Source organism: Aminobacter sp. P4_D5 (genome assembly GCF_056401815.1).
In genome coordinates this window covers 1-40,986 of sequence record NZ_JBFUIP010000036.1, presented here as the reverse complement: position 1 = coordinate 40,986, position 40,986 = coordinate 1, and the positions used below count along the sequence as shown (strand labels likewise).

Genomic DNA, 40,986 nt, shown 5'->3' with positions numbered 1-40,986 from the left:
GTGCCATGCCAACGCCACCTGCTATGCCAGATCATCATATCAGGATGCGAAGAATTCACTTCTCTGACTGACCGAACTTCCCTCAACTGACCAAGCTGCCATCGGCCCGATGCGAGGAACGCGGGCCGGCAGCCAAATAGCGTCAATCGGGAGGGCAAGACATCATGACACCTAAGATGATTGCGATCAGCTGCTCATTCCTGGCGCTGGCGGTCGGCATGGCTGCCGCCGAAGACTGGGAATCCAAGGTGCCGACCGAGATCAACATCACCGATCCCTATCTCAAGCAGTGGCATGACCTGACCTACGACAAGGCGCCGCCAGCACCCGTACCGGGCAAGGATTTTGGCATGGACGCGGCCACCGGCACGTTCGTGGCACCCCGCGCCACGCCCTTGGGCGAAGCGCCCAATTTCCCCGGCCAGCTGGAAGGTTGGGACGACAAGACCTACAGCCAAAATGTCGAGGAGATCGCGTTTTATCCGCATGTCAGCTCGCCCTGGCACGCCTGGCCTGATGTCGCCGACTTTAACGGCAAGCGCTACATGTATGTGCACGATCGTGACTACATGCGCGTGCTCGACATCACCGACGCGGCCAAGGCTACTGTCGTCTATTCCAAGGGCGGCGTGTGGGGGCCGGAAGGCTCCAGCGAGGATTGGGACGCCAAGACGGTCCAGGACTATTTCGGCGGCATCACCATGGCCTGGAGCGAGAAGCTCCAGAAGAATGTCGTCGTCGCTTCCTACGAAATCGGCCGCTTCGGCATTCTCGACAACAAGCGCACCCAGCCCGACATCGTCGAATCGCTGCGCAAATACAATTCACTAAAGGGCTTCAAGGTCTATGAGATGAACGGCCCGCTGCCGAGCGACTGGAAACTGATCGCGACCCGCACCACCGACACCAAGAACCCGGACGCGCCGATCGGCCAGCAGCAGGGCTCGGGCTCGCTCGACGCACCCGCATGGTTCGGCGGCAAATACATGTATCTGTCGGCCGCACCCGACGATTCCTACGCGCTGACTGAATACCCCGACTATCTGCACTCGCCGGGCTACCAGGTTTGGGACATGTCGGACCCGGCCAATCCGGTGTTCGTCAGCCAGGTCAAGGTGCCGGGCCAGGTGGTCGGCGACAAGGCGAGCGAGAACGCCTACCTGATGAACCCGCGCGCCGGCAACCGCACCTCGTGGATGGGCTCGCGCATGCCGCCATTCCTGCCGACGCCGGTGGAAAAGGGCGGCAAGATCGCCTTCGGCGCCATGGGCGGGCTTGGCCTTTACACCTTCGACCTGACCAACCCCGACAACCCTGAGATGAAGGGGCATGTCGGCATTGCGCCGAGCTTCGCAGGCACCGAGTTCGACAATGTCGACACCTCCCAGTACGCCCGCACCGGTTATGTCTTCGCCAACGGCTATCCGATGAACTCGAACTGCTACGAGCCCTACAAGGATGTGCTGGTGATCAACGCCAAGGATCCGGCCAAGCCGGAGATCGTGGCGACCTTGCCGCGGCCGACACCGCCCAAGGACGCGAACTTCACCGATTTCTGCCAGCGCAAGGGCAGTTTTGGGCCGAAGCGCTCGGGCACCACGCACCAGCCGGGCCATGGCCGCGACGGGCTCGCGCCATATGCCTTCTACAATGCCGGTCTGCAGCTCTTCGACGTCAAGAACCCCGCCGATCCCAAGATCGCCGGCTATTTCGTTCCGCGTTTCCCGACAGACAAGGAGATGCCGGATTACACTTACGACAATGCGAGCTTTGCGGTGTTCACCGAATATGACCGCAATATCATCTGGCTGTTTGCGATCGACGGCGTCTATGCGCTGAAGACACCGCTGCTGGGCGAACCCAAGATGGGCATGAGCGACAAGGTCTGGCCGCCGCGCGACTGAGAATCGAGATCGGCCGACAGCCGCCAATCCATCAACCCCGGCTTTACGCCGGGGTTTTTGTTTTCAAGTGACTTGTGCCTGATCAATGGCCGGGGTGCAGCGCGTCGTTCAGATACATGCAGGTCAGCATGGTGAAGATGTAGGCCTGGATCACCGCCATCAGAAGTTCGAGCCCGGTGAGCGCGACCGTCATCGTCAGCGGCAGGATGGCGGCGAAGATGCCGAGGGTTCCCATGCTGCCGAGGCTGACCACGAAACCGGCGAAGACCTTGAGCGTGATGTGGCCGGCGAGCATGACGGCGAACAGACGCACCGAATGGCTGATCGGGCGCGAGATATAGGAGACGATCTCGATCGGCACGATGATCGGCGACAAGAGCAGCGGCACACCGGAGGGCATGAACAGGCGGAAAAAGCCGAGGCCGTTCTTCCAGATGCCGTAGATCGTGACCGTACCGAACACCAGCATGGCGAAAGCGAAGGTCACGATGATGTGGCTGGTGACCGTGAACGCGTAGGGGAACAAGCCCGCGAGATTGGCGATCAGGATGAAGACAAACAGCGAAAAGACGAGCGGAAAGAACTTCATGCCGCTCTCGCCCGCATTGTCGCGCAGCGTCTTTGACACGAACTCGTAGATCAGTTCGGTGATCGACTGCAGGCGGGAGGGCACCAGCGCTCGACCGCTCGTCGAAAGCATGAGGAACAACCCGCCGAACACCACTGCCCCCACCATATAAGCGGCGGAGTTGGTGAAAGCGAATTCCTGCCCCGCAAACTCGAAGAGGGTGAAAATCGGCTTGATTTCAAATTGTTCTATTGGTCCGGCCACAGTGCCTCTCCGGTCGGTTCGATTGCTGATGCGAAAGCGCGCGCACCGGAGCCATATCCGGAAGCCAAAATTGACCAAGCGTGCCTACGGTCCGCCAAAAGCGGTTCCGCAGCTTTTTCGCGATTTTTGAGATGAGTTTCGGTCGGGGTAGCAATTATTGGCGCCATCTTTTGGATGGGGCCGTCCCCGAGCGTTCAAGGCACTGGTCGTCCAGTGCGTGGGCTTGTTAGCCTAAGCGGCACGCCACGGCAAGGCACGAGGTGACGCGGCGCAGGGCCGCGTCACAGATTAGATATGCAGCGCATGGCCAAGCGTGCGCAAAGAGGCCTCAAGGAAAGCCTCGCTCTGAGTTGGATGGGCATGGATGGTGCCGGCGATATCCTCCAGCCGTGCGCCCATCTCGATGGCCAGGCTGAAGGCCGCTGACAGCTCCGAAACGCCAGCGCCGACCGCCTGGATACCGAGCACCAGATGGTTGTCAGCGCGCGCAACGATGCGCACGAAGCCGTCCTCGCTCGCCAGCGTCATCGCCCGGCCATTGGCCGAAAACGGGAACTGCGATGACTTGATCTCGATACCGAGGTTTTTTGCTTCGTCGGGCGACAAGCCTGCAGTGACGATCTCTGGATCGGTGAAGCAGACAGCGGGGATCGAGCGCTTGTCCCAGCTTCTTTTGTGGCCAGCGACGATCTCGGCGACCATTTCGCCCTGCGCCATGGCACGGTGCGCCAGCATCGGCTCGCCGGTGACGTCGCCGATAGCGTAGATGCCGCGCATCGAGGTGCGGCACTGTTCGTCGATGCGGATGAAACGGCCGTCGCGATCGAGGTCGATCTCCTCCAGCCCCCAGCCTTCGACAAGCGGCTTGCGGCCCACGGTGACAAGCACCTTGTCGGCCGCGATCTTCTGCTCGCTGCCATCGGCTGCCTCGACCAGAAGCGCATCGCCCTTGGCGCTGAGCCCCTTGGCCTTTGCACCCGTCATCACCTTGACGCCGAGCGCTTCCAGGCGCTTGGCGACGGGCCGCGTCAGTTCGGCGTCATATTGCGGCAGGATGCGCGGCAAGGCTTCCACGACGGTCACCTTTGAGCCCAGCTTGGCAAAGGCAGTGCCGAGCTCCAGCCCGATATAGCCACCGCCGACAACGGCAAGCTCAGCCGGCACGTGCTTGAGTGCCAGAGCCTCGGTTGACGAAATCACCTGCCCACCGAAGGGCAGGAACGGCAGTTCGACCGGCGCGGAACCGGTGGCAATGACGATGATTTCAGCGCGGATCACCTGCAAGCCGGTCTCGGTGTCGACCTCGACGGTCTTGCCGTCACGAAAGCGCGCCCAGCCCTGCACCGACTTGACCCTGGCCTTCTTGAGCAGCCCAGCCACGCCGCTGGTCAAGCGGCCAACGATACGATCCTTCCAGGCGACGGTCTTGGCAAGGTCGAGCACCGGCGCCGATACGCTGATGCCGAACGGACTGGTGCCTCCAGCCATCTCGGAGACCTTGAGATACTCATCCGCTGCATGGATCATCGCCTTGGAGGGGATGCAGCCGACATTGAGGCAGGTGCCGCCCGGCTTGGCCGCTTCGACGATCACCGTGTCGATGCCGAGCTGGCCGGCGCGGATGGCGCAGATGTAGCCGCCGGGGCCGGCGCCGATGATGAGAAGCTTGCAGGAAATTTCCTTCATCGCCTCAGCCTTCCATGAAGATCATTGCCGGCGCTTCGAGCAGCGCCTTGATGCGCTGGACGAAGACCGCCGCGTCCCAGCCGTCGATGACGCGATGGTCGAAGCTGGAGGAGATGTTCATCATCTTGCGCGGTATGAACTGGGTGCCGTCCCACATCGGCCGCACCATGATCTTGTTGACGCCGACGATCGCCACCTCTGGGTAGTTGATGACAGGCGTGGTGGCGACGCCGCCCATCGCGCCCAGCGAGGTGATGGTGATGGTCGAGCCGGTCAGTTCCTCTCGCGTCGCCGTGCCTGCCTTGGCGGCATCGGCAAGGCGATTGACCTCGGCGGCGCAGTCCCACAGGTCGCGCGCTTCGGCATGCTTGATCACGGGAACAACGAGCCCGCCCGGCGTCTGCGCGGCCATGCCGATATGCACGCCGGCATGGCGCATGACGACGCCGGCATCGTCGTCGAACAGCGCATTGAGCTGCGGTTGCTCGGCAACCGCCTTGACCAGCGCCCGCATCAGGAATGGCAACAGCGTCAGCTTCGGCCTGTCCGGCTTTTTCGACGCGTTGAGCTTGGTACGCAGTTCCTCCAGTGCCGTGACGTCGATTTCCTCGACATAGGTGATGTGGGGAATGCGCGACTTGGCCAGCGACATCTTCTCGGCGATGCGGCGGCGCAGGCCGACGATCTTGATCTCCTCGACCCCGGTCTTGGCCTCCAAGCCAGTTGCTGCCGGCTGTGCGCCGCGCGAGGCGAAAGCGTCGAGGTCTTCATGCGTGACCCGGCCAGCGGGACCAGTTCCTGGGACCTGACGCAGATCGATGCCGGCTTCCTTGGCGCGCAGGCGGACAGCGGGCGAAGCAATGGGCCGTTCGCCTTCCGGTCGGGGCAGGCCAACGGTCGCTTGCGGCATTGGCTTGAGTGCAGCGGCCGGTGTGGGAGCCTTCACAGCGGGTGTTGATTCGACTTTCTTAGCCGGCTCAGAAGCGGTTTCCGCGGCGACAGTTGGCGCAACATCCTTGCCCTCGCGCTCGGCCGGAGCGGGTGCTTTGGCAGGCGCCGTGTCAGCTGGCGCATCGCCGGCCACCTTGATCCGCACGATCGGCGAGCCGACAGCGACGGTGTCGCCGATTTCGGCGCCAAGCCAGCTGATCTCGCCATCGACCGGCGACGGGATCTCGACCGTCGCCTTGTCGGTCATGACGGCAGCAAGCACTGCGTCCTCGCGGACAAGGTCGCCGACCTTGACGTGCCATTCGACCAGCTCGGCTTCGGCCACGCCTTCGCCGACGTCGGGAAGCTTGATGACATGTTCGCCCATGCTCAGGCCTCCATCGTTTCAATCAGCGCCTGCCCGACACGCTTCGGACCGGGGAAATAGTCCCACTCCTGCGCATGCGGATAAGGCGTATCCCAGCCGGTGACGCGCGCGATCGGCGCTTCGAGGTGGTAGAAGCAGTGCTCCTGCACAAGCGCTGCAAGTTCGGCACCGAAGCCGGAGGTCAATGTCGCTTCATGGACGATGACGCAGCGGCGGGTCTTCTTGACCGAGGCGACTATGGTGTCGAGATCGAGCGGCAACAGCGTGCGCAAGTCGATGACCTCGGCGTCGATGCCGGTTTCCTCGGCAGCCGCCTGGGCGACATAGACCATGGTGCCATAGGCCAGCACAGTCACATCAGAGCCCGGCCGGCGGATCTCCGCCCTGCCGAGTGGCGTGGTGTAGTGCCCATCGGGCACCTCGCCCAGTTCGTGCTTCGACCATGCCGTGACCGGCCGGTCGTGATGGCCGTCGAAGGGGCCGTTGTATAATCGTTTCGGCTCCAGAAAGATCACCGGATCCGGATCTTCGATGGAAGCGATCAGCAGGCCCTTGGCATCGAGCGGATTGGACGGAACCACCACCTTGAGACCTGAAACGTGGGTGAAAAGCGCCTCGGGGCTCTGGCTGTGGGTTTGTCCGCCAAAGATGCCGCCGCCGGTCGGCATGCGCACGACGATCGGACAGGTGAACTCGCCATTGGATCGGTAGCGCAATCGTGCCGCTTCCGAAACGATCTGGTCATATGCTGGATAGACGTAGTCGGCGAACTGCACCTCGACGCATGGCTTGAGCCCGTAGGCGGCCATGCCGATGGCGGCACCGACAATGCCCAATTCGCTGATCGGCGCGTCGAAACAACGCGAACGACCGTATTTCTGCTGGAGGCCTTGCGTGCAGCGGAAAACACCGCCGAAATAGCCGACGTCCTCGCCGAAGACCACGACATCGTCATCGCGCCCCATGGCAACGTCCATGGCGCTGCGGATGGCTTCGATCATTGTCATGCGCGGCATGGCTTATACCCCCGCCTTCTGGCGCTGGCGCCTGAGATGCGGCGGCATCTCGGCATAGACACCCTCGAACATGTCGCGTGTCGACGGCTTACCGCCGGCATGCAAGGTGCCGTGGCTTTCCGCTTCCTTCTGCGCTGATATGACGGTTTCGAGGATCTCAGCCTCGGCCTGCTTGTGGCGCTCGTCCGACCACAGACCGCGCTTGATCAGATGGTTCTTGAGCCTGATCACCGGGTCGCCGAGCGGCCAGGCGTCGGACTCGGTCTTGGGCCGATAGGCGGACGGATCGTCGGAGGTCGAGTGCGCGCCGACACGGTAGGTGACATATTCGACAAGCGTCGGGCCGAGGTTGCGCCGCGCGCGTTCGGTCGCCCATTTGGCCACGGCATGGACGGCGAGATAGTCGTTGCCGTCGACGCGCAGCGCCGCAATGCCGAAACCAAGGCCGCGCGCGGCAAAGGTGCCGGAGCCGCCGCGGGCGATGCCCTGGAAGGTCGAGATCGCCCACTGGTTGTTGACGATGTTGAGCACGACGGGTGCCTTGTAGGTCGATGCGAAGACGAGCGCTGCGTGGAAATCGCTTTCCGCCGTCGCACCGTCGCCGACCCAGCCGACTGCGATCTTGGTGTCACCCTTGATCGCCGAGGCCATCGCCCAGCCGACGGCCTGGATGTACTGCGTCGTCAAATTGCCCGAGATCGAAAAGAAGCCGTGCTCCTTCGAGGCATACATCACCGGCAGCTGACGGCCCTTCAGCGGGTCACGCTCGTTTGAATAGATCTGGTTCATCATCTCGACCATCGGGTAGCCGCCCGCGATCAGCAGGCCGGCCTGGCGGTAGGTCGGGAAGTTCATGTCGCCGGGATTGAGCGCCTTGCGGAAGGCGCAGCTCACCGCCTCCTCGCCCATATGCTGCATGTAAAACGAGGTCTTGCCCTGGCGTTGCGCCATCTGCATGCGCGCATCGAAAGTACGCAGCGTCACCATGTGGCGCAGGCCTTCGAGCTGTTCCTCGTCGGTCAGCGTGCCGGCCCAGGGCCCGACAGCATCACCTTCGCGGTTAAGCACCCGGATGATCGAATAAGCGAGATCACGGATGTTGCGCGGATCGACATCAACCTCCGGTCGCATGACCGATCCGGCCTTGGGAATCGGCACGTTGGAAAAGTCGGGCGTCCCGCCCGGCCGAACCTCGGGCTCGGGCACGTGGAACTTGAGTGGCGAGGGATTGTCCGTCACGGATGTTCCTCCTGTCTCGCGCGCAGGCCAACTGGTCCTCCCTGCGCGGCAGACAATTTATGTCAGTAACGCTGACCTATTATCCCAACGCTTTGAAAACCGCAATGGCCGTCCGCGGTGAGTTTGGCATTGTCGCGACAATATCGAAAGCCCGGTTGACAGAAGGCCCGTTCCGCGCTCATCCTTAAGGCTCACCAGGGGGGTCCCGACAAGGGGCTGAGATACTGCTAGCTCGCGCAGCGCAGTGACCCGTTGAACCTGATCCAGTTCACACTGGCGTAGGGACGGTGCGAGGCTTCGCGGGTCGGCTTCTTCCGGCATCGGCATTCGAGCAAACGCTCGAAGTCCCTCAGGCAAGGTCTCACCTCCTCCTCATCGCACGAACTGGGTCTCCGTTGCATCAGAGCAAGGAGGCTCACCATGAATGCCCTGACCCCGACCGTCACAACAGGCGCACTGCCCGCCTCGAAAAAGGTCCACAAACCAGGTCTCATCCACCCCGGCATCCGCGTGCCGATGCGCGAAATCTCGGTGCACCCGACCGCCATGGAGCCGCCCGTCACGGTCTATGATTCGTCGGGTCCCTACACCGACGCGACTGTGACAACCAATATCGAGGGCGGCCTGGCCAGGCTGCGCGAGGATTGGATCGTCGCCCGCGGCGACGTCGAACGTTACGACGGCCGCACCGTGAAAGCCGAGGACAACGGCTTTGTCTCGGGCGAAAGGCTGACGCCGGAGTTCCCTGTCCGCAACAAGCCGCTGCGCGCCACCGGCGGACGCGCAGTCACCCAGATTGCCTATGCCCGCGCCGGCATCATCACGCCGGAGATGGAGTTCGTCGCCATCCGCGAAAACCTCGGCCGCGAGCAGTTGCGCGAGAAGATGAAGCGCGACGGCGAGAGCTTTGGCGCTGTCATTCCCGACTTCGTCACACCTGAATTCGTCCGCGAAGAAGTTGCGCGTGGAAGGGCGATCATCCCCTCCAACATCAACCATCCAGAGAGCGAGCCGATGATCATCGGCCGCAATTTCCTGGTCAAGATCAACGCCAATATCGGCAACTCGGCTGTGACCTCGTCGATGGCCGAAGAGGTCGAAAAGATGGTGTGGTCGATCCGCTGGGGCGCCGACACGGTGATGGACCTGTCGACGGGCCGCAACATCCACAACATCCGCGACTGGATCATCCGCAATTCACCGGTGCCGATCGGCACTGTGCCGCTCTACCAGGCGCTGGAAAAGGTCAGCGGCGTTGCCGAGGACCTGACCTGGGAAATCTACCGCGACACGCTGATCGAGCAGGCCGAACAGGGCGTCGACTATTTCACCATCCATGCCGGCGTGCGGCTGCCCTATATCCATCTGACCGTCGACCGGGTCACCGGCATCGTCTCGCGCGGCGGCTCAATCATGGCCAAGTGGTGCCTGCATCACCACAAGGAAAGCTTCCTCTACGAGCATTTCGAGGAAATCTGCGACATCTGCCGCACCTATGACGTCGCCTTCTCGCTCGGTGACGGCCTGCGCCCCGGCTCGATTGCCGACGCCAACGACGCAGCCCAGTTCGCCGAACTGGAAACGCTTGGCGAGCTGACCCAGATCGCCTGGGCCAAGGACTGCCAGGTGATGATCGAAGGCCCCGGCCATGTGCCGATGCACAAGATCAAGGAAAACATGGACAAGCAGTTGGAAGTCTGCGGCGAAGCCCCCTTCTACACGCTTGGGCCTTTGACCACCGACATCGCGCCCGGCTACGACCACATCACCTCGGGCATAGGTGCGGCGATGATCGGCTGGTTCGGCACGGCCATGCTTTGCTACGTCACCCCCAAGGAGCATCTCGGCCTGCCCGACCGCGACGACGTCAAGGTCGGCGTCATCACCTACAAGATCGCGGCCCATGCCGCCGATCTCGCCAAGGGTCATCCTGCGTCCAAGGTCAGGGACGACGCGCTGTCGCGGGCACGCTTCGAGTTCCGCTGGGAAGACCAGTTCAACCTGTCGCTCGACCCCGACACGGCCCGATCCTTCCACGATGCGACCTTGCCCAAGGAAGCACACAAGGTGGCGCATTTCTGCTCGATGTGCGGGCCGAAATTCTGCTCGATGCGGATTTCGCACGACATCCGCAACGAGGCGCGCGCCGCCGGCATGGCGGCGATGGCGGAGAAATTCCGCGATGGCGGCGACCTCTATATGGCGGTCGAAGGAACGGAGGCAGCAGGCCAGCCATGAAGGTGCTCATCCGCGGCGCGGGCGTCACCGGCCTGACGCTCGCCCATGAGCTGGCGTCGCGCGGTACAAGCGTCACGGTCGTCGAGCAGCGACGTCAGATCGCCGGCAATGCCTCATGGCAAGCCGGCGGCATGCTGGCGCCATGGTGCGAGCGCGAGAGCGCCGAAGTAACCGTACTGACCTTGGGCAGGCAGGCGGCGGACTGGTGGGACGCCGCCCTGCCTGGCCATGTCGTGCGCAACGGTACGCTAGTGCTGGCGCCGGCGCGTGACACCGCCGAACTCGACCGTTTTAGCAGTCGAACCTCTGGCCATGTCTTAGTCGACGGCGATGCCATCGCTGCGCTCGAACCAGACTTGGCAGGTCGGTTTTCGCGTGGGCTGTTCTTTGCAGAGGAAGCGCATCTCGATCCGCGCCAAGCATTGCTCGGCCTCAAGGAAAAGCTGACCCGGATGGGCGTGCATTTCGCGTTCGGCTACGGTGCGACGCAGACGCCTGGCACCGTAGACCTCGAGGTCGATTGTACCGGTATGGCGGCGAAGCACCCAGAGCTTCGCGGCGTGCGCGGCGAAATGCTGTTGCTGCGCACCACGGACGTCTCGCTGTCCCGGCCTGTGCGCCTGCTGCATCCGCGCATCCCGGTCTACATCGTGYCGCGCGCCAATAATCATTTCATGGTCGGCGCAACGATGATCGAAAGCGATGCCGCCGGCCCGATCACCGCACGTTCGATGATGGAACTGCTCAACGCCGCCTATGCGCTGCACCCGGCCTTCGGCGAAGCTGAGATCGTCGAGGCGTGCGTCGGTGTCCGCCCGGCATATCCGGACAATCTTCCGCGCATCGAGCATGACGGCAACAGGCTCAGCATCAACGGCCTCTATCGCCACGGCTTCTTGCTCTCGCCTGCCATGGCCCGGCAGGCGGCCGACATCATGCTCGGTCACCAAGCCAGCAAGGAGCTTGTCGATGAAGCTCATCATTAACGGCGAAAACCACGAGGTGGCCGCCGCAACCCTCGCCGCGCTGCTGGCCGAACTCGACTACGAGGGTGGCTGGCTCGCCACCGCGCTCAACGGCGAGGTCGTGCCGGCACAAGAGCGCAACGGTTGCGGACTCTCCGAAGGCGACCGCATCGAAATTCTCTCTCCGATGAAGGGTGGCTGATCATGCTGAAGCTCTACGACACTGAAGTCTCATCGCGCCTCTTGCTCGGCACGGCACTCTACCCCTCGCCCGCTGTGATGGCCGATGCGGTGAAAGCCTCGCGAACCGACATTGTGACCGTTTCGCTGCGTCGCGAGACTTCGGGCGGACGGGCGGGCCAGAAATTCTGGTCGCTGATCCAGTCGCTCGGCGTGCGCGTCCTGCCCAACACCGCCGGCTGTCATTCGGTCAAGGAAGCAGTGACGACGGCAAAAATGGCGCGCGAAGTGTTCGCCACCAACTGGATCAAGCTCGAGGTCATCGGCAACCACGACACGCTGCAGCCAGACGTGTTCGGCCTCGTCGAAGCAGCGAAGATTCTCGCGTCGGATGGCTTCGAAATCTTCCCCTACACGACCGACGATCTGGTCGTCGCCGAACGCCTTGTCGATGCCGGCTGCAAGCTTTTGATGCCATGGTGCGCGCCGATCGGCTCCGCTCGTGGCCCGCAAAATCTTGATGCGCTGCGCAGCCTGCGCGGACACTTTCCCAACCTGCCGCTGATCGTCGACGCCGGCATCGGCCGACCGTCACATGCGGCAGCCGTCATGGAGCTGGGTTACGACGCCGTGCTGCTCAACACCGCCGTCGCCAAGTCAGGCGATCCCGTCGCCATGGCCGCAGCCTTTGGCAAGGCGGTCCAAGCTGGCCATGAGGCATTTCTCGCAGGCCCGCTCGAACCGCGCGACATGGCCGTTCCTTCCACTCCCGTCATCGGCATGGCAGCATTCTCATGAAGCTCGACCCGTTCTATCTCATCGTCGATTCCGCCGCCTGGATCGAGCGGCTGGTGCCATCAGGCGTCAAGTTGGTTCAGTTGCGCATCAAGGATATGGGCGCGCCCGAACTGCGCCGCGAAATCCGCACCTCGAAAGCAGTCTGCGAGCGCCATGGCTGCCAGTTGATCGTCAACGACTACTGGGAAAAGGCCATCGAGGAAGCTTGTGATTTTGTCCATCTCGGCCAGGAGGACCTTGCCGACGCCGACCTCAAGGCGATCCGCAAGGCCGGACTGAAGCTCGGCCTCAGCACGCACGATCCCGCCGAGCTCGAAACAGCGCTCGCAGTCGAACCCGACTATATCGCGCTCGGACCGATTTATCCGACCATCCTGAAAGCCATGAAATGGGCGCCACAGGGCCTCGACCCCATTGCCAAGTGGAAGCGCCGCGTTGGCGACCTGCCGCTGGTCGCCATCGGCGGCCTCAACATCGAGCGCATCCCAGGCGTCTTCGCGCAGGGCGCCGACAGCGCTGCGGTGGTTACCGACATCACCCGCAATGCCGATCCCGAAGGGCGGACACGCGAATGGCTGGCCGCGACGGCCGCATGGCGATGACCCCGCATGTGCTCATCGTTGCCGGCTCGGATTCGAGCGGTGGCGCCGGACTCGTCCGCGATGTCGAGACCGTATCGGCCTTCGGCCTGCGTAGCTGTGTCGCCCTCACCGCCGTGACGGTCCAGACGCATGATGCCGTTGAGCGGGTCGAACAGATGCCGTCCGACCTCGTGGCCGACCAAATGCGCGCGGCCTTCGCCGCGAACCCCGTCGCGGCGGTCAAGATCGGCATGCTAGGAACGGCGGCGACCATAGATGCCGTCGCCTCGGTACTGGCGAGCAACCTGCCGGTGCCCGTCGTGCTCGACCCCGTGCTCGCCTCGACCTCGGGACGTCAGTTACTCGACGAAGACGCCGTCAACACGCTCAAGCGCAAACTGTTTCCGCTTTGCACGCTGGTTACACCCAACCTGCCCGAACTGGCGCTGCTCAGCGGCCTCTCCCTCGCCACGGGTGAAAACGACATCGTCAGGCAAGCCGAAAAACTGTTCGACGCGGGCGCACTGGCTATTCTCGTCAAGGGCGGCCACGCAACGGGAGCGGCAGCCACCGACCTGCTGTTCTTGCGGGGACGGGAGCCCATCCGGTTCGACGCGTCGCGCATCGCGGTCGCCATGCGCGGCACCGGCTGCATGCTCGCAAGCGCGATATCGGCACATCTGGCACAATATGAAACGCTGGAGATCAGCATCAGCAAGGCGAAGCGCCATGTCTTCGCCAAGCTGCTTGCGTCAAAGCCGTGAGAGCGACTTTCGGCCCTCAGCCAAGCCGCGCAGCGTGCCACCTCAGGTGATCATCCATGAACGTCGAGATGAAGTTGTAGGAGTGGTCGTAGCCATACTGCATGCGCAAAGTGAGCCCGATGCCCGCCTTCTTGCAAGCTTCGTCGAGCAGCCATGGCCGCAGGCCTTCCTGCAGAAAACCGTCGGCCGAACCCTGGTCGACCAGGAATTCCGGGAAACGCTTGCCGTCCTCGATCAGCAGCGTCGTGTCATAGGCGCGCCAGGATTTTTCCTCGGTGCCAAGATATTTCTCCAGCGCCGGCTTCGACCAGCCTGCCGTGCTGGGCTGGGCGATCGGCGCGAAAGCCGAGCAGCTCTTGAAGCGCTCGGGGTTCTTTAACGCGATGGTCAGCGCGCCATGGCCGCCCATCGAATGGCCAAAGATCGCCTGGCGCGACATGTCGGCGGGGAAGTTGGCCGCGATCAATACAGGCAGCTCCTCGGTGACATAGGAATACATGCGGTAATTCTTGGCGAACGGCTCCTGCGTCGCGTCGACGTAGAAGCCGGCGCCTGAGCCGAACTGCCAGTTGTCCTTCTCGTCCGGAATGCCTTCGCCGCGCGGGCTGGTGTCGGGGCAGACCACGATCAGGCCGAGTTCGGCCGCTAGGCGCCGATACTCGCCCTTGTCCATGACATTGGCATGCGTGCAGGTCAGGCCCGAGAGATACCAAAGCACCGGCACCGGGCCGTCCTTGGCTTGCGGCGGCACGAAGACGGCAAAGGTCATGTCGCAGGCGCAGGCCTCGGAAGCATGTGAATAAACGCCCTGGACACCGCCATGCGACTTGGACGTGGAAATGGTCTTCATCAGCTCTGCCTTCTCGTCAAACAATCTCGCCCCGGGCATAGCGGTCGGGCATGACACTCGCAACCTTGGACCAAACGAAACGTGTCGGCGACTATTCAAGCCGCCTTGGCAGGCCCTGCCGGGAATATCCCCGACATGACGGTAAAACCCTTGATGCGTTTGACACGATCGCACCAGCGGCGGATTGCCGGATAGTCCTGTCTTGATATACCGCCTTCTTCCGACAGCATGATGTAGGGGAAGCAGGCAATGTCGGCGACCGTCGGCTGTCTTGCCGAGCAGATCCAGTCGCGCCCCTCCTGCTCGCCGAACCACAAATGCTCGTCGAAGATGCGGAACAGCCGATGCGCGCCGGCCCGTGCCGCGTCAATATCGAAGTCGTAAAACAGCGCGTCATGCAGGCGCGCGGCAGACGATGTCGAGGTGATGCCATCGGCAAATGCCAGCCACTGGCTGATCTCGCCGAGAAGCGCCGGGTTGTCGCGCGGATACCAAGTGCCCGAAGCGTCATATTTCGAGGCGAGGTAGACAAGGATCGCCTGGGCGTCGCGCAGGATGAGGCCGTCGTCATCAATGACCGGCAACTGCCCCAGCGGATTGATCTTGAGGAACCATTCCGACTTGTGCTCGCGACCGGGATAGAAGTCGATCGGCACCGTCTTGTAGTCGACGCCGAGCATGCCCATCAGCAGGCGCAGCTTGTAGCAGTTGCCCGACAGTTCGTAGTCATAGAGCGTAATCACTGGGCAAACTCCTAGAGATCGAGGACAAGCCGCGCCGACTTGGCACGCGACACGCAGGTCATGATCTTGGTGCCGGACATGCGCTCGGCATCGTTGAGATAGACGTCCTGATGGTCCGGCTCGCCTTCGATGACGGTGGCAAGGCAGGTGCCGCAAGCGCCCTGTTCGCAGGACGAGGGCATGTCGATGCTGGCATCGCGCATCACCTCGAGTATCGTCTTGCCGGCCGGCACGGTCAGCGTCATGCAGGAGCGGGCAAGTGCCACCTCGAAGCTTGAGCTGTCGTCGATGACATTGGTGTTCTTGAAGTATTCGAAATGCACCGCCGTCTCGGGCCACCCCATCTCGGCAGCGATATGGCGTGCCGCCTCAAGCATCGGGCCGGGACCGCAGAGATAGACATGCTTGTCCGGGCGGTAGCCGGTCAGGATCTCCCGCAGCTTGGCGCCGGTCTGCTCGGGCGAAAGACCGAGATGCGGCTTGAGCGAAGAGCCAAGCGTGCCGGTCTTTTCAGGGAATGCTAGCTGCGCTTCGTTCTGGGCAAAGTAGTGCAGCTCGTGGCCAAGGCTCTGGTTGTTGAGTGCCTGAGCCATGGCGAGAAGCGGCGTGATGCCGATGCCGCCGGCGACAAAAATGGTCTGGATGGCATCGCGGCGTAGGGGGAAGTTGTTGCGCGGTTCAGAGATCGCCAGGACGTCGCCTTCGCGCACCGTCTCGTGCAGGCAGGTCGAACCGCCCTTGGAGTCGCGCTCGAGCTTGACCCCGATGACGTAGCTATCGCTCTCGCCGGGGCCATTGGTGATCGAATATTGCCGGATGAGACCGTTGGGCAGATGCACGTCGATATGGGCGCCGGGCTGGAAGGTCGGCAGCAGCCCCTTGATCGGCCGAAGCTCGAAGGCGGCAATGCCGTCGGCTGCCTGCCACTTTCTCGCCACCTGGACACGGATCGTCGCCTTGCGGCCGTGCTTGGTCTCTTCCGGCATCTCGGCGAGTTCAGGCGAGACACGCTCGATGATCGGCTCCAGCGGCGCCGGCGCAGGCTGCCGCGCCGCTTCGGCCTCTACTGCCACACGCAGGCCGGAAAGAAGTTCGTTGTGATGGCGCAGCACGGCAAGACGCTGAGCACCTTCAAGCTGGCTGTCGAGCACGCCGCGGATGACCGAGCGGTTGGAATCGACCGGCTGGACAAAGAACACGGCGAGCGTGCTGGCCTCACCTTCGCTGGCCCGCAGAGCTACCGAAAAGGCGTTGGAAGCTTCGACGACAACGCTGGCCGCCGAACCGTCGAGCGCGGCGCTCGGCTGGAAGCGATAACCCTTCAGCTTGGCCGCCACCACGTCCGCCGGCGCATTGACCGGAATGCTGCGCAGCGCCAAAAGCTTGCCTTCGGCGAGCCCTGCCACGTCGGGCACCTCGCCTTGCGCCTCTTCCGCCGACCAGACCAGGCCGTAGCGTTCGACGGCGGCAAAGGTGCGGTTGGTGATGGTGCGTGCCGGTGCGTCGGCCGGGTGCGCCGGGATATAGGTGCAGCCGGCGGTGCGGTTCGAATAGCGCCAGCCATGATACTGGCACTTGAGCTCGCGACCGTCATTGATGCCGATCGAGAGCCGCACGCCGCGATGCAGGCAGCGGTTCTCCCAGATGTTGACGTAGCCGTCGTCGGCACGCCACACGGCGAATTCGCGCCCAAGCAACTGGCCGTGGAAGACATGACGAAACGGCAGGTCATGCGCCGCGGCAATCGGATGCCATCTGGTTTTGGCTAGGTCGAGCATATGTTCCTCGCGAATTCTTGTCTTGTCTCGGTGCTCAGGTGGCGGCCGGGATGACCCCGTAGGTCACGCCCTTCTGGCTCAGCCACCGGCGGTAGGCGATGGCCGACTTGTCGGCACGAATGGGGGTCTCAGCGCGTGGATCGAGTGGCAGGCGCTTGGGAAACTGGTTCTCCAGGATCGGCTTGTCCTGGCCGAAGATGGTCTGCTGGAAGCGCTTGATCACCTTGTCTTCATTGTCCTCGTCCAGCACGCACAACATCATGTGCGCGCGGATATGCTCCTGGTCGATCGGCTGCAGGAACACGGCAATCACGTCGAGCCGGCTTTCGTCGAGCGGGCTCGACTTGTAGAGCACCGAACAATAGGGATGCGGCACGCGGTAGATGTAGTCGACGTCGGCGCCGCCATCCGAGGCGATCGAGGCCATCGGTTGGTAGAAGCGGCAGCGGGTCGCCAAAATCTCGTCGCGGTCGACCGAAATCTCGACGTCGTACTCCTTCACCTCAGTATGAGGCTCGACACCCAGAATGTCGGTATGGACATAAGGGAAATGCCCCATGTCGAGGAAGTTTTCGATCGCACGCGGGGCCGAGACATTGACCCCAAGGGTTGCGGCGTTGAGCCTGCGGCGGTCGGGTTCGGCATATTCAGGGATCGGGAAAATGTCTGCCGGCGGGTTGCCCAGCGAGGTCCAGATATAACCATAGGCAAGCTTGACCGGCAGCGTGCCGTCGAACTTTGCGATGTCGACCGGACCGTCTACTGCCAATTCCGGACGCGAGCGCCACACAGCGGCGTTGCCGTCGCCGTCAACTGCCAGGCTGAGACGTTCTTCGAGCAGGACGGTGTCGACCACCACACCCACAGGTACCTCGACGAGGGCGGCAAGCGGGTGCCAAAGGTCGAGGATCACCTGATCCGTGCATCTCGTCTGCGTCATGTTTCTCGTTCTTCCTTCGTGACTGGCGCGGCTGTCAAACGTCAGAGCCGCGCCGGGATCGCGCCGTATGAAACCGCGCGGTCGCGCAACCAGCGCCGATAAGAGACCGACACCGCGTCGGCGCGGATCGGCGTTTCGGCGCGCGGATCGAGCGGCAGCCGCTTGGGCAGCTGGTTCTCCAGGATCGGCTTGTCCTGGGCGAAGATCAGCTGCATGAAGCTGCGGATCGACGCTTCTTCTATGCCTTCCCTGAGGTAGCAGAGGAAGGGATGCGCGACGCAATTCTCCTCGTCGACCGGCTGGACGAACAAGGTGATGACGTCGAGCCGCTCCTTATCAACCGGATTGCTCTTGTAGAGCGCGACCGTATAGGGGCGGATCACCTTGTAGATATAGTCGACGACGAAACCTTCCTTGGCTGTCGGCGAAGCCACCGGCTGGTAGAACTTGCACTCTGTCGCCAGCACTTCGTCGGCGTCGGTGATATCGACCTTGTAAGGCACCACTTCCGTGTGCGGTTCATCGCCGAGCCAACCTGTGTGGACGAAGGGAAAGTGCCCCATGTCGAGAAAGTTCTCGACGGCACGCAAGCCCGAAACCTTGACCGCGATCGACCCGCCGGTGACGAGGAAACGGTCGGCTTCTTCGGCCTCCGGCACAAAGACTATCTCACGTTCCGGTTTGCCAAGGCAGGCCCACAGAAAGCCATAGCGCTTGGTCGAGTTGACGACGGCACCGGTGTCGTTGCGCACCACTTCCTTGTTGCCACGGCAATGGACAGTGAGACCGACGCCGAGAAGCCGTGTCTGGAACGGTTCGTCCGCCGCCAGATTCGTCAGGTCGGCAATCACGTGCCAATCGTTGAGAAGGACTCTGTCGCTACAAAGGGCAGCTATGCTCATCGCACCCTCCCTGGCTAGCACTTCCCCGTGAACCTAGCTCTGTTATGCCATTATTGGAACCACAGGATTGGATATCAATCAATGGAAAATTGCATGTCAAAGGCCGATTCTTGATTGACAGCTTGATTCGATTGACTACCGATATGGCATTCGCAACTCGGGATATGCAGCACATCCGGTGCTGCCAACGCCTGATGTGAACGCCGAGCAAGCCAAAGGCGCTGGCGGGGGAGGAAATTGCCATGAGCAGTCGCTCGCAGGCCATTGCCGACATTTTGACCCGGGCGATCATCGATCACCGGCTGGTGCCCGGCTGCAAGCTCGGCGAACGCGAACTGGCCGAGATTTTCGACGTCAGCCGCATCGTCGTGCGCCAGGCGCTGATCCGTCTCGCCGATGACGGGCTCGCCCAGATAGAGCGCAATCGCGGCGCCTTCGTCGCTCGGCCCAGCACGCAAGAAGCGCTGGAAATCTACGACGCACTGACGCTGGTCGAGCAGGGCGTGGCCGCCCAGCTCAGCGACCGCCTCGGGCCTGCCGGTTGGGCCGAGCTGCGCCAGCATGTCGAGCGTCAGCGCCAAGCGGTGGCAGCAGGCAACGACGCGCTTGCCGACGTGCTCGGCCAGGAATTCCATACAGCTTTCGTCCGCCTCAGCCGCAACAAGGTGATGCAGGAAATCCACGCCCAGCTGGTGCGCCGCACGACGCTGCTGCGTTCGCTGATCACTGCCGACTTCGACTATTGCAATCTGCTCGACGACCATGCGCGCGTGATCGACCTGCTCGAAAAGGGCCGGCTCAAGCAGGCGATGGAACTGATCGATACGCATCACCGGTCCGTCGTGCGGGGCTACATCATGGACCGGCAGGTATTTCCCGAGCTTTCGCCGCGCGAAGCGCTCGAACCCTATCTCGACGGCAAGACCGGCGCGGCTCCTAAAGCGGCACCGCGAAAAAAGGCGGGAGATAACGACAAAACGGGGGCGCACACCCACGTCCACGCCTCTAAATAGACCCGACGAAAAGCCGGGCGGCTATCAAACCAACAGAGGGTTACCAGCATGTTCAATCTGACCAGACGACAGTTCCTTCAGTATTCAGGTGCGGCGGGCGCGGCACTCGGCACCAGCGGATGGGCCGGCCTTGCCAGCGCCCAGGAGCCGCTCAAGATAGGCGTCGTCTACGTTTCACCAATCGCCGACATCGGCTGGACAAAGCAGCACAGCCTCGGCGTCGACGCGATCAAGAGTGAATTCGGCGACAAGGTCGCCATCACAGTCATCGACAATATCTTCATGCCGCAGGATGCCGAACGCGTCTTCCGCGAACTCGCTGCTTCCGGCAACCAGTTGATATTCGGCACCAGCTTCTCGCACGGCACCCCGATGCAGAAGGTGGCACCGCGCTTCCCCAAGATCGCCTTCGAGCATTGCTCCGGCATCGTGCACCTCGCCAATCTCGGCACCTTCGAGGCCAAATATTACGAAGGCACCTTCGTTGCCGGCGCCGCTGGCGCACATATGAGCAAGGGCGGCAAGATCGGCTTCATCGGCGGCTTCCCGATCCCCGACATCGTTGGCCCGGCGAATGCGCTTCTACTGGGCGCGCAGAGCGTCAATCCCGAGGCTACCTGCAATGCCATCTTCCTCAACTCCTGGTTCGATCCGGGCAAGGAAAAGGAAGCAGCCAACACGCTGATCTCGCAGGGCTGCGACGTCATCTGCTCGATGACCGACACCGCAACCGGCGTGCAGGTTGCGGGTGAAGGCGGCGCATGGTCGATCGGCTACGCCAGCGACATGGCCAAGTTCGGCTCGGGCAAGCAGCTCACCGCCTTCACGCTCGACTGGTCGAGCGACTATGTCGGCGCCGCCAAGGCTGTGGCTGCCGGCACCTGGAAACCCGAAGCGCGTTGGGACGGCCTAGCCGGCGGCGTGGTCAAGATGGCGCCCTATAACGAAGCGATCCCGGCGGACGTCATTGCCAAGCTCAAGCAGCTCGAGGCCGACATCGGCTCGGGCAAGGTTCACCCATATGCCGGGGAGCTGAAGGACCAGGATGGCAACGTCAAGGTCGCGGCCGGTACTGTATTGGCCGATGCCGACATTCGCGGCATGAACTGGTTCGTCAAGGGAATGATCGGCAAGCTCGGCTGATCTTCGCCCATCGCAAGCAAGGCCGCCGGGGCGCAAGCGTCGCTCCGGTGGTCTATGGCTGCGCGTCGTCCAACCCATACGGCAGGACCGGCCCATGACCCCGCGCCTCGAACTGCGCAATATCACCAAGAGTTATCCCGGCATCATTGCCAATGACAGCATCTCGATGTCGATCATGCCCGGCGAAATCCACGCCGTGCTCGGCGAGAATGGCGCTGGCAAATCGACATTGATGAAGATCATCTACGGTGCGGGGCAGGCTGATTCCGGCGAGATCATCTGCGACGGCAAGCCGATCGCCGCGCACACGCCGGCCACCTCGCGCGCGCTCGGCATCGAGATGGTCTACCAGCATTTCGCGCTGTTTGAATCCGTCACCGTGGTCGAAAACATCGCGCTTGCGGTGTCGAGCAATTTCGACCTCGACGCGCTCGCTCGCCAGATCACCGAACTCTCGGCGCGCTACGGCATGCCGATCGACCCGTACCGGCGCGTTCACGACCTCTCCGTCGGCGAGCGCCAGCGCGTCGAGATCGTGCGCTGCCTGCTGCAGGCGCCGAAGCTTCTGATCCTCGACGAGCCGACCTCTGTTTTGACGCCGCAAGCGGTGGTCAAGCTGTTCGAAACCTTGCGCCAGCTTGCGAGCGAAGGCTGCTCGATCGTCTACATCAGCCACAAGCTCGATGAGGTGCAGGAGCTTTGTGACACCGCGACCGTGCTGCGCAACGGCAAGGTGACGGGCACCGCAAGACCCAAGGAAAGCACCTCGCTTGAACTCGCCCGCATGATGGTCGGCGCCGAGCTACCCGAGATGCATGTCAGCCCCTCGGTGCCGAGCGAAAAGCCAGTGCTTGAGGTCCGCGGGCTCTCTGCCCCTGCCCGCGACAAATATGGCGTTGAGCTCAAGAACGTTTCGTTTGAGGTGCACGGTGGCGAAATCGTCGGCCTTGCCGGTGTCTCGGGCAACGGCCAGGCGGAGCTGATCTCGCTACTCAGCGGCGAGCGTACGCACGGCAACGCACTCTCTATCCAGATCGGCGGCAAGGCGGCCGCCCATCTCAATGCCAGCGAACGGCGCAAGCTCGGCATGGCCTTCGTACCCGAGGAGCGGCTGGGGCGCGGGGCGGTCCCGCCCCATGCATTGTGGGAAAATGCCGTGCTCACGGCCCATCGTTCCGGGCTCGTCCGCAACGGCCTCGTCGATCGCGGCAGAGCAAACAGCTTCGCGGCAAGGATCATCGAGCGCTTCAAGGTCAAGGCCAATGGCCCACAGTCGAGCGCGCAGAGCCTGTCGGGCGGCAATCTGCAAAAATTCATCGTCGGCCGCGAGATCGCGCTCGAACCCAAGCTGTTTCTGGTCGCCCAGCCGACCTGGGGTGTCGATGTCGGTGCCGCCGCCTTCATCCGCCAGACGCTGGTCGATCTGAGCAGGTCGGGCGCAGCCGTGCTGGTGATCTCCGAAGAACTCGACGAGCTGTTTGAGATTTGTGATCGGCTGCTCGTCATCTGCCAAGGCCAGGTCTCGCCGCCGCTGATCCGAACCAAGACCAACCGCGAGGAGATCGGCCTGCTGATGACCAGGACTGACCGTGGCAACAGCACCAACGGGAGGGGCGAAGTTGCGATTCAGGATTGAACAAAGACCGGAGCCATCCGCCAGAATGCGGGTGGCCGCACCGGTCATCGCGACTGGCCTCACACTGCTCGTTGGCTCGCTGTTGTTTGCAGCACTCGGCTATGATCCGCTGGCGACACTGCAAGCCTTCTTCATCGCCCCGCTCAACTCGGTCAACGGCATCTCCGAGTTGCTGCTCAAGGCTTCGCCGCTGATCCTCATCGCTTGCGGCCTAGCTGTCGGCTTCCGCGCCAATGTCTGGAACATCGGTGCCGAGGGGCAGTTGGTGATCGGCGCGATTGCCGCCTGCGGCGTCGGCCTGTTTTATCCCAATCCCGACAGCCCGCTGCTTTTGCCGCTGATGTTTGTAGCGGGCGCAGCTGGCGGCATGGCCTGGGCCGCCATCCCAGCGTTCCTCAGGGCGCGGATGAACACCAACGAGATCCTGGTCACGCTGATGCTGACCTATATCGCAGCACTCGTGTTGTCGTGGCTGGTGCACGGGCCCTGGCGTGATCCAGCCGGGTTCAACTATCCGCAAACGGCACTTCTGTCGGCCGCGGCGATGTTTACGCCCTTCGATTATGCCTACCGCCTGAATGCCTCGATCTTCATCACCGTGGTCGCGGTGTTCCTGATGTGGCTGTTCACCGATCGCAGCTTCCTCGGCTACAAGATGTCGGTCAGCGGTGCAGCTCCCTTGGCGGCACGATACGCCGGCTTCCGCGAATCCTCAGCCGTCTGGATTGGCCTGCTGGCAGGTGGTGCCGCTGCCGGCATCGCCGGCATGGCCGAGGTCGCGGGACCGCTTGGGCAATTGTCACCGCAGATTTCGCCAGGCTACGGCTTTGCGGCGATCATCGTTGCTTTCATTGGCCGGCTCAACGCCTTCGGCATCGTGCTCGGTGGATTGTTGATGTCGCTGCTTTTCTTGGGCGGCGAAGCAGTGCAAATGAATCTTGGCCTGTCAGCTGCGCTAACTCGCATCTTCCAGGGCATATTGCTGTTCTTTTTACTTGCCGCTGACTTTTTCATTTTCTACCGGCTTCGCCGCATTCCGGAGCACGCCTGATGGACTTGTTCATCGCCATTTTCACCGGCACCATCATTGCCGCAACACCGCTGATCTTCGCTGCCCTTGGCGAACTTGTCGTGGAAAAATCAGGTGTTCTCAATCTCGGCATCGAAGGCATGATGCTGATGGGCGCCGCCTTCGCCTTCTGGGCGGTGATCGCCGGGCTGCCGATGCCTGTCGCCATCATCGCCGGCGCGCTGGGCGGGGCCGCAGCGTCGCTGCTGTTTGGCGTATTGGCGCTGACCTTCCTGACCAACCAGTATGCCGCCGGCCTGGCACTCGCCATCTTCGGTTCCGGCGTTTCGGCCTTCCTCGGCCGCAATTTCGGCTCGGCACCCATCGACGCGCTGAACAAGATGTCCATCCCCTATCTCTCGGAAATCCCGGTGATCGGGCCGATGTTCTTCCGCTTCGATCCGATGGTCTATTTCGCCATTCTCATGTTCTTCGTCATCAGCTGGTTCTTGTACCGCACCAAGGGCGGGCTGGTGCTGCGCACCATCGGCGAGTCACCGGAGACTGCGCATGCGATCGGCTACAAGGTAATCAGGATCCGCTATCTGGCCGTGCTGTTCGGGGGGCTGATGGCCGGTCTTGCCGGTGCCTATCTGTCGGTCGCCTATACGCCGCTGTGGGTCGAGAACATGACCGCCGGCAAGGGCTGGATTTCGCTGGCGCTGGTTGTCTTCGCTACCTGGCGGCCGCTACGCGTGCTGCTCGGCGCCTGGCTGTTCGGCGGCATGACCATCCTGCAGCTGCAGGGCCAGGCGCTCGGCATCGCGGTGCCCTCGGAACTGCTCTCCGCCTTGCCCTATCTGGCGACGATCATCGTGCTGGTCATCATCTCGCAGAACCGCCAGATGCTGGCGCTGCATTTCCCGGCCTCGCTGGCCAAGCCCTTCCGGCCCGCAACGTGACAAGTTGGGCGAGGCCGCGAGCCTTGCCTCTTACGCCCAGGGATCGCTGACCCGCGGCCAGACCGGTCGGGTCAGCTTGGTGTAGTTGGTGACGCGCGGATTGCTCGGGTATGAGCTCGGCGCATCGACATAGATGATCTCGGCTGCCACCGGCGCGAAGCCGGCATAGAAATGGTTGGTCGACTTGACGAGCAGAATGTCCTTGCTCGCCAGTTCGATGCCAAGATTGGAAAAGATGTCGGGCTCGAAGGTCTGCGTCCGGTTGGTGTTGAGGATGACATCGACCTCGGTGCCCAGAATGCGGACGAGGGCTGTCTGCCCGAGCGTCACGCGGCTAGGGCCAAAGCTCTGCCAACCTTCCTCGACTGCCTTCAGAACCTGAACCCTGGCGTCGATCGGCTCGCCGGCCTGAGGTCCAGCCTTACCGCCGAAGCGCAGGTCGATCACAGCACCCTCGCCGGCGGCATGGCAGAAGGTCACCGCGATCGGGTCCCAGATGGTCGCGACGCCGACCTTGTCGAGGCCGCGCTCCAGCATCCTTCGCAAGACAAATGTGCCGTCACCGGCGACCCCACCGCCGGGATTGTCCCAGACGTCGGCAATGACGGCGGGCTTGGCCGGATTGGCCGCGTGCGCCGCAAGCGCCCGGTCGATGCCTTCGTCGGTGTCGACCATATGCATCGCCGTCTTTTCGCGCATGGCATAGAGCTCGCGGCCGAGCTGTCCGGCGAGCGCATCGCCCTTGGCCTTGTCATTGTCCGTGACGACGACGATGCGCGAGCCCATCTCCGGCACGTCGGAGCCCATGAAGCCGTGGATCACCGACACCGACAAGATGCCATCCTTGCCGTGCAGCGCCTTGATGCGGTCGACGAAGGAGCGCATTGGCTCGCGGCTGGTCGGCAGCACGGTGATCATGCGGCAGTCGAAGGTTGAGATGATTGGCTTGATCTCGCCGCGTGCAGCGGCCAGCCCAAGCTCGACGACGTGCTCGCCGCGCTCGTAGAAATCGGTGTGCGGAAACTCGAGGAAGGCCGCGAGCACGTTGCAGGCGGCGACGCGTTTCGGCGTCAGGTGGCTGTGTGGGTCGAACTCCGAAGCGACCACGACGTCGGGTCCGACGATCTCACGGACGCGGGTGAGCAGGTCGCCCTCGCAGTCGTCATAACCCTGCGCCACCATCGCACCATGCAGGCCGAGGATGACGGCATCGACAGGCATGGCAGCCCGGAGCTGGTCGAGGATCTCATCACGCAGCGCCTCGAAGGTCTGCCGCTGCACCAGCCCGCCCGGCTCAGCCCAGGTCGCGGTACCTTCGATCACCGTCAGCCCTTCGTCGGCCGCACGCTTGCGCAGCACAACCATCGGCGACGAGCACAGCGTCGGCGTCTCGGGATGCTGGCCGGGGCCAGCATAAAACGCCATCTCAAACGAGGCGCGGTCTGTTGGCACCGGCGAGAACGTATTGGTTTCGGTCGCCAGCGAGGCGGTGAAGATGCGCATGATCAGTTCGTTTCTTTATGGTTGTGATGGTTGTGCGAAGCAGGCTTGTTGCCCGGCTCCGTTCATTTGACCGCCCCGAGCGCAAGCCCACGGACGAGATAGCGTTGGAGCCAGACGAAAAGTACGGCGACCGGCACGGTGGCGACGAGCGTGGCGGCCATGACGTAGTGCCATTCGACCGTGTAGCGGCCGGCGACCAGCGAAAATACCTGGATCGGCAGCGTGTAGCTTTCCTGGCTGCGCAGCATGGTCAGCGCCACGACGAATTCGTTCCACGCGTTGATGAAGGTGAAGATGGCGGTGACGGCGATGGCCGGCACGCACAGCGGCAAGAACACCTTGCGCAAGGTGAGCCAGCGGCTGCCGCCTTCCATCCATGAGGCTTCTTCAAGGTCACGCGGAATGGTGTCGAAATAGCTCTGCAGCATCCACACGGTGAAAGCGACGTTGAAGGCCATGTAGACGCCGCCGACCGCATTGAGGCTTTCGACCAGGCCGAAGGAAGCGAGCAGGCGAAACAGGCCGAGCACCAGCACGATCGGCGAGATCATCTGCGAGATGAGCAGGAAATGTCGGAAGGCACCGTGGCCGGCGAAGCGGAAGCGTGACATCGCATAGGCCGCCGGAATCGAAACGAGGATCGCGCCGATGGTGGCGATGAGCGAGACATGGAGCGAGTTGAACAGCGCCCGGCCGAAGCCTGCCGCCACCCACATCTCCGAAAAATTGCGCCAGCGGAACTCGCTCGGCCACCAATTCGGCGTCAGCACTTCCTGAGCCGGCTTGACGGCGGTCAAAAACATCACCGCGAACGGAAACAGCGTGACGACGACGAGCGGCGCCAGAAGCAGCCAGGCGATGACAGTGCGCTTGAGCTTGGGAGACATCATGCCCGTTCTCCCCGCATGGCAAGTCGTATGTAGATCGCGGTGAAGACGAGCAGGATCGCCAACATGACCAGCGACACGGCAGAGGCCTCGCCCAGCTTGCCGATGCGGAAGGCGAGCTTGTAGAGATGGGTGACGAGGATGTCGGTCGAGTTGGCCGGTCCGCCCTGCGTCATCACCCAGATGATCGGGAACGAGTTGAAGACGTAGATCGTGTTGAGCACGATCGCGATGTTGACGAAGGGCTTGAGCAAGGGAAGGGTGATGCGCCTGAACTGCTGCGCCGGCCCCGCCCCTTCCAGTGCCGCCGCCTCATAAAGATCGTCGGGGATCGATGATAATCCGCCCAAAAAGATGGTGGTGGTGAACGGCACCGTCACCAGGATACCGATCATGATCTGCATCGGAAAGGCAGTCGCGGCACTGGCCAGCCACTGGATATTCTGGTCGACAAGGCCGAGCCCGCGCAGGGCGGAATTGAGCATGCCGCTTTCGCCGTTCAGCGCCCAGCGCCAGACGATGGCGGTCATGGTCAGCGACACTGCCCAAGGCAACATGACGACGACGCGCGCCACCGAACGGCCGTAGAAATCCGCATTGAGGATGATCGCCACCGGGATCGACACCAGCAACGCTCCACTGACCACCGCGACGGTCCAGACGCCGGTGCGCAGCACCGCCTTGATGAAATCCGGATCGGCAAGCAGAGCGCGGAAATTCTCCGCTCCGCTGAAATCGCGCAGCTGGCCGAAACGGCTGACGTCATGCGTCGCGATCTGGATCAGGTCGAGGACCGGCCAGAAGATCACCACCGCGGCCAGGATCAGGCTCGGCAGCGTCAGCAGATATGGCAGTGCGCGATTGTGCATGAGAGCCTTGGCAGGAACGCGAGGTCAGCGTCTGAAAGCGGCGGCGCATCGAAGTCATCGACACGCCGCCTTTCACAGCAAGCGAAGCTACTTCTTCAGGATGCCGTTGGCCTTGGCCGCTGCTTCCTTGAGGATGGCTTCGGGATCGCCCTCACCTAGATAGACCTTCTGGACCGCGTCCGAGGTGATCTGCGCCACCTCTTCCCAACCGGGGATGACCGGCGCAAAACGCGCATCGGGCAACAGCGCCGTGAACGCAGCCAAATCGGCATTGTTCACATAGTAATCCATCTTGGCCTCTTCCTTGTTGACCGGAAGGAAGCCTTCGCCTTGGGTGAACTTGGCGCGCCAGTCGGTCTGGAACAGGAAGTCGAGCAGCTTCCAGGCCTCGTCCTTGTTCTTCGAATTGGAGAACATGACGATCGAGTCGGTGACACCGTAGGTGCCGCGCGCGCCAGTCGGGCCGGCCGGAATGGCGGCGACGCCGTATTTAAGGTTCGGCGCTTCTTCCTTGATCTGGTTGGACAGGAAGGGTGCGGTGATCATCATGCCGACCTTGCCCTGCTTGAACAGGTTCTGGACGTCTTCACGGGCGTAGGAGGTGACGCCCGGCTGGGTCAGCCCCTCGTCGATCATCGACTTGTAGAGTTTCGCCGCCTCGATGGCACCGGGGCTGTCGAGGCCCGACGTGCCGTCCTTCTTGAGGATCTCGGAACCTTGCGACCACATGCCGTAATAATAATAGACGTCGGTCTCGATCTCCTTGCCCTGCAGGCCAAAACCGTAGTTTTCGCCACCGAGCGCCTTGATCTTGGCGGCGGCGTCCTTGAGTTCGGCCCAGGTTGCCGGCGGGTTGGCGAAACCGGCCTTCTCCAGCAATTCCTTGTTGTAATACATCGCCCGCGCGGAAGCTGCGATCGGCAGGCCGTAGGTCTTGCCGTCCATCACCGAGGGCGACATGAAGGTGTCGATGAAACGACCCTTGAACTCGTCATTGATGTAGCCGTCGAGCGGCTCGGCAATACCCTGCTGGACAAAATCGATCAGCCAGCGCGTTCCGATGATCGACAGATCGGCATTGGTGCCGGCGGTGATGTCGGTGGTCAGCTTCTGCAGCAGCACATCCCACGGCACGACCTCGAACTTGACGTCGATGCCCGGATTGGCCGCCTCGAATGCCTTTTCTACCTCCTGGAAATAGGGGCCGGTCTTCGAGCTGTATTCGGCAACCGTCACACGCACCTCGCCGGCATGGGCATGCGCCGCCAGCGCCAGTACGCTCAGTCCGGCCAGGAGGCCGGTTTTCCACGTTGCAATCGCCATTTCAGTGTTCCCTTGCTCCCACGGGTCAACGCCCGTTCCCTAGGCACTTTTGCGCGCCATCTGATAAGTGACTTTCTTACATTATCCGGCATTCTGGCCATATCAAGCCTCTTTTGTTGTTGCTTAATTACATTTTCGACCATAATCCTGAAGCTTGAAAGCGGCCAAGATCGCTTGGGAGCCCACCAGTGACGCTAGACAGCGAATTCAACGGGAAATCCGTATTGATCACCGGCGCAGGCGGTGGCGTCGGGCGGGCACTGGTCGAGATTTTCGCCGCACGTGGCGCCCGCATCATCGGCTGTGACCAGACCATCGAGGCGATGAACGGGCTCGGTCTCGCCACGCGCCATGCCTTCGACCTGCTGGACAGGACAAGCATCGAGCCTGCGATGCGCGCCTTGATCGAAGCCGAGGGCATCCCCGACATCGTCATCAACAATGCCGGCTGGACACGCGCCGAGACCATGCCCGCGCTGACTCAAGACAGCATCGAAACCGAGATCGACCTCAATCTGACCGGCGTCACCAGCCTGACCAACGCCTTGCTCAAGCCGATGATCGCGCGCGGCTCGGGCTCCTTCGTCTTCATCTCCTCGGTCAACGCGCTTTCGCATTTCGGCAACCCGGCCTATGCGGCGGCGAAAGCGGGCATCAACGCCTTTGCCCGTGCGATCGCTGTGGAACATGGCCGCCAGGGCATCCGCGCGAACGTCGTCTGCCCCGGCTCGATCCGCACACCCGCCTGGGACCATCGCCTCGCCAAGGACGCTGCCATCCTCGGCAAGCTGCAGCGCCTTTATCCGCTCGGCCGCATCGTCGACACGCGTGAAGTGGCCGAAGCAGTGGCCTTCCTCGCCTCCGACCGGGCGTCGGGCATCACCGGTGCTGTGCTGCCCGTCGATGCGGGACTGACAGCCGGATGCCTGCCTTTCATCGACGACATTCTGGGAGCGTGAGACAATGACCGGCGTTGCCTTCCGCAACCTCTCCAAGTCGTTCGGCCAGCACAAAGTGCTCGAAGACATCAACCTCGACATCGACAGCGGCGAGTTCGTGGTGCTTGTCGGCCCCTCCGGCTGCGGCAAGTCCACGCTTTTGCGCATGCTGGCCGGCCTCGAGCCAATTACCCATGGCGACCTTTTGATCGGTGGCGTACGCGCCAATGACCTGCCGCCGCAGAAGCGCAACATCGCCATGGTCTTCCAGTCTTATGCGCTGTTTCCGCATCTCACCGCATCGGAAAATATCGGCTTTGGCCCGAAAATCCGGGGCGAGTCATCAGCTGCCATCGACAAGAAGATCAAGGACGCCGCCGCGATCCTCAACCTTCACGCCTATCTCGACCGTTATCCGCGCCAGCTTTCCGGCGGCCAGCGCCAGCGCGTCGCCATGGGCCGCGCGCTTGTGCGCGATCCACAGGTGTTCCTGTTCGACGAGCCGCTGAGCAATCTCGACGCTCAGTTGCGTGTTCAGATGCGCACCGAGATCAAGGCGCTGCATCAGCGCTTGAAATCGACAGTGGTTTACGTGACACACGACCAGATCGAGGCCATGACCATGGCCGACCGTATCGTTGTCATGAACCAGGGAAAGATCCTGCAGGTGGGTGCGCCGCTCGAACTCTATGACAGGCCGGCGACCAAATTCGTCGCGAGCTTCATCGGCTCGCCGTCGATGAGTTTTGTCTCGGGCAGCCTTGGCAACTCAGGATCGGGCACACATTTTGCGACCGCTTCCGGCGAAAAGCTGTCGCTAAATGGCGGCCGAGCCTCTTCCTTCGGCGGCCCCGTCGAGGCAGGCATCCGGCCCGAACATTTCATCATCGGCAATGGCGCCGACGCGCTCCAGTTCAAGGTCGACGTCATCGAACCGACTGGCTCGGAAACCCATATCTACGGCTCCATCGGCGGCGAGCAGGTGCGGGCTGTGTTCCGCGACCGGGTTTCAGTGCGCCCCGGCGACACCATGCCGGTTACGGCCGATCCCAAGAACATCCACCTGTTCGACAAGGCGACCGGCCTTCCCGTATGAGCAACATCGCCGACATCATCACCCGGCTTCAGTTCACCGCGCAGGACGGCTCCAAGTCCGACAGGCGCTTGGCGAGCCTGGTGCTGTCGGATCTCGACTTTGCCTCCAAGGCCACCATCTCCGAGATCGCCGCCCGCGTCGGCGTCAGCGAACCGACGGTGACCCGTTTCTGCCGCAACCTCGGCTGCGATGGCGTACGCGACTTCAAGTTCTTCCTCGCTCAGGCGATCGCCATCGGCGGCCAATATCTGAAGCCCGAGCCGCTCAATCGCGACATCCGCGAGCAGCGCGTGGCCTCCGCCGTCACAGAAGCGGCCATCGCCGCAATCCAGCGCGCCTCAGACAATCTCGATGTGGCAACGCTGATTGCAGTCGCAGAGCGGCTGTCGGCGTCGCAGAACATCCTTTGCCTGGGTTCCGGCGGCATCTCGTCGATGATGGCTACCGAACTTCAGAACCGCCTGTTCCGCCTGGGCCTGTCTGTCGTCGCCCAGGTCGACGGCCAGTTGCAGCGCATGTATGCGGCGGTCGCTACGCCCGAAACCACGGTCGTCGCGTTCTCCGTGTCCGGCCATGCCCGCTCGGTGATCGATGCCGTTCAGGTCGCCCGGCAATATGGTGCCCGCACGGTAGCGATCACCGCTCCCGGGTCAGCGCTGGCGAAAGTGGCCGACACGATGATCCCGTTCCAGCCGATCGAAGACGGCAACATCTACAAGCCGACTTCGTCGCGCTTCGCGCTTCTCGCCATACTCGACATGATCGCATTGGCCACCGCCGAGACCCGCGAAACCAAGGTTCTCGAAGGTCTGCGCCGCATCAAGCAAAGCCTCAACACGCTGAAGGTCGACGACCCCAGGCTGCCTCTAGGTGATTGACATGACCCTTGCCGAAAATCCGTTTGCCAACGACGCCGACCGCGCCGCCATCTGGGAGATGCTGGTGCGCCGCGACATCGAGGCCTTCGTGACCCAAGATTGGGGCCTGGTCGCAGGCGATTTCGACGAGCAGCGCTTCCTCGGCATCCATGCCCACAACTCGGCCAACCCGGACGACTGGGATGCGGCTTTTCCTACCCTTTCCGTCTACCGTGACGAGTGGCTGCGCCAGGCAGCCGAGTCGGCTGCAACCGCCTATGCCGAGCCGTTGTCGGCGGGCATCCACCGCGCGACGCGGCTGACCGAAATCGACATCACCGGCGATGTCGCTGTGGCGCGCAAGAAATTCGACGGCACCATCAAACGCGCCGACGGAACCGATGACCGGCTGAACTGGCAGACGCTCTACTTCTGCAGGAAGGCCGATGGCCGCTGGAAGATCACCGGCTTCGTCGGATACATGAAATACAAGTGAGACTCTTCGCACTTCTGACATCATAGCCAACGCAAAGGCGCCTCTCGGGCGTCTTTTTCATGCCCGCAGCCACCCTGCCTGCAAGACAGAAAAGCCAATCTTGCAAACGTTTGCACTTGACTGCAAGATACCTTGCACACTATGAGTCGAATGCAACATGGGTGCAAGATCGTGACATTGCTGGAACGTATCAAGAGCCATTCGACCCGCCTCACCGAGGCCGACCAGCGACTCGTCTCGGCCCTGCTCGAAAACGCCGCCGAAGCTGCTTTTCTCTCAAGCGCACGGCTCGCCGAACGCGCCAGCGTCCATGAGGCCGCGACGACCCGGCTGGCCCAAAAGCTCGGTTTCAAGGGCTATCCCGAACTGCGCTCGCAGCTGCAGCGCGAGCTGGTCGAGAGCCAGGATGCCGCCGAGCGCATGCGCCGCTCCGTCGCCAAGGTCGAGCATGGCGATTTCCTGCTCGACCTGATCGGCAGCGAGATCGCAGCGCTCGAACATCTCCGCCTCGCCGTTTCGCAGGAAAGCATCAACCGCGCCGCGGATATGATCGTCGACGCCGAGCGCATCTTCCTGTTTGGCCAAGGCCACGCCCAGTCAATCACCCAGTTCCTGCGCCGCCGGCTCGACCGCTTTGGCATGACCACCATCGTTCTCGAAGGCCGCGGCCGCGACATCGCCGAGCGCGTCGTCGGCATGCGCAAGGGCGATCTGGTGCTGGCGCTCACTTTCCGCAAGCAGCCGACCAGCTACGCTCCGCTCGTCGAACATTGCCATGCCCAGGGCGCCAAGGCCGTTCTGGTCACCGATCTGGCCGGCACCATGATGCAGCCCGAAGCCGATCTGGTGCTGGCAGCACCTCGTGGCCGCTCAGGCAGCGAGTTCCAGACACCGACGGTGCCGTTCGCCATCGTCAACGCCATCCTGCTGACCATTGCCGGCAGGCATCAGACGCGCGTCATGGGCGCGCTCGAGCGCCTGTCGGGCCTGTTCGACGAATTCGATTGAGAAAAACCTGGGAGGGAAAACATGCTCAAGTCGATGAAACTGACACTTTTCGCCGCCGTCGCCATGCTGCCTCTGGCAGCCAGCGCCGCCGAACTCGATGCGATGAGCACAGCCGAGTTGCTGCCGCTCGCACAGAAGGAAGGCAAGGTCACTGTCTTTTCGCTGTCGAGCCGCATTGCCAAGGTCGAAAAGGCCTTCGAGGAGGCCTATCCGGGCATCGATCTGGTCGGCATCGACATGAGCTCGGTCAAGCAGATCGCACGTGTCGTGGCCGAGCAAACAGCCGGCGTCAACGCAGTCGACGTGCTCTATATAGCCGACACCCCTGTGGTTTATGAGGACCTGGTCAAGACCAACCGCGTCGTTCCCTACGTGCCTCCGCGCGTCGCCGGTGAGCTTGCCGGCGAATACAAGGCCCCACTGTTGACTCAGCGCCTGTCGACCAAGGTGCTGATGTACAACGAAGCCGCCAATCCCAACGGCGCGCCGGTCAAGAACCTCTGGCAGCTGACCACGCCCGAATGGAAGGGCCGCGTCCTGATGGTCGACCCGATGCAGCGCGGCGAATTGCTTGATCTGCTGGTCGAATTCTCGCTTCGGCCCGACGAGATGGCCAAGGCTTATGAAGCGCAGTTCGGCAAGCCGATCACCGTCGACAGCGACCTGCAAGGCGCCGGCGAGCAGTTCATCCGCGACCTGTTTGCAAATGACCTGGTGCTGGTGCCCAACTCCGATGCCATTAACAAGGCCATCGGCGACAAGACGTCGGCCAATCCGCCGGTTGGCTTCGCCACCTATTCCGATCGCCGCGACAATGAAAAGGAAGGCTGGGCGCTGCAGGTCGCCAATGATGTCGAGCCGACCAACGGCATCTTGTTCCCCGCAGTCCTGGCACTGGTCGACAAGGCGCCGAGCCCCGCAGCAGCAAGATTGCTGATCGACTTCATGATGGGCGATGACTCCGCCACTGGCGGGCCGGCTTTCGAACCGTTCAACGTCGCCGGCGATTACGCCGTCCGCCCGACCGTCAAGGACAATGCGGATTCGGTGCCGCTGAAGGACCTCAAGGCCTGGCGTATAGATCCGGTCAAGACCGCCGCTGCGCGCAAGCGCATCGCCGATCTAGTTCTCACGCTGCAATAACTAAAGGTGGTCGCGGCGCCCCGAGGGGAGGCGCCGCTCCATTCGCTTGGCCAGTCGTATCGCCACATGGCGATGCGGCAGGTCGCCACTCTCTTGTCTCGTGAGAAAGTTTGTCATGTCCGCCGTCGCAACATCCGTGTTGTCCCGGAGAGGCTTTTTGCGCTCCGAAACGCTCGTGCCCATTGTCCTGATCCTGATCGTTTCGGTCCTCGTCATCGCACCTATGGTCAAGATCGTCCTGTCCACGCTGACCGTCGAAGGCCGCGATGCCTGGCAGGCGGTGCTCGCCTCCAAAATGTCCGAGAACCTGTGGTGGCGTCCGCTTTGGAACACCGTTCTGCTCGGCATTGGCGTCGCCGCCGGCTGCGTCCTGATGGGCGGCTTCCTCGCCTGGCTGGTGATGCTCACCGACGTGCCGGCGCCCAAAACCCTCGGCCTGCTCGCCACCATGCCGTTCATGATCCCGAGCTTTGCCGCGGCGCTCGCCTGGGGCGCGCTGTTTCGCAACAGCAGGCTTGGCGGATCGGTCGGCTTCTTTGAAGCCAATGGCTACATCGTGCCTGACTGGCTCGCATGGGGCCTTGTTCCAACGCTGATCGTACTCATCGCGCACTACTACTCGCTCGCCTTCACCGTCATTTCCGCTGCATTAAGTTCCATCGGCGCAGACCTTGTCGAAGCAGCCCAAGTGGCGGGCGCGAAGCGCGCGCGCATCTTCTTCGGCATCATCTTGCCTGTGGTGACACCCGCGCTGGTCGCCGCGGCTTCGCTGACCTTCGCTGGCGCTGTTTCCAATTTTGCCGCCCCTGCCCTGCTCGGCCTGCCGGTCAGGATGCAGACATTATCGACCCGCCTGTTTGGCATGATCGAAACCGGACAGACCGAGCGTGGCTTCGTCATCGCGCTGCTGCTGATCGTCGTCTCCGCCTCGTTCCTGTGGCTCGGCGAAAGGCTGGTCGCCGGCCGCAAGAACTTCGTCACCGTCACCGGCAAGGGTGGCCGCACCAAGCGCTTTGCGCTCGGCAAATGGCGCTGGCCGCTCTTCGCACTCGCCGTCTTGCTTTGCCTGCTCACCACCTTCCTGCCGGCGCTGATCCTCACCGCTTCCAGCTTCGCGCTGCAGAATGGCTCGCTGTTTTCCAACTGGACGACGCATTTCTGGATCGGCGAAGGCGGCACCGACATGGCCCAGGGCCAGGCTGGCATCTTCCGCAACCCGGTGCTGATCGAGGCCTTGTGGATGACGCTGAAGCTCGCCGTCACCGTGGCGATCACCACTATGGCGCTCGGCCTGGCGCTTGCCCACACCATCGCCCGCAACAAGGGCAGCGTGCTGGCGACCCTACTCGGCCAGGTGTCGTTCACGCCGATACTGATCCCCTCCATCGCCTTTGCCGCCGCCTATATCGCGCTGTTCGGCGCACCCATCGGGCCGCTGCCGTCGCTTTACGGCACCTTCATGCTCCTGGTGCTCGCGGCGTCTGCCCATCTACTGCCTTACGCGGTTCAGTCCGGCCGCTCGGTGCTCGGCCAGATCTCGGCCGACATCGAAGAAAGCGCGCGGCTGACCGGCGCCGGTTTCTTCCGTCGCATGGGCGCTATCATCATGCCCCTCGCCATTCGCGGCCTGCTCGCCGGGGCGCTGCTGGTCTTCGTCAAGATCGTGCGCGACCTGTCGCTGGTGGTGCTGCTGTTCACCTCGACATCGCCCGTGCTCAGCATGCTCGCCTACCGCTACGCCGCCGAAGGCTTCATGCAGTTCGCCAACGCCATCACCATGGTGATCCTCGTCCTTTGCGTCGTCGCCACGCTTTTGGCGCACCGCCTGCAGAACCGCGTCCAGAAGTGGAAATCCGCATGAGCAAGACAAACTCCACATCCGCGCCAGCGATTGCGATCCGCAACATCACCAAGCGTTTCGGCGGTTTCACCGCCGTCGACAACGTCGATATCTCGGTGCCACAAGGTGCGTTCCTGGTGCTTGTCGGCCCTTCCGGCTGCGGCAAGTCCACTTTGCTGCGCATGCTGGCGGGGCTTGAAACGCCGAGCGAAGGCGAAATGGCCTTCATGGGTCGCACCGTCTCGGACGGCGCGCGCGGCCTGGTAGCTGATGCCGGAGCGCGCGACGCCGGTCTCGTCTTCCAGAGCTACGCGCTGTGGCCGCACATGACCGTTGCCGGCAACATCGAATGGCCGCTCAAGGTCGCGCGCTGGAACAAGGCCGATCGCGCCGCGCGCGTCGACGAAGTGCTTGGCCTGCTCGGCATCACCGCGCTCAAGGAGCGCTACCCCGCCGAGATATCTGGCGGCCAGCAACAGCGCGTGGCGATCGCCCGTACCATCGGCCCCAAGCCGAGTATCCTGTTGTTCGACGAGCCGCTGTCCAATCTCGACGCCAAGCTGCGCATCGAAATGCGTAGTGAACTGATGCGCATCCACCGTGCCACCGGCGCGACCTCGGTCTATGTCACCCACGACCAGGTCGAGGCGATGACCATGGCGAGCCACGTCGCGGTACTCAACAACGGTAAGGTCGAGCAATTCGGCGCGCCGCTGGAGCTTTTGGAAAACCCGCGCACCACCTTTGTCGCCACCTTCCTTGGCACGCCCCCGGCCAATTTGATCGAAGTTTCAAACAGCGGCGACGGCCTCATTTATGAAGGGCTGCGCTTGGCGGATGCCATGCGAGCCGAAGCACTTGACGGTGTCCAGCTTCTCTATCGCGCTCACGACCTGATGGTGGGCGAAGTGCCTGGACGGCCCTCGATCACGGCACGTTTTGAGGAGGCGGCGCCGATTGCCGGGCGCACGATGGTGACGGCCTTTTCTGGCGGGCGGCGGCTTACCGCCATGGCCGATGGATATTTCCGAGCCGCGATCGGCGATCAGATACGCCTCAGTTTCCTAGGCGAGCCGAGCGCGGTTTTTGCAATGACTGGTGAAAGGATTAGCTGATGAGATTGGTAATGGTGCGCCATGGCGAGACCACCTGGAATGCCGAACACAGGCTCCAGGGCCACGACAACGCGCCTTTGTCGCCACGCGGCATCAAGCAGGTCCAGCGTTTCGCTACCTTCGCCAAGGCCATGGCGCCTGATCAGGTCGTCGTTTCCGACCTTGGCCGTACGCGCCAGACGGCACACCTGCTCGGCTATGGCGACGCCCCGCTCGACCCGCGGCTGCGCGAGATCGACATGGGCAACTGGACCGGGCGCATCAAGCACGAGCTCGAGGCGGAGCGGCCACACGAATATCTGGCCTGGCGCGCCGGCACGTTTACGCCCGACAAGGGCGAGCCTTGGGCGGATTTCTGCGCCCGCATCGTTGAAGGATTGAGGGACTGTTTGAGGAAGTGCAATGGCGACACGCTTGCCATTGTCCATGGCGGCGTCATCCGCGCGGCCTGCCACGCCTTCCTCGGCCTGCCGCCTTCGCGTGTCGTTCCTGTGACGCCAGGGACTGCAACGATCCYGAGTTTCGATGCCGCGGATGCCCCGGTTGCGCGCCTTGAAGCCTACAACATCGCAGCTGTGACGCCCGATTTCGACGCGCCGGACTGAGAGAAAACCACCAAAGGAAATGATGCGGCTGCCTAGCCCCCCCAAGCAAGCCGCAGTTTCCCCTCCAAGAGAAGGCAATGATAACTAAGTGAATTAAAACCAGTGTACGCAGTATAACTAAGCGATACCGATTTCATACAATGTTAGCAAGTTAAAATCTTCGCGGCAAGCATAGAAACTTACATCTTGCGGGCACGATGCGTGACGCACTTCCCTGATCAGGGGCACGCTACCACCGGCAAATCGGCAAAAGCTCTTCCGGCCACATGGCGACCTGGCAAGCGATCATCCAGTCCGAAGAAAAATGTGGCTGCTTGTGCGGCTTCGCTACTTCGACACCTCTTCGATATAGGCAATCACATTGGCGATGTCGGTATCGTCCTTGAGACCGGGAAAGGCCATCTTGTTGCCGGGCACTTTGTCTTTCGGAGCTTTCATATAGGCAGCGATGTTGGTCTCATCCCAGACGAGACCGCCAGCACCGGCCTTTTTCATGGCGTCGGAATATTTCGCCTGGAAGCTCGGCAGTGTGCCTGCGGTGCGGCCGATGACACCATGCAGCGATGGGCCGACCTTGTCTTTTTCGACCGCCGCCTCATGGCAGGCCATGCATTTGGTGAAGACTTTTTTGCCGGCGGCCGCGTCGCCCGCCGCATGAACCGGATTTGTGGCTAGAACCGAAGCTGCAAGAAGGGCTTGTGCGCCCCATGCGGTCAGTCTCATGGCTATCTCCTCACTCTGGCCGGCGCTTCCCGTCGACGCGAACGATATTAGCGCTGCGCAAACAAACGCGCCATGCGCCATTCCGCTGCGGCATCTCGATGCCAGCACATCTCCCAGCACATCTAAAAGACGTATTCAAAGTGCTGCCTCGCCGCGCGTTGTTGAGGCATGCGCGGCGCCGCAGGGGCGACAAACCCTGAGATGAATAGTATGCTCCCGGGCGGTGCAGGTCGCGGTTTCGCGTGACCAGACACGCTGGACGGCAGCACCGCGAGCCGCGACCCCAACCGGACCCGATCCCGGAGGAATGGTTCATGGCAAATTTCCACGTCTACGCAGCAGGCACTGGCAGCAACGTCGAACATCCCGCTATACGTCGCATTGGCGTCTCGGATGTCTTTGACGCGCTCCGACGGGGATTTGAAGATTTTTGGAACAAACCCTCGCACTATGTCTTTTTGTGCCTGATCTATCCGGTCGTAGGCGTGTTCCTCATCACATGGACCTCAGGCGGCAACGCGCTGCAGCTGATCTACCCGCTGGTGACCGGCTTTGCGCTACTTGGACCATTCGCGGCAATCGGCCTTTATGAGATCAGCCGCAGGCGCGAGAAAAACCTCGACACCTCGTGGAAGCATGCTTTCGAGGTCAGGCAATCGCCCGCCATGCCGGCCATCGCCGTCCTCGGCATCATGCTGATGGCCCTGTTCGTGGCCTGGCTTTTGACCGCTCACGCGCTTTACGCCTGGCTCTATGGCGACACGGCACCCGCGACCTACTCCAGCTTCATCAACGACGTGCTGACCACCCAGCGCGGCTGGACGCTGATGATCCTCGGCAACCTCATCGGCCTTGTCTTTGCCCTTATCGCGTTGAGCACGACGGTCATCGCCTTCCCGCTGCTGCTTGATCGCGACATCGGCGCCTATGCGGCGGTCGAGACCTCGGCGCGGGCGATCATGGCCAACCCGGTTCCGATGCTGCTCTGGGGCCTGATCGTGGCCGCGGCCCTGGTTGTCGGGTCGATACCGCTTCTCGTTGGCCTGGCGATCGTCCTGCCAGTGCTCGGCCACTCGACCTGGCACCTCTACCGCAAGCTGATCGAGCCGGCCCCAGCACCGGTCACGAAGTCGCGCAAGCGCACAACCTGACTTCGTTCAAGCCGGCGGCCTATCCAGCCGTCGGCTTTGCCATCAAACCAAAGAACGCCACCCGCCCCTTTTATGGGGCGGATGCTTGATCATGCCGGATGGCTGAAACGTGCGATGCGCGCATCTTGCAGCAGGTTGCGGAAGTCGCCGCCCGTGACATGCACCAGAGTCTTGTGGTCGCCAGCCTCGAAATAGACATCGCCTTCCGCGCCGAAGCTTTCGTCGAGGATCACCGGCACGTTATAGGCTGCCCCCACCGGCGGCACGGCGCCGATGTCGCAGTCGTTGAACAGCTGGCCGACCTCGTCTTCGGAGGCCAAGCCGAGACGCTTGTCGATCACGTCCTGCAGCGTGTTGAGCTCGACCCGGTGGCTGCTCGGAACCACCGCCAGGGCGTAGCCCATTTCATGGTGGAGCAGCACCGATTTGGCGAGCCTGCGGCCTGGAACATGGGCTGCTTGCGCCGTCTGGCTGCTGGTCGAGGTTCGGTGATGGGCAACGGTATCGTAGTGGATGCCCTTGCCGGCCATGTAGTCTTGAAGTTTCCTTGCGATCGTCATCGTGGGCGTCCTTCTGTTGGAGGGCGACGCGTCGGAGAACGAGAAAACTCATTCTCCTCCCATCTTTTTCCCTGTCAACGAAGAACGCTGTCGCGGGCTTTGCGTAGAGCGTTGCCGTTACCTAGCTGTTTGATCCCAGGCTTTGATGGGGCATCCTTGTTGGCCGAAACAGGGGATGCACTATGGGCCAGGTTCTTCATGGGAGCGCCACGACGACAGAGGCGGTCCGTCGAGCGATACAGCATAGTCAAGAGAGCCTGAGGGCGCTGGCGAAACGCTACGGAATCAACCAGAAGACCGTCGCCAAATGGCGGGAGCGGACTTCGGTGGCCGATCTGCCGACCGGTCCGAGGGAGCCGAGATCGACAGTGCTCT

38 protein-coding genes, 1 pseudogene and 1 riboswitch are annotated in these 40,986 nt (G+C 62.5%); of the genes and pseudogenes, 23 read left to right on the top strand and 16 right to left on the bottom strand.

Annotated elements, in window-relative coordinates:
* Positions 1 to 164: 164 nt before the first annotated feature.
* Positions 165 to 1,904, top strand: a complete 1,740-nt coding sequence (locus AC1DWF_RS10575) for an LVIVD repeat-containing protein (RefSeq protein ID WP_476782008.1) — start codon at positions 165 to 167, stop codon at positions 1,902 to 1,904.
* Positions 1,905 to 1,986: 82 nt separating this feature from the next.
* Here the strand turns inward: AC1DWF_RS10575 and AC1DWF_RS10570 are convergent, their stop codons facing one another.
* From AC1DWF_RS10570 to AC1DWF_RS10550, 5 genes are all read right to left on the bottom strand, one after another.
* Entirely contained in the window at positions 1,987 to 2,736 is a 750-nt protein-coding gene (locus tag AC1DWF_RS10570) for a F0F1 ATP synthase subunit A (protein WP_476782007.1), read from the bottom strand.
* Positions 2,737 to 3,024: 288 nt separating this feature from the next.
* Positions 3,025 to 4,422 (bottom strand): dihydrolipoyl dehydrogenase, encoded by a 1,398-nt coding sequence (gene lpdA, locus AC1DWF_RS10565; protein WP_476782006.1) that lies wholly within the window; start codon positions 4,420 to 4,422, stop codon positions 3,025 to 3,027.
* 4 nt (positions 4,423 to 4,426) lie between these two features.
* Positions 4,427 to 5,740 (bottom strand): dihydrolipoamide acetyltransferase family protein, encoded by a 1,314-nt coding sequence (locus tag AC1DWF_RS10560; RefSeq protein ID WP_476782005.1) that lies wholly within the window; start codon positions 5,738 to 5,740, stop codon positions 4,427 to 4,429.
* A 2-nt stretch (positions 5,741 to 5,742) separates the two neighbouring features.
* Positions 5,743 to 6,756, bottom strand: a complete 1,014-nt coding sequence (locus AC1DWF_RS10555) for an alpha-ketoacid dehydrogenase subunit beta (RefSeq protein WP_476782004.1) — start codon at positions 6,754 to 6,756, stop codon at positions 5,743 to 5,745.
* 3 nt (positions 6,757 to 6,759) lie between these two features.
* Entirely contained in the window at positions 6,760 to 7,995 is a 1,236-nt protein-coding gene (locus tag AC1DWF_RS10550; RefSeq protein WP_476782003.1) for a thiamine pyrophosphate-dependent enzyme, read from the bottom strand.
* Positions 7,996 to 8,181: 186 nt separating this feature from the next.
* Positions 8,182 to 8,298: riboswitch (TPP riboswitch) on the top strand.
* 117 nt (positions 8,299 to 8,415) lie between these two features.
* Between AC1DWF_RS10550 and thiC the strand changes: the two genes are divergently transcribed.
* From thiC to AC1DWF_RS10520, 6 genes are read left to right on the top strand one after another with little or no spacing between them, the layout of a single operon-like run.
* Complete coding sequence (gene thiC, locus AC1DWF_RS10545; RefSeq protein ID WP_476782002.1) at positions 8,416 to 10,233, top strand: phosphomethylpyrimidine synthase ThiC; 1,818 nt, start codon at positions 8,416 to 8,418, stop codon at positions 10,231 to 10,233.
* Complete coding sequence (gene thiO / locus AC1DWF_RS10540) at positions 10,230 to 11,219, top strand: glycine oxidase ThiO (RefSeq protein ID WP_476841662.1); 990 nt, start codon at positions 10,230 to 10,232, stop codon at positions 11,217 to 11,219. The genes thiC and thiO overlap by 4 nt, the downstream gene beginning before the upstream one ends.
* Positions 11,203 to 11,400, top strand: a complete 198-nt coding sequence (thiS, locus tag AC1DWF_RS10535) for a sulfur carrier protein ThiS (RefSeq protein WP_476782000.1) — start codon at positions 11,203 to 11,205, stop codon at positions 11,398 to 11,400. The genes thiO and thiS overlap by 17 nt, the downstream gene beginning before the upstream one ends.
* A gap of 2 nt (positions 11,401 to 11,402) precedes the next feature.
* Positions 11,403 to 12,176: a thiazole synthase gene (locus AC1DWF_RS10530; RefSeq protein WP_476781999.1), complete on the top strand. Its 774-nt coding sequence runs from the start codon at positions 11,403 to 11,405 to the stop codon at positions 12,174 to 12,176.
* On the top strand, positions 12,173 to 12,778 hold the full coding sequence (locus tag AC1DWF_RS10525; RefSeq protein ID WP_476781998.1) for a thiamine phosphate synthase: 606 nt from the start codon (positions 12,173 to 12,175) through the stop codon (positions 12,776 to 12,778). The genes AC1DWF_RS10530 and AC1DWF_RS10525 overlap by 4 nt, the downstream gene beginning before the upstream one ends.
* Positions 12,748 to 13,521, top strand: a complete 774-nt coding sequence (locus AC1DWF_RS10520; protein ID WP_476781997.1) for a hydroxymethylpyrimidine/phosphomethylpyrimidine kinase — start codon at positions 12,748 to 12,750, stop codon at positions 13,519 to 13,521. Before AC1DWF_RS10525 ends, AC1DWF_RS10520 begins: the two co-directional genes overlap by 31 nt.
* Positions 13,522 to 13,537: 16 nt before the next feature.
* On the opposite strand, the gene fghA is transcribed toward AC1DWF_RS10520, so the two are convergent.
* The 5 genes from fghA to AC1DWF_RS10495 all read right to left on the bottom strand — a co-directional run bounded on the left by fghA (position 13,538) and on the right by AC1DWF_RS10495 (position 18,734).
* Positions 13,538 to 14,371: an S-formylglutathione hydrolase gene (gene fghA / locus AC1DWF_RS10515; RefSeq protein ID WP_476781996.1), complete on the bottom strand. Its 834-nt coding sequence runs from the start codon at positions 14,369 to 14,371 to the stop codon at positions 13,538 to 13,540.
* A 95-nt stretch (positions 14,372 to 14,466) separates the two neighbouring features.
* A complete protein-coding gene (locus AC1DWF_RS10510; RefSeq protein WP_476781995.1) occupies positions 14,467 to 15,114 on the bottom strand; it encodes a glutathione S-transferase family protein in 648 nt (215 codons plus the stop codon).
* Between the two features lie 11 nt (positions 15,115 to 15,125).
* The gene (locus tag AC1DWF_RS10505; protein WP_476788406.1) at positions 15,126 to 16,892 is read right to left on the bottom strand and encodes a PDR/VanB family oxidoreductase; all 1,767 of its coding nucleotides are present in this window, start codon (positions 16,890 to 16,892) and stop codon (positions 15,126 to 15,128) included.
* 34 nt (positions 16,893 to 16,926) lie between these two features.
* Positions 16,927 to 17,832 (bottom strand): aromatic ring-hydroxylating dioxygenase subunit alpha, encoded by a 906-nt coding sequence (locus tag AC1DWF_RS10500; protein ID WP_476783611.1) that lies wholly within the window; start codon positions 17,830 to 17,832, stop codon positions 16,927 to 16,929.
* A gap of 41 nt (positions 17,833 to 17,873) precedes the next feature.
* Entirely contained in the window at positions 17,874 to 18,734 is an 861-nt protein-coding gene (locus AC1DWF_RS10495; RefSeq protein WP_476783612.1) for an aromatic ring-hydroxylating dioxygenase subunit alpha, read from the bottom strand.
* 242 nt (positions 18,735 to 18,976) lie between these two features.
* Between AC1DWF_RS10495 and AC1DWF_RS10490 the strand changes: the two genes are divergently transcribed.
* The 5 genes from AC1DWF_RS10490 (at position 18,977) to AC1DWF_RS10470 (ending at position 24,497) form a co-directional block, all read left to right on the top strand.
* On the top strand, positions 18,977 to 19,747 hold the full coding sequence (locus AC1DWF_RS10490) for a GntR family transcriptional regulator (protein WP_476783613.1): 771 nt from the start codon (positions 18,977 to 18,979) through the stop codon (positions 19,745 to 19,747).
* A gap of 48 nt (positions 19,748 to 19,795) precedes the next feature.
* Positions 19,796 to 20,890, top strand: coding sequence for a BMP family ABC transporter substrate-binding protein (locus AC1DWF_RS10485; RefSeq protein ID WP_476783614.1), 1,095 nt, complete (start codon positions 19,796 to 19,798; stop codon positions 20,888 to 20,890).
* A gap of 94 nt (positions 20,891 to 20,984) precedes the next feature.
* Positions 20,985 to 22,526, top strand: a complete 1,542-nt coding sequence (locus AC1DWF_RS10480; RefSeq protein WP_476804476.1) for an ABC transporter ATP-binding protein — start codon at positions 20,985 to 20,987, stop codon at positions 22,524 to 22,526.
* Positions 22,510 to 23,577, top strand: a complete 1,068-nt coding sequence (locus tag AC1DWF_RS10475; protein WP_476783616.1) for an ABC transporter permease — start codon at positions 22,510 to 22,512, stop codon at positions 23,575 to 23,577. Before AC1DWF_RS10480 ends, AC1DWF_RS10475 begins: the two co-directional genes overlap by 17 nt.
* Positions 23,577 to 24,497 carry an ABC transporter permease gene (locus AC1DWF_RS10470; protein ID WP_476783617.1) on the top strand — a complete coding sequence of 307 codons (921 nt, stop codon included), beginning with the start codon at positions 23,577 to 23,579 and terminating at the stop codon, positions 24,495 to 24,497. Before AC1DWF_RS10475 ends, AC1DWF_RS10470 begins: the two co-directional genes overlap by 1 nt.
* A 30-nt stretch (positions 24,498 to 24,527) precedes the next feature.
* Here the strand turns inward: AC1DWF_RS10470 and AC1DWF_RS10465 are convergent, their stop codons facing one another.
* From AC1DWF_RS10465 to AC1DWF_RS10450, 4 genes are all read right to left on the bottom strand, one after another.
* The gene (locus AC1DWF_RS10465; RefSeq protein ID WP_476788408.1) at positions 24,528 to 26,000 is read right to left on the bottom strand and encodes a M81 family metallopeptidase; all 1,473 of its coding nucleotides are present in this window, start codon (positions 25,998 to 26,000) and stop codon (positions 24,528 to 24,530) included.
* Between the two features lie 62 nt (positions 26,001 to 26,062).
* Complete coding sequence (locus tag AC1DWF_RS10460; RefSeq protein WP_476788409.1) at positions 26,063 to 26,890, bottom strand: carbohydrate ABC transporter permease; 828 nt, start codon at positions 26,888 to 26,890, stop codon at positions 26,063 to 26,065.
* Entirely contained in the window at positions 26,887 to 27,756 is an 870-nt protein-coding gene (locus tag AC1DWF_RS10455; RefSeq protein ID WP_476784454.1) for a carbohydrate ABC transporter permease, read from the bottom strand. Before AC1DWF_RS10455 ends, AC1DWF_RS10460 begins: the two co-directional genes overlap by 4 nt.
* 87 nt (positions 27,757 to 27,843) lie before the next feature.
* A complete protein-coding gene (locus AC1DWF_RS10450) occupies positions 27,844 to 29,079 on the bottom strand; it encodes an ABC transporter substrate-binding protein (protein WP_476784453.1) in 1,236 nt (411 codons plus the stop codon).
* Positions 29,080 to 29,267: 188 nt separating this feature from the next.
* Here AC1DWF_RS10450 and AC1DWF_RS10445 point away from each other — a divergent pair, with 188 nt between their 5' ends.
* The 9 genes from AC1DWF_RS10445 (at position 29,268) to AC1DWF_RS10405 (ending at position 38,177) form a co-directional block, all read left to right on the top strand.
* Positions 29,268 to 30,038, top strand: coding sequence for an SDR family oxidoreductase (locus tag AC1DWF_RS10445; protein WP_476784452.1), 771 nt, complete (start codon positions 29,268 to 29,270; stop codon positions 30,036 to 30,038).
* A 4-nt stretch (positions 30,039 to 30,042) separates the two neighbouring features.
* Positions 30,043 to 31,113 carry an ABC transporter ATP-binding protein gene (locus AC1DWF_RS10440; RefSeq protein ID WP_476784451.1) on the top strand — a complete coding sequence of 357 codons (1,071 nt, stop codon included), beginning with the start codon at positions 30,043 to 30,045 and terminating at the stop codon, positions 31,111 to 31,113.
* Positions 31,110 to 31,991 carry a MurR/RpiR family transcriptional regulator gene (locus AC1DWF_RS10435; protein ID WP_476784450.1) on the top strand — a complete coding sequence of 294 codons (882 nt, stop codon included), beginning with the start codon at positions 31,110 to 31,112 and terminating at the stop codon, positions 31,989 to 31,991. Before AC1DWF_RS10440 ends, AC1DWF_RS10435 begins: the two co-directional genes overlap by 4 nt.
* Position 31,992: 1 nt before the next feature.
* Positions 31,993 to 32,466: a hypothetical protein gene (locus AC1DWF_RS10430; protein ID WP_476784449.1), complete on the top strand. Its 474-nt coding sequence runs from the start codon at positions 31,993 to 31,995 to the stop codon at positions 32,464 to 32,466.
* Positions 32,467 to 32,637: 171 nt separating this feature from the next.
* Positions 32,638 to 33,474 carry a MurR/RpiR family transcriptional regulator gene (locus tag AC1DWF_RS10425; RefSeq protein ID WP_476784448.1) on the top strand — a complete coding sequence of 279 codons (837 nt, stop codon included), beginning with the start codon at positions 32,638 to 32,640 and terminating at the stop codon, positions 33,472 to 33,474.
* 21 nt (positions 33,475 to 33,495) lie between these two features.
* Positions 33,496 to 34,617, top strand: coding sequence for an ABC transporter substrate-binding protein (locus tag AC1DWF_RS10420; RefSeq protein ID WP_476789479.1), 1,122 nt, complete (start codon positions 33,496 to 33,498; stop codon positions 34,615 to 34,617).
* Between the two features lie 115 nt (positions 34,618 to 34,732).
* Positions 34,733 to 36,478: an ABC transporter permease gene (locus AC1DWF_RS10415; RefSeq protein ID WP_476785067.1), complete on the top strand. Its 1,746-nt coding sequence runs from the start codon at positions 34,733 to 34,735 to the stop codon at positions 36,476 to 36,478.
* A complete protein-coding gene (locus AC1DWF_RS10410) occupies positions 36,475 to 37,572 on the top strand; it encodes an ABC transporter ATP-binding protein (RefSeq protein WP_476785066.1) in 1,098 nt (365 codons plus the stop codon). The genes AC1DWF_RS10415 and AC1DWF_RS10410 overlap by 4 nt, the downstream gene beginning before the upstream one ends.
* Positions 37,572 to 38,177 (top strand): histidine phosphatase family protein, encoded by a 606-nt coding sequence (locus tag AC1DWF_RS10405; RefSeq protein WP_476841661.1) that lies wholly within the window; start codon positions 37,572 to 37,574, stop codon positions 38,175 to 38,177. The genes AC1DWF_RS10410 and AC1DWF_RS10405 overlap by 1 nt, the downstream gene beginning before the upstream one ends.
* A 327-nt stretch (positions 38,178 to 38,504) precedes the next feature.
* Here the strand turns inward: AC1DWF_RS10405 and AC1DWF_RS10400 are convergent, their stop codons facing one another.
* On the bottom strand, positions 38,505 to 38,900 hold the full coding sequence (locus tag AC1DWF_RS10400) for a c-type cytochrome (RefSeq protein WP_476785064.1): 396 nt from the start codon (positions 38,898 to 38,900) through the stop codon (positions 38,505 to 38,507).
* 314 nt (positions 38,901 to 39,214) lie between these two features.
* Here AC1DWF_RS10400 and AC1DWF_RS10395 point away from each other — a divergent pair, with 314 nt between their 5' ends.
* A complete protein-coding gene (locus tag AC1DWF_RS10395) occupies positions 39,215 to 40,051 on the top strand; it encodes a DUF2189 domain-containing protein (RefSeq protein ID WP_476785063.1) in 837 nt (278 codons plus the stop codon).
* A gap of 89 nt (positions 40,052 to 40,140) precedes the next feature.
* Here AC1DWF_RS10395 and AC1DWF_RS10390 read toward each other — a convergent pair whose 3' ends face one another.
* The gene (locus AC1DWF_RS10390) at positions 40,141 to 40,611 is read right to left on the bottom strand and encodes an aminoacyl-tRNA deacylase (RefSeq protein ID WP_476785062.1); all 471 of its coding nucleotides are present in this window, start codon (positions 40,609 to 40,611) and stop codon (positions 40,141 to 40,143) included.
* Between the two features lie 182 nt (positions 40,612 to 40,793).
* Between AC1DWF_RS10390 and AC1DWF_RS10385 the strand changes: the two are divergent.
* Positions 40,794 to 40,986, top strand: a pseudogene (locus AC1DWF_RS10385) (IS481 family transposase); the annotation flags it as partial.

Coding starts and splice junctions, on each gene's coding strand:
- AC1DWF_RS10575 (WP_476782008.1), top strand. CDS start 165: ATGACACCTAAGATGATTGCGATCAGCTGCTCATTCCTGGCGCTGGCG.
- lpdA (WP_476782006.1), bottom strand. CDS start 4,422: ATGAAGGAAATTTCCTGCAAGCTTCTCATCATCGGCGCCGGCCCCGGC.
- AC1DWF_RS10560 (WP_476782005.1), bottom strand. CDS start 5,740: ATGGGCGAACATGTCATCAAGCTTCCCGACGTCGGCGAAGGCGTGGCC.
- AC1DWF_RS10555 (WP_476782004.1), bottom strand. CDS start 6,756: ATGCCGCGCATGACAATGATCGAAGCCATCCGCAGCGCCATGGACGTT.
- thiC (WP_476782002.1), top strand. CDS start 8,416: ATGAATGCCCTGACCCCGACCGTCACAACAGGCGCACTGCCCGCCTCG.
- thiS (WP_476782000.1), top strand. CDS start 11,203: ATGAAGCTCATCATTAACGGCGAAAACCACGAGGTGGCCGCCGCAACC.
- AC1DWF_RS10530 (WP_476781999.1), top strand. CDS start 11,403: ATGCTGAAGCTCTACGACACTGAAGTCTCATCGCGCCTCTTGCTCGGC.
- AC1DWF_RS10525 (WP_476781998.1), top strand. CDS start 12,173: ATGAAGCTCGACCCGTTCTATCTCATCGTCGATTCCGCCGCCTGGATC.
- AC1DWF_RS10520 (WP_476781997.1), top strand. CDS start 12,748: ATGGCTGGCCGCGACGGCCGCATGGCGATGACCCCGCATGTGCTCATC.
- fghA (WP_476781996.1), bottom strand. CDS start 14,371: ATGAAGACCATTTCCACGTCCAAGTCGCATGGCGGTGTCCAGGGCGTT.
- AC1DWF_RS10505 (WP_476788406.1), bottom strand. CDS start 16,892: ATGCTCGACCTAGCCAAAACCAGATGGCATCCGATTGCCGCGGCGCAT.
- AC1DWF_RS10500 (WP_476783611.1), bottom strand. CDS start 17,832: ATGACGCAGACGAGATGCACGGATCAGGTGATCCTCGACCTTTGGCAC.
- AC1DWF_RS10495 (WP_476783612.1), bottom strand. CDS start 18,734: ATGAGCATAGCTGCCCTTTGTAGCGACAGAGTCCTTCTCAACGATTGG.
- AC1DWF_RS10490 (WP_476783613.1), top strand. CDS start 18,977: ATGAGCAGTCGCTCGCAGGCCATTGCCGACATTTTGACCCGGGCGATC.
- AC1DWF_RS10485 (WP_476783614.1), top strand. CDS start 19,796: ATGTTCAATCTGACCAGACGACAGTTCCTTCAGTATTCAGGTGCGGCG.
- AC1DWF_RS10480 (WP_476804476.1), top strand. CDS start 20,985: ATGACCCCGCGCCTCGAACTGCGCAATATCACCAAGAGTTATCCCGGC.
- AC1DWF_RS10470 (WP_476783617.1), top strand. CDS start 23,577: ATGGACTTGTTCATCGCCATTTTCACCGGCACCATCATTGCCGCAACA.
- AC1DWF_RS10465 (WP_476788408.1), bottom strand. CDS start 26,000: ATGCGCATCTTCACCGCCTCGCTGGCGACCGAAACCAATACGTTCTCG.
- AC1DWF_RS10460 (WP_476788409.1), bottom strand. CDS start 26,890: ATGATGTCTCCCAAGCTCAAGCGCACTGTCATCGCCTGGCTGCTTCTG.
- AC1DWF_RS10455 (WP_476784454.1), bottom strand. CDS start 27,756: ATGCACAATCGCGCACTGCCATATCTGCTGACGCTGCCGAGCCTGATC.
- AC1DWF_RS10450 (WP_476784453.1), bottom strand. CDS start 29,079: ATGGCGATTGCAACGTGGAAAACCGGCCTCCTGGCCGGACTGAGCGTA.
- AC1DWF_RS10440 (WP_476784451.1), top strand. CDS start 30,043: ATGACCGGCGTTGCCTTCCGCAACCTCTCCAAGTCGTTCGGCCAGCAC.
- AC1DWF_RS10435 (WP_476784450.1), top strand. CDS start 31,110: ATGAGCAACATCGCCGACATCATCACCCGGCTTCAGTTCACCGCGCAG.
- AC1DWF_RS10430 (WP_476784449.1), top strand. CDS start 31,993: ATGACCCTTGCCGAAAATCCGTTTGCCAACGACGCCGACCGCGCCGCC.
- AC1DWF_RS10420 (WP_476789479.1), top strand. CDS start 33,496: ATGCTCAAGTCGATGAAACTGACACTTTTCGCCGCCGTCGCCATGCTG.
- AC1DWF_RS10415 (WP_476785067.1), top strand. CDS start 34,733: ATGTCCGCCGTCGCAACATCCGTGTTGTCCCGGAGAGGCTTTTTGCGC.
- AC1DWF_RS10410 (WP_476785066.1), top strand. CDS start 36,475: ATGAGCAAGACAAACTCCACATCCGCGCCAGCGATTGCGATCCGCAAC.
- AC1DWF_RS10400 (WP_476785064.1), bottom strand. CDS start 38,900: ATGAGACTGACCGCATGGGGCGCACAAGCCCTTCTTGCAGCTTCGGTT.
- AC1DWF_RS10395 (WP_476785063.1), top strand. CDS start 39,215: ATGGCAAATTTCCACGTCTACGCAGCAGGCACTGGCAGCAACGTCGAA.
- AC1DWF_RS10390 (WP_476785062.1), bottom strand. CDS start 40,611: ATGACGATCGCAAGGAAACTTCAAGACTACATGGCCGGCAAGGGCATC.